The 57,671-nt window shown below is 34.9% G+C and carries 40 protein-coding genes and 1 pseudogene (2 of these 41 only partly in view); 12 read left to right on the forward strand and 29 right to left on the reverse strand.

Annotated elements, in window-relative coordinates:
- From pgl to EG348_RS20235, 8 genes are all read right to left on the reverse strand, one after another.
- Positions 1–377, reverse strand: the 5' portion of a protein-coding gene (gene pgl / locus EG348_RS20200; RefSeq protein ID WP_123984736.1) for a 6-phosphogluconolactonase. The gene continues 334 nt to the left of window position 1, outside the view; only the first 377 of its 711 coding nucleotides appear in the window; its start codon is at positions 375–377; its stop codon lies off the left edge, out of view.
- 25 nt (positions 378–402) lie between these two features.
- Positions 403–1,881 carry a glucose-6-phosphate dehydrogenase gene (zwf, locus tag EG348_RS20205; protein ID WP_123984737.1) on the reverse strand — a complete coding sequence of 493 codons (1,479 nt, stop codon included), beginning with the start codon at positions 1,879–1,881 and terminating at the stop codon, positions 403–405.
- 11 nt (positions 1,882–1,892) lie between these two features.
- Complete coding sequence (gene gndA, locus EG348_RS20210; RefSeq protein WP_123984738.1) at positions 1,893–3,311, reverse strand: NADP-dependent phosphogluconate dehydrogenase; 1,419 nt, start codon at positions 3,309–3,311, stop codon at positions 1,893–1,895.
- A 438-nt stretch (positions 3,312–3,749) separates the two neighbouring features.
- Positions 3,750–4,880, reverse strand: a complete 1,131-nt coding sequence (locus EG348_RS20215) for an alpha/beta hydrolase-fold protein (RefSeq protein WP_123984739.1) — start codon at positions 4,878–4,880, stop codon at positions 3,750–3,752.
- 153 nt (positions 4,881–5,033) lie between these two features.
- A complete protein-coding gene (locus EG348_RS20220; protein ID WP_123984740.1) occupies positions 5,034–6,320 on the reverse strand; it encodes a TolC family protein in 1,287 nt (428 codons plus the stop codon).
- A 58-nt stretch (positions 6,321–6,378) separates the two neighbouring features.
- Positions 6,379–8,790, reverse strand: coding sequence for an ABC transporter permease (locus EG348_RS20225; protein ID WP_123984741.1), 2,412 nt, complete (start codon positions 8,788–8,790; stop codon positions 6,379–6,381).
- A gap of 104 nt (positions 8,791–8,894) precedes the next feature.
- Entirely contained in the window at positions 8,895–9,617 is a 723-nt protein-coding gene (locus EG348_RS20230; RefSeq protein WP_123984742.1) for an ABC transporter ATP-binding protein, read from the reverse strand.
- 46 nt (positions 9,618–9,663) lie between these two features.
- Positions 9,664–10,905: an efflux RND transporter periplasmic adaptor subunit gene (locus tag EG348_RS20235; RefSeq protein ID WP_123984743.1), complete on the reverse strand. Its 1,242-nt coding sequence runs from the start codon at positions 10,903–10,905 to the stop codon at positions 9,664–9,666.
- A 284-nt stretch (positions 10,906–11,189) separates the two neighbouring features.
- On the opposite strand from EG348_RS20235, the gene EG348_RS20240 reads away from it, so the two are divergent.
- The 3 genes from EG348_RS20240 (at position 11,190) to EG348_RS20250 (ending at position 14,430) form a co-directional block, all read left to right on the forward strand.
- Complete coding sequence (locus EG348_RS20240) at positions 11,190–12,533, forward strand: sigma-54-dependent transcriptional regulator (RefSeq protein WP_123984744.1); 1,344 nt, start codon at positions 11,190–11,192, stop codon at positions 12,531–12,533.
- Positions 12,534–13,850 carry a sensor histidine kinase gene (locus EG348_RS20245; RefSeq protein ID WP_123984745.1) on the forward strand — a complete coding sequence of 439 codons (1,317 nt, stop codon included), beginning with the start codon at positions 12,534–12,536 and terminating at the stop codon, positions 13,848–13,850.
- Positions 13,851–13,944: 94 nt separating this feature from the next.
- A complete protein-coding gene (locus EG348_RS20250) occupies positions 13,945–14,430 on the forward strand; it encodes a hypothetical protein (protein WP_123984746.1) in 486 nt (161 codons plus the stop codon).
- Positions 14,431–14,543: 113 nt separating this feature from the next.
- Here EG348_RS20250 and EG348_RS20255 read toward each other — a convergent pair whose 3' ends face one another.
- The 14 genes from EG348_RS20255 to EG348_RS20320 form a co-directional block, all read right to left on the reverse strand.
- Positions 14,544–17,639, reverse strand: coding sequence for an amino acid adenylation domain-containing protein (locus tag EG348_RS20255; RefSeq protein WP_228414794.1), 3,096 nt, complete (start codon positions 17,637–17,639; stop codon positions 14,544–14,546).
- A 464-nt stretch (positions 17,640–18,103) separates the two neighbouring features.
- The gene (locus tag EG348_RS20260; RefSeq protein WP_123984747.1) at positions 18,104–19,642 is read right to left on the reverse strand and encodes a RagB/SusD family nutrient uptake outer membrane protein; all 1,539 of its coding nucleotides are present in this window, start codon (positions 19,640–19,642) and stop codon (positions 18,104–18,106) included.
- A 10-nt stretch (positions 19,643–19,652) separates the two neighbouring features.
- Positions 19,653–22,571, reverse strand: coding sequence for a SusC/RagA family TonB-linked outer membrane protein (locus EG348_RS20265; protein ID WP_123984748.1), 2,919 nt, complete (start codon positions 22,569–22,571; stop codon positions 19,653–19,655).
- Between the two features lie 889 nt (positions 22,572–23,460).
- Positions 23,461–24,183, reverse strand: a complete 723-nt coding sequence (locus EG348_RS20270; RefSeq protein ID WP_123984749.1) for a hypothetical protein — start codon at positions 24,181–24,183, stop codon at positions 23,461–23,463.
- Positions 24,184–24,440: 257 nt separating this feature from the next.
- Positions 24,441–24,872, reverse strand: coding sequence for a hypothetical protein (locus tag EG348_RS20275; RefSeq protein WP_123984750.1), 432 nt, complete (start codon positions 24,870–24,872; stop codon positions 24,441–24,443).
- A gap of 330 nt (positions 24,873–25,202) precedes the next feature.
- Positions 25,203–25,616: a hypothetical protein gene (locus EG348_RS20280; RefSeq protein WP_123984751.1), complete on the reverse strand. Its 414-nt coding sequence runs from the start codon at positions 25,614–25,616 to the stop codon at positions 25,203–25,205.
- Positions 25,617–25,622: 6 nt separating this feature from the next.
- Positions 25,623–28,145 (reverse strand): hypothetical protein, encoded by a 2,523-nt coding sequence (locus EG348_RS20285; RefSeq protein WP_123984752.1) that lies wholly within the window; start codon positions 28,143–28,145, stop codon positions 25,623–25,625.
- On the reverse strand, positions 28,126–28,500 hold the full coding sequence (locus tag EG348_RS20290) for a hypothetical protein (protein WP_123984753.1): 375 nt from the start codon (positions 28,498–28,500) through the stop codon (positions 28,126–28,128). The genes EG348_RS20285 and EG348_RS20290 overlap by 20 nt, the downstream gene beginning before the upstream one ends.
- Positions 28,501–28,528: 28 nt before the next feature.
- Positions 28,529–32,509 carry a hypothetical protein gene (locus tag EG348_RS20295; RefSeq protein WP_123984754.1) on the reverse strand — a complete coding sequence of 1,327 codons (3,981 nt, stop codon included), beginning with the start codon at positions 32,507–32,509 and terminating at the stop codon, positions 28,529–28,531.
- Between the two features lie 702 nt (positions 32,510–33,211).
- A complete protein-coding gene (locus EG348_RS20300; protein ID WP_164463327.1) occupies positions 33,212–33,487 on the reverse strand; it encodes an alpha/beta hydrolase family protein in 276 nt (91 codons plus the stop codon).
- 140 nt (positions 33,488–33,627) lie between these two features.
- Positions 33,628–36,702 (reverse strand): lantibiotic dehydratase, encoded by a 3,075-nt coding sequence (locus EG348_RS20305; RefSeq protein ID WP_123984756.1) that lies wholly within the window; start codon positions 36,700–36,702, stop codon positions 33,628–33,630.
- A 2-nt stretch (positions 36,703–36,704) separates the two neighbouring features.
- Positions 36,705–37,838, reverse strand: a complete 1,134-nt coding sequence (locus EG348_RS20310; RefSeq protein WP_123984757.1) for a lanthionine synthetase LanC family protein — start codon at positions 37,836–37,838, stop codon at positions 36,705–36,707.
- Positions 37,838–38,995, reverse strand: a complete 1,158-nt coding sequence (locus EG348_RS20315; RefSeq protein ID WP_123984758.1) for a hypothetical protein — start codon at positions 38,993–38,995, stop codon at positions 37,838–37,840. Before EG348_RS20315 ends, EG348_RS20310 begins: the two co-directional genes overlap by 1 nt.
- Positions 38,996–39,092: 97 nt before the next feature.
- On the reverse strand, positions 39,093–39,335 hold the full coding sequence (locus EG348_RS20320; protein ID WP_123984759.1) for a class I lanthipeptide: 243 nt from the start codon (positions 39,333–39,335) through the stop codon (positions 39,093–39,095).
- Between the two features lie 96 nt (positions 39,336–39,431).
- Here EG348_RS20320 and EG348_RS20325 point away from each other — a divergent pair, with 96 nt between their 5' ends.
- Positions 39,432–40,577: a lanthionine synthetase LanC family protein gene (locus tag EG348_RS20325; RefSeq protein ID WP_123984760.1), complete on the forward strand. Its 1,146-nt coding sequence runs from the start codon at positions 39,432–39,434 to the stop codon at positions 40,575–40,577.
- Between the two features lie 520 nt (positions 40,578–41,097).
- Here EG348_RS20325 and EG348_RS20330 read toward each other — a convergent pair.
- Both EG348_RS20330 and EG348_RS20335 read right to left on the reverse strand, forming a co-directional pair.
- On the reverse strand, positions 41,098–42,123 hold the full coding sequence (locus tag EG348_RS20330) for a hypothetical protein (protein ID WP_123984761.1): 1,026 nt from the start codon (positions 42,121–42,123) through the stop codon (positions 41,098–41,100).
- Between the two features lie 3 nt (positions 42,124–42,126).
- Entirely contained in the window at positions 42,127–42,576 is a 450-nt protein-coding gene (locus EG348_RS20335) for a hypothetical protein (RefSeq protein WP_123984762.1), read from the reverse strand.
- Between the two features lie 155 nt (positions 42,577–42,731).
- Here EG348_RS20335 and EG348_RS20340 point away from each other — a divergent pair, with 155 nt between their 5' ends.
- On the forward strand, positions 42,732–43,850 hold the full coding sequence (locus EG348_RS20340) for a sensor histidine kinase (protein WP_228414795.1): 1,119 nt from the start codon (positions 42,732–42,734) through the stop codon (positions 43,848–43,850).
- Positions 43,847–44,569, forward strand: a complete 723-nt coding sequence (locus tag EG348_RS20345) for a LytR/AlgR family response regulator transcription factor (protein ID WP_123984764.1) — start codon at positions 43,847–43,849, stop codon at positions 44,567–44,569. Before EG348_RS20340 ends, EG348_RS20345 begins: the two co-directional genes overlap by 4 nt.
- 442 nt (positions 44,570–45,011) lie before the next feature.
- Here EG348_RS20345 and EG348_RS20350 read toward each other — a convergent pair whose 3' ends face one another.
- Genes EG348_RS20350 through EG348_RS20360 form a run of 3 tightly spaced genes read right to left on the reverse strand, consistent with a single transcriptional unit; the run spans position 45,012 to position 50,524 of the window.
- The gene (locus EG348_RS20350) at positions 45,012–48,119 is read right to left on the reverse strand and encodes an efflux RND transporter permease subunit (protein WP_123984765.1); all 3,108 of its coding nucleotides are present in this window, start codon (positions 48,117–48,119) and stop codon (positions 45,012–45,014) included.
- Between the two features lie 11 nt (positions 48,120–48,130).
- Positions 48,131–49,189, reverse strand: a complete 1,059-nt coding sequence (locus tag EG348_RS20355) for an efflux RND transporter periplasmic adaptor subunit (RefSeq protein WP_123984766.1) — start codon at positions 49,187–49,189, stop codon at positions 48,131–48,133.
- A gap of 6 nt (positions 49,190–49,195) precedes the next feature.
- Positions 49,196–50,524 carry a TolC family protein gene (locus EG348_RS20360; protein ID WP_123984767.1) on the reverse strand — a complete coding sequence of 443 codons (1,329 nt, stop codon included), beginning with the start codon at positions 50,522–50,524 and terminating at the stop codon, positions 49,196–49,198.
- A gap of 434 nt (positions 50,525–50,958) precedes the next feature.
- Between EG348_RS20360 and EG348_RS21965 the strand changes: the two genes are divergently transcribed.
- Together EG348_RS21965 and EG348_RS20365 are read left to right on the forward strand one after the other, a co-directional pair.
- On the forward strand, positions 50,959–51,696 hold the full coding sequence (locus EG348_RS21965; RefSeq protein ID WP_228414796.1) for a glycoside hydrolase N-terminal domain-containing protein: 738 nt from the start codon (positions 50,959–50,961) through the stop codon (positions 51,694–51,696).
- On the forward strand, positions 51,697–53,424 hold the full coding sequence (locus EG348_RS20365; protein ID WP_228414797.1) for a glycosyl hydrolase family 95 catalytic domain-containing protein: 1,728 nt from the start codon (positions 51,697–51,699) through the stop codon (positions 53,422–53,424).
- A 76-nt stretch (positions 53,425–53,500) separates the two neighbouring features.
- On the opposite strand, the pseudogene EG348_RS22115 reads toward EG348_RS20365, so the two are convergent.
- Positions 53,501–54,288, reverse strand: a pseudogene (locus EG348_RS22115) (SDR family oxidoreductase).
- 193 nt (positions 54,289–54,481) lie between these two features.
- Between EG348_RS22115 and EG348_RS20375 the strand changes: the two are divergent.
- The 4 genes from EG348_RS20375 to EG348_RS20390 all read left to right on the forward strand — a co-directional run bounded on the left by EG348_RS20375 (position 54,482) and on the right by EG348_RS20390 (position 57,591).
- Positions 54,482–55,294 (forward strand): helix-turn-helix transcriptional regulator, encoded by an 813-nt coding sequence (locus tag EG348_RS20375; protein ID WP_228414798.1) that lies wholly within the window; start codon positions 54,482–54,484, stop codon positions 55,292–55,294.
- A gap of 84 nt (positions 55,295–55,378) precedes the next feature.
- Positions 55,379–55,945: an ester cyclase gene (locus tag EG348_RS20380; RefSeq protein WP_228414799.1), complete on the forward strand. Its 567-nt coding sequence runs from the start codon at positions 55,379–55,381 to the stop codon at positions 55,943–55,945.
- Between the two features lie 21 nt (positions 55,946–55,966).
- Positions 55,967–56,857 (forward strand): 4,5-DOPA dioxygenase extradiol, encoded by an 891-nt coding sequence (gene ygiD / locus EG348_RS20385; protein ID WP_185145488.1) that lies wholly within the window; start codon positions 55,967–55,969, stop codon positions 56,855–56,857.
- A gap of 68 nt (positions 56,858–56,925) precedes the next feature.
- Positions 56,926–57,591, forward strand: coding sequence for an alpha/beta hydrolase (locus tag EG348_RS20390; RefSeq protein WP_123984769.1), 666 nt, complete (start codon positions 56,926–56,928; stop codon positions 57,589–57,591).
- Positions 57,592–57,663: 72 nt separating this feature from the next.
- Here EG348_RS20390 and EG348_RS20395 read toward each other — a convergent pair whose 3' ends face one another.
- Positions 57,664–57,671, reverse strand: the final stretch of a protein-coding gene (locus EG348_RS20395; RefSeq protein WP_123984770.1) for a hypothetical protein. 616 nt of this gene lie beyond the right edge of the window; only the last 8 of its 624 coding nucleotides appear in the window; its start codon lies off the right edge, out of view — the gene reads right to left on this strand; the stop codon is at positions 57,664–57,666.

Here is a 57,671-nt window from a genome sequence, read left to right on the forward strand (position 1 = left end):
ATATTTTTAATCTCTTGTTCGTATTCTTTAGCATAATCTTCCGGTTCTACTCCATCTTTATACATTGGGAAAATTTGCTCTTTATTCACAGGAACTTTATTGAAAAGTGCTTCAAAAGTCATTTTTGCATTGCTTTTCTCATCATCTAAAGAAACCCATCTTTCATCAACCCAGAAAAAGTACACTTTATTCCATTCTATTTTTTCTGCATATTCTTGCGTTGCCAGCAAATTAAAAATCGCTTTTGGAGAAGAACCTCCGCTTAACGCAACCACAAAACGGTTATTTTTCTGAATAGATTTTTGTGAAAGATCAACAAACGTATCCGCTGCCTTTTTATATAATTTATCTAAATCATCAAATACAGTAATATTCATTTTTGTCTTTTTAAATTAATATATCTTAAACCCAACTATGCCCTTGCCTTTCAACCAATGCAATACTCTCTTGTGGCCCCCAACCTCCGGCTTCATAGTTTGGAAAAGATGCTTTACCATCCTGCCAGGCTTCCTGAATCGTTTTTACAACATCCCAGGCTTCTTCCACCTGATCCGAACGCATAAATAATGTAAGGTCACCCAAAAGTGCATCCAACAACAGTGTTTCGTAAGCTTCCGGAGTATCTTCCTGACAAGCAAAATTATCAAAGATCATTTCAACAGGCTTTAAAACCAATGAAAGTCCCGGTTTTTTTGCCATAAACTGCAATCTGATATCCATCAACGGCTGAATATTAATAATCAATCTGTTAGCCGATAAATGTTGTGAACTTTCTGAAAAAGTTGAATGTGGAAGCGGCTTAAACTGAACCGTAATATAAGAATGCTTTTCTTTCATTTTCTTTCCGGTGCGAACGTAGAAAGGAACGTCCTGCCATCTTTCGTTGTCCAGATAGAATTTTACTGCTGCGAAAGTTTCTGTATTAGAATCTTCTGCAATTCCATCCTCCTGACGATAGCCTTTAGCCTGTACGCCGTTTACAACGCCTTTTCCGTACTGACCTCTTACTGCGTAATGATCAACCTGGTCTTCTGAAATTCTGCGAATTGATTTCAATACATCAACTTTACGATCTCTGATCTCGCCTGATTCCAATGAAGCCGGCGGTTCCATCGCAACCATACAAAGAATCTGTAACAGGTGATTTTGAATCATATCTCTCAACGCCCCGGTCTGCTCGTAGAAACTTCCTCTTGTTTCAACGCCAACCTCTTCAGCAACGGTAATTTGTACTGATTCTATATGTTTGTGATCCCATAAAGGTTCAAAAATAGAATTTCCAAATCTGAACGCCAATATATTCTGTACCGTTTCTTTTCCTAAATAATGATCGATACGGTAAATCTGTTCTTCTTCAAAAGTCTCAGCCAGCAAACTGTTCAGTTCTATCGCTGATTGTTTATCATGACCAAAAGGTTTTTCGATAATAATTCTATCTCTTTTAGGATCAGAAGCTAATGATGTATTTTTGATATGATTGGAAATGGTGGAAACAAAATTGGGCCCGATCGATAAATAAAACAACCTGTTCCCTCTTGTTCCGTAAACGGTATCCAATTCTTTTAATTTCTGATGAAGATTCTTATAAGAACTTTCCTCATCCAATTGATGCTGAAAATAGGTAATATGAGCCTGAAAACCTGCCCAATCTTCTGAAGTTATCTTTTTTCTTGAGAAATTTTCAAGATTTTCTTTAATGTAATTTTTAAAATATTCATTGGTATTATCCGCTCGTCCGAGTGCTACAATATTAAAACCTTTAGGCATTCTGCCATCGATATATAAATTATAAAACGCCGGAAAAAGTTTTCTTTTTGCCAAATCTCCTGTAGCCCCAAAAATGATAATTGTAGTTGGGTGCAAGGCCTTATTTTCAGTCATTTTTCCGAATTTTAATGAGTTGCAGTTTGCCATAAAGTGTGGAAGATACCTTCTCTGTCTGTACGCTGATACGTATGAGCTCCAAAATAATCACGCTGAGCCTGAATTAAATTAACAGGAAGAGATTCCGTTGTATAGGCATCAAAATATACTAAAGCAGTCTGAATTCCTAAGCTTGAAACTCCGTTTAAAGCAGCAAACGCAGCCGTTTTTCTTAATGAATTGATTTTATGTTTAACGATAACAGAAATATCCTGATCCAGTAAAATATTAGATAAATTAGAATCTTTAGTATACGCTACATAAAACTTTTCAAGTAAAACTGAACGAATGATACAGCCTCCTCTCCAGATTTTCACAACGTCTTTTAATGGAATTTCAAATTGATATTCTTCAGAAGCTTTTACCAATAAAGCCAAACCTTGCGCATAGCTGATCAATGTTGCTAAATACAAAGCATCTCCAACTTCTTTGATAAATAATTCTGTATTTTCCGGACTTGTAATTTCGTTTTTAGCATATAATTGAGAAGCCTGAACTCTCTCTTCTTTATACGCCGATAAAATTCTTGAAGTCACAGCAATATCAATAGTTGGGATAGAAACCCCGATTTCCATTGCCTGCTCGGAAGTCCATTTTCCGGTTCCTTTTGCTCCGGCTTTATCTAAGATCTGGTCAACAAGATAACCGTCTGTCAAATCATCCTTTTGTTGGAAAATATCTCTGGTGATCTCGATCAGGAACGAATTCATTTCGCCATTATTCCATTCTTTGAAAACTTGGTAAAGCTGATCGTTATTTAGTTTCGCTCCTCTTTTTAGTAAATCGTAAGCTTCGCTGATGAGCTGCATGATAGCATATTCAATTCCGTTGTGTACCATTTTTACATAGTTTCCGGCAGAACCTTTTCCCATGTAAGCTGTACACGCTTCGCTATCAACTTTTGCAGAAATTGCTTCCAACATAGGCTGAAGCAGATTGAAAGCTTCCAAATCTCCACCAGGCATTATACTCGGGCCTGTTCTGGCACCTTTTTCACCTCCGGAAACTCCCATTCCCATAAAATGAAGGTTTTTTGAAGCTAGATCGGCAACACGTCTGTTTGTATCTTTGAAATAAGAATTACCAGCATCAATAACAATATCTCCTTTGCTTAAAAGTGGTGTAATATTTTCCAGAACTGCATCTACAGGTTTTCCCGCAGGAACCATAAGAATAATTTTCCTCGGCGCTTCTAATGCAGACACGAAATCCTCTAAAGTAGCTGTACCTTTCACCTTCATTTCCGAAGTGGCACCGTCCTGTAATTCTTTTACTTTTTCTGCGTCAAGATCAAATCCTGCGATCGAAAAGCCATTATCAGCAATGTTATAAAGAAGATTCCTCCCCATCACTCCGAGACCGATCATCCCGTAATTATATTTATCCATTTTTATTGATATTTATATGAATTCTATTTTACGGAGTATAAAATTACGGAAATGCTAATTAGTAAAAAAATAAATGGCTAAAAAAATACTTCAAGATCGTAATAGAAAGGTTGTTACATGTAGTAAAAATACTCTTTAACAAAACACAAAACACACGCAATCAATGAATTAATATATGTTTAATTTTAATCACAGAACGATTTTTTATAATAACAATGATTGTCACTTTTTGATTGAAAAATATGATAAGCTAAGTTTTAATTTACTTTCTTCAAATTCAGTCACCAAGTCTTGAAAGACTTTAAAAATATTTCAAATTTAGATATTATAACTGCTTCTTGTAGAACATGACAGCAAGAATATAAATAAGCTTTTCCATGTTTCCTTATTATAATTGTATTTATTTTTCTTTAAAATTAATCAAAAATACCATCCGAATTATCTGAAAATTTTCTGTGCAAATTGATAAAGACATCTTCTCCAAGTCAGCCATTCGTGGTAAGTTTGGGGAGATTTGTATTGAGAATAAGAATATTTATTTTGATTTAAATAATTAATTATGGCTTCATTATATTCAAAAAATCTTGCGTCCTCTTTTTCTCCAATTCCGATGAAGAAGAAAGGTTTTTGTTTTGATTTTAATAACTTACTGATAGGAAGCTCTTTAAAAGGCTGATCTTCTGTCCCTTCATAAATAACAGGGCTAAAAGAACCAATTGCTGAAAATAACTCCGGATGATTTGCTCCGATCAGCATCGCCTGATAACTCCCGCGGGAGAGTCCTGCAATGGCTTTTTTACCGTCAGTCTTGTATTTTTTTTCGATGTACGGAATTAATTCCTGAACAACGATCTTATCTAAATTTTTAGTTGAAATTACCGTTCTGGGATAATTGTCAGGCATTTTTTCTTGTTCAGGGTTCAATGCAACGCCGTAATCCATCACGACAATCATTTCTTTCGCCTTTTTTTCAGCAAAAAGATTGTCGAGAATATTTCTGATGTAACCTTGCTTTTCCCAACCCGTAATATCTTCACCCGTTCCGTGATAAAGGTATAAGACCGGAAATTTTTTAGTTCTGTAATTAGGAGGAAGATACACTTTGAAATTTCGTTTTCCTTTGGTAATCTCAGAATTGAAAGAGTCATTAACAATTTTTCCGTGCTTTACATTTTTCTCGAAGAAAAAATCTTCACCGGACGGAATTTCGATTCCGCTTGTCGGCTGGCCGTAACCAAAGTAAAGATTTGTATTTGGATCATTGGTTCGCTTGCCATCTACATTGAACCAATAATAATGAAAACCAATATCCATCGGTGAAGTGGAGACATTCCAAAAGCCTTCTTTGTCTTTGGCTGTAACAGATTTTAAATTTTGCATGCCGTCTCCTCCCTCTAAAACAACAGATTTTGCATCCGGAAAATAAACTTTAAACTGAGTTTGATTTTCAGCATTAATTTTCGGAAAATCTTTTCCTTCCAATACTGTTACAGAAGTTTTATAATTCTGGGAAAACATCGTAATTGAACAAAAGCCTAGAATAGAAGTTATTATCTTTAAATTTTGCATTTATTTTGTTTTAAAGTAGTAGAAAGTCGTGTAATTTATGAATTTAAACTTAAAAAAGACCATAAATAGGACTATTCATATAAGAAAATACCTCAAAAAGTATCTAGCTTTCTGAGGCAGTTTATTAATATTCTTTTTGATATTTAATAAAGATCAATAGTCGAATTGTAGTACTTTTAATAATTCAGTCTGTTGCATCACTTCATTTTTACTGTTGATCAGATTATAATTTGCCTGAAGCCAGTTATTCCTTACAACAAAAAACGTATACGCATCCATCAAGCCTTCTTTGTATTTTTCTTCTGATTTTTGAAAAGATAATTTCTGATTTTCAAAATTAGATTTCAGCAAAGTATATTTTTCCTCAGAATTTTGGAATTGTACTTTGATAGAATTGATACTTTGAGTTAAATTATTAATCACAATTTCTTTTTCGTAATTATAATTAATAACATTCAGTTTTGCAATTTCAACGTTATTTTTCACTTGTAATTTATTAAATATAGGAATCGAAAGCCCGAAAGAAACCTGCTGACTTTTATTTCGTTTAAACTGATCCGAAAAAGGATCGGCAGATTCACCCAAAACCTTGCTGTAAAAACTTGACCAATTATAAGAACCATTAAGCGTCGGCAGATAGGCAGATCTTGCAATATTGATATTTTTTTCGGCAGCATTTATTTCTGTGATTATCGTTTTGTAAGCAGGATTTTTCTCCAACAAGTTTTTAATAAATTCTGGGTCATTAAAGTTAAAATCTGACAGGTTTTCTTCGGTCATTTTAAAGTCTAAAGAATCGTTTGTGATGGCCAGCGCATTCAATAAATTTATTTTAGAAAGATCCCGGGCATTCTTTGCAGAAACCCACTGTTCCTGCAAAGTTCCAAGGTTTGCTTTGATGTCATAGACATCGCTTTTTGGTCGGTTTCCTATTTCAACTTCCTTCTCGGTGCGTTTGATTTGGTCTTCGATTCCTGAAATCTGGGTTTCCAGAACATCCAGCCAGCTTTTACTGTTCTGATATTTGAAAAACATTTGGATAACGTTCAGTTTTACATCATTTTGAGCCTGCTTCATTTTGTAAGTTGAACTCTCTTTATTAATTTTTGATAAAGAAATATTGAGATAATTCCGCCAGTTCATCAATTCCCAATTGGCTTGTACATAAACATTGTCGTATTGTGTATTGATGGCTTCTCTTTGATTATTATTCTGATTGATTCCCAATCCGAAATTGTAATTATGATTAACTCCGGCTTCAACTGACGGCAGCAACATCCCTTTTGCAGCAGAAATCTGACGCTCATTTTTCTGAATAGTAACCGTAGCCTGTTTTATCAACGGGTGATTTGTAGCTGCATAATCCAGACATTGATCGAGCGTCCAAACCTGCTGAGCCGGAAAAAGATTGATGATAAATATGAAGAATAGTTTTTTCATAATTGATTGACTAACAGTTGATAATTAATAATTGATAGAAAAGCTTGTGATGTATAGCTTACTCGTATTTCAGATATTTTACAAGATTCACTTTTGTAGCCTGATACGCTTTGATACTTACCACACAAAACGTAAGCAACAGCAACACAACAAGGCTGAAAATAAATGGCCAAACCGGCATATCTATTCTGTAAGCGAAGTCTTTCAGCCATTCATTAATCAAATAATAACTTATCGGGATGCTGATAACAACAGCAGTGAATGTAATCCAAAGGAACTGTTTTGTTAATCCAAGAATCAAGGTTCCGTCTGATGCTCCAATCGTTTTTCTGATGGCGACGTCCTTCAGTTTCTGCTCGATCATTAATGATGACAAGGCGAATAATCCAAGTAAAGCCACCATCAAAACCATCGCATTGAGGATTGTAAAAAGTGTCTGCTGTTTTTGATATTTCTCAAAGGTCTTCGCAAATTTCTGATCCAGGAAATAATAATCGAAAGGATAACCTTGCTCCACATTATTCTGCCAATAGGTTTTCAGTCTTTTCACCGTACCATCAATGTCATTCGGGTCTATTTTCAGCTGAATATTATAGACATTGAATCGCTTCCATCCCGTTTCTCTGTAATGGAAAAATATAATAGGATCTACCGAGCTGCGTGGATTGAAAATATTAAAATCCTTCACAACACCTACGATTTTATACTTTATACTGTCAAATCCAGGTTTAATTTCTTTTTTCAAAGCATCTTCGTCTTTCCAACCGAATTTTCTTACGAAAGCTTCATTAACCAACGCATTATTGATGGTGTCTGAGGAAAGATTCGGATCCAGCCAACGTCCTGTTTTTAGTTTTGCATTAATAAATTTCAGATAGTTGAAATCCATAGAACCGTGCTGACCTTGTATACTTTTGTCCTTATAATCCATATTGGAACTACTGTATCTTCCGCTTCCGGGAACCGCTTCACCGTAAGAAATATCGGTTACACCTTTGATCTTTCTCATCTCGGTTTTCAGTCGTTCGTATTTCAGCCAGGGTTTCGGATTATTTTCGCTGAAGTTGATCATCATAATCTGTTTTCCGTTGTAGCCCAGATCTTTGTTCATCATATATTTCACTTGCTGATTTACAATCAATCCGCCTATGATAAAAAATGAAGAGATGATTAATTGTAAGGTTAAAATCCCGTTTCTCAACCAAACTCCGTGCTTGCTTCTTGCAAAATTTCCTTTCAAGGTTTCTATTGCTTTGAAGTTGGCCAGATAAGTTGCCGGAATCAATCCTGAAATCAACGTTACCATAATTACCATCACAAATGAGTAAAAGTAAATATGCCAATCATTCATTACCATTTGCTTGTCATAGAACTTGTTGAAGCTTGGTAAGAGAAGTTCCGTCAAAGCCAAAGAAAGTAGATAGGACGCCATACAGATCAAAAATGTTTCCAGTAAAAACTGTAGAACAAGACTGGATTTTGTACTGCCGATGGCTTTTCTTACGCCAATTTCCTTTGCTCTTTGAGACGCTTGCGCAGTTTTTAAATTAATGAAATTAATAGCTGATAAAATCACAATTAAAACGGAAAGTGTGAACAAAATAAGCAATGTTTTGAAATCCGGCGGACCGAACCACGATGCTTTTGCGTGTAGTTTTATTTTATCCAAAGGTGTTAGCACACTGTCTGTTGGACCATAAAGATCAAGATATTGCTGGACTGTAACGCCTGTCTCCTTACTCTCCAGTTTTGCTCTGTATTCAAAAACATCTTTCAATAATTTTTGACGTACAACATCAGGATCTGTTCCTGGCTTCAACATAAAAAAACAAGCATAATTGAAATTTCCCCACCATTTTTCATCATCTTTCATCTGCTCCGGTTTTATAATGAACTCAGGCTTTATCTGAGAATTTTCTTTAGGCAATTCATAAACGGCTGTTACGACGTAATTTTTGTTATCAAATTTTACACTTTCGCCTGCAACATTGGTTTTCCCAAAAAGATTTTTCGCCGCGTCTGTCGAAAGGACGATCACGCTTTCTCCTTTCAAAGCATCCTTGTAACTTCCGGAAACCAATTTGAACGGAAAGAATTTGAAAAAACTATCACTTGCCGTCATCCCATCTTTTTGGAAAACGGTTTTCACTTTTGTAGTCATCTTAAGACCAATTCCGGAACCGTTGAACAAAACGAAATCCTCAATGCCGGGAATCACTTCCTTCGCACGTTTTGCCATTGGAACAGAGATGTTGTTTCCATAATTGTTTTCAGGTTTGTGATACGTCTGGAAATAAACGATGTCATCTTTTTTCGGATTCCATTTTTCGAAAGATTCTTCGTCATTCCAATGCATCAGGATGAGCATAAATCCGGTTAACCCGATCGTCAATCCAAACAAATTGATGATAGTTGAGAGCCAATTCTTTTTATAATTGATGAAGGCAATTTTGAGCCAGTTTTTTATCATAATCGATGTAATAAGTGGTGATAAATTACAGAGAAACAGCGCTAAACCGCTCTCTGTAATTTTTGAAAATAAGGATGAATGAATGTATCTTTTACAGAATTTTATTAACCAAAATTCTTAGCATCTGCTTTTTCGAAAACATCTTTTCTTTGGGAAGAATGTTCTTCTGAGAAGATCTCGCCATCTTTCATATTCACAATTTTCGAAGCATAGCCAGCATCGTAAGAAGAGTGTGTTACCATTGCGATGGTAGATCCTTCTCGATGCAGTTCAGCCAACAAATTCATTACTTCGTTTCCGTTGGAGCTGTCCAGATTTCCTGTAGGTTCATCGGCAAGAATCAGTTTTGGTTTCGTTACCAACGCTCTTGCAACGGCTGATCTTTGTTGCTGCCCTCCGGAAAGCTGTTGTGGATAATGTTTTGCTCGGTGAGCGATGTTGATCTTGTCCATGATCTCTTCTACTTGTCTTTTTCGTTCCGAAGCTGAAACTCCGTTGTAGATCAATGGAAGTTCTATATTTTCGTAAACCGTAAGTTCATCGATTAAATTAAAATTCTGGAAAATGAACCCGATATTTTTCTTTCTGATTTCTGATTTTTTTCTTTCATTTAAATTGATTGTTTCAGTTTCTCCAAACTTATAAGAACCCGACGAAGCGCTGTCTAATAATCCCAAAATATTAAGAAAAGTTGATTTCCCACAGCCTGAAGGCCCCATTATAGCAACAAATTCGCCTTCTTTTATGCTTAAACTAACATTGTTTAATGCGTTGGTTTGAACGTCTTCGGTTTTATAGACTTTTGAAATGTTTTGAATATTTATCATTGTATTAATTTTTTAAAGTTTTATTTATTTTGATTGAGAATTTATTTTATTTCTGAACATCAAGCATTTCATATTTTTTAATCTCAGAATAATCAGAACTTATGACTTTTTCGCCCTGTTTCAATCCGGAAACGACTTCATAATACAGAGGATTTTCTCTTCCCAGACTGATGTTGCGCTTTTCGGCTTTGTTGCCTTTTAAGACAAAGATCCATTTTCCGTTGGTATCTTTGTAGAAATTACCTTTCGGAATCATCATACTTTGGGTATCAGCAGATAATTTTAATTTGACTCCGAAGGTCATTCCTATTTTTAAATTTTCAGGTTTTGCATCGATGAAAGTCAGTTCTACAGAAAACTGTCCGTCTTTTACTTCCGGAAGAATTTTTGTAATAATAACTCCGAATTGCTTTGCATTGCTTTCCAGACTTCCTTTAATGCCGTTTTGAAGTTTATTGATGTAATATTCATCTACTTTTGCAATCAGTTTGTAACCGCCCATTAAATCTACTTTTCCGATACTTTCGCCACTCGTAAGATTTTGACCAAGTGTAATATTGAATGACGACAATCTTCCTGAAACAGGCGACATAATAAGGAAATTGTTTTTGTTTGAACGAAGAATATTTAAACTTTTTTCCATTTGATTAATGGAATTATTAATGGCAGAAAATTGAGAATTTCTGGAAGCTTTTTCACTGGAAGCACCTTTTTCCACGATTACTTTTCTCTGTTTCTGATAATTTAAATTTTGAAGACTTACATCATAATCCGTTTTCTTTCCGATTTCTGCGTCATATAATCTTTTCTGAAGATTGAAAGACTGCAATGCCGTATTGTAATCGTTCTGAGATTGAAGCAATTCTTTATCCTGATTGAATTCCTGATTTTTAAGTTCCAAAAGCGTACTTCTCATCTGGCTGATCTGTTGCATAATTCCCGTCTCCTGATTCAGATAATTGAATTCTGTATTCGGATTGTAAACTCGTGCGATTGGCTGACCTTTAGTTACCATTTGTCCGTCTTCTGCAAAAATTTCTTTCACAGCACCACCTTCCAAAACGTTGACCAATGATGAATTTAAAGATTCGGTCTGCGCGGTTACCATCAACATATCTTCAAATCTTCCCACCGTAACTTCATCCACCTGAATGTCTTCTAACTTCACGTTATACGTTTTTTTCTGATTCAGAAAATACCAACCAAAAACCGAAACTGCCAGCGCAGAAGCAACGATGATTAATATTAATTTTAATTTAGACTTCTTTTTTACTATTTTCGTATCCATATTTGAGATAACTAATTTACTTACAATATATTAGACAAATCAAATACCAGAGATTTATAATCTCGTAAAAGTCTGAAAACGTGAATAAAAATAATTTTATTCATTTCAGAAGTGTTCATTATCGGACACTTTTTGTGCGAAAACGGACATTTTAATTGGTTGTTGGTATTTGGTTTTTAGTTGTTAGTGTTTGATTATGATAAAAAATTACATTCAGATAATTAAAAGCTAAACACCAACAACTAAAAACCAAACACCAACAACCATACACCAAATAAAAAGTAATGCGAAAAAAAGAAGCTCATATTTTAATTGTTGATGATGACGAGGATATTTTATTTTCGGCAAGAGTCTGGCTTAAGAAATTTTTCACGGAAGTCAGTTGTCTTAGTCAGCCCAAGAATATTCTGAAGTTTTTGGCTGAGCAACAAATCGATGCCGTTCTTTTGGATATGAATTTCCGAAAAGGATTTGAAAACGGGCGTGACGGACTGTATTGGATGCAGGAAATCAGAACTTTAGAACCTCATCTTCCTATCATTCTAATGACGGCTTATGGCGAAGTAGAATTGGCTGTTGAAGCTCTTAAAAACGGAGCATCAGATTTTATTTTGAAACCTTGGAATAATGAAAAATTATACGCTTCCGTAAATTTGGCAGTTGATATTTCACGAAAAAATAAAAAACTGAATCAGTGGGAAAATGTAAGCATTAAAACCAATCAATATCAGTTGGATACAAAATCTGCTGCCATGCAGGCGGTGATGGATCAAATTACAAAAGTTGCTCCAACAGATGCTAATGTCTTGCTTTTAGGCGAAAATGGAACCGGAAAGTATGTTTTGGCGGAACATATTCACGAATTATCTGAAAGAAAAAACCAGCCTTTTGTACACATTGACTTGGGAAGTATTTCGGAAAATCTTTTTGAAGCAGAATTATTCGGTTACAAAAAAGGAGCTTTTACGGATGCCAATCAGGATTACTCCGGAAAAATTGAGAATGCCCAAAACGGAACCGTTTTTCTGGATGAAATAGGAAATCTCCCTTCTCACCTTCAGACCAAATTATTAAGCCTTATTCAAAATCGAAAATTATCAAGGTTAGGTGAAAGTAAAGAACGATTATTAGACATAAGATTTATTTTTGCGACTAACGAAAACCTTAAAAAAGCTGTGTCTGAAAACCGTTTTCGGAAAGATCTTTATTACAGAATCAACACCGTAGAATTGCAAATCCCAAATCTGAGAGACCGATTGGAAGATATTCCGACTTTAGGGAACTATTTCTTGGAAAAATACAAGCAGAAATATCATAAAACAGAGCTTTCTCTTAACGAAAATTTAATTGAGGAATTGGTAAATTATTCATGGCCGGGAAATATCCGTGAATTGGATCACTGCATTGAAAGAAGTTTGATTCTTTCTAACGATAAAAACCTTAAATTACTAATGCCACAGGATGAGGAAACTGACAATCCGATTACCAACCTGAATATCGAGGAAATGGAAGAAATTCTCATCAAAAAAGCGTTGAAAAAACACAAGGGAAATATTTCTCTCGCAGCTGAAGATCTAGGATTGTCGAGAGCGGCACTTTACAGAAGAATGGAAAAATTTGAATTGTAAATGAAAAAACAGCAACTCATCTGGTTATTTTTTATTGTGCTGGCGGTCGTTAGCGGGATTTTTGTGTTTGATTTTTATTCACAGAATAAGTGGATCAATTTCGGTTTATTTACGATCATTGCTATTGCGTTTATTATTTTAGCACAGCTTTCAGCACTATCATTTATTCAGAAAACTGAAAAAATATTGTTGGCTATTCAGAAAAAAGACTTTTCTCTTTTCCCAAAAACAGAAGAGAACATTTTGCTTGATAATGCCGTAAAACTTTATTACCAAAGCAAAGAAGAACACCTTTCGTACTCTTCCTATAAACTTTTGTATGAAGAAATTTTGAGTCAATTGGAAATTGGACTGATGATCCTTTCCGAGAAAAATAATGAATGGGAAGTATTTTATGTAAACCCTGTTTTTTTGGAAATTCTACAAATCCCAAAATATAATTCATGGGAATTATACAAATCCAAGACACCCAATTTTTATAAGATCATAGAACAGGCTAATTACGAAAATTCTCAGGAATTTTTTGATATTTCGATCAATGAAAATGTGAAACAATCATTTTCTCTGCGAACAAAAAAAGTACAGAATGTGAAAAACCGCTTCTGTATCATCAGTCTGGAATCTGTTCAAAAAATTATCGAACAGAAAGAAAAACACGCTTGGAATAATCTGATGAAAGTAATTTCTCATGAACTTCTGAATACACTTACGCCCGTCAACAGTTTAATTCAGAATCTGGAATACATTGCCAATCAAGATGTTGTTGAAAAAGAAGATCAACAGGAAATGAAGGAAAGTTTAACGATCATTAGTTCAAAATCAAAACAATTACTGAATTTCGTAGACGATTACAGACAGGTTGCCGAATTACCAAAACCCGTTTTTAAAACTATTTCTCTAACTCAAATTGTGAAATCTGCACTTAATTTTCTAAAACCTGAATTTGAAAAAAACAATATTACAATCATCACTTCATTGGAAGATCAAACTATTTCGGCAGATCAAAAAATGATCGAAAGATGCTTGATTAATCTATATCTAAACGCAATTTATGCTGTTACAGACAATTCTGAAAAGATCATAAAAACAGAGATCAAAATATTTAATAAAAGAACAGTTTTAAGTGTTGAAGATAATGGAATCGGAGTTTCAAATGAAATTAAAGATAAAATTTTCCTCCCTTTCTTCACCACCAGAATCAGCGGTTCCGGAATCGGTTTGACACTCAGCAAAAGCATTATGGAAGCACATAAAGGTTATTTAAACTATAGACCATTGCAGAAAGGAAGCTTGTTCGAGATATGGTTTCTGGAATAAGCATTATTGATACTAAAAACTAAATCATATTATTAAATAACGCCTTTCCAATACAACATTTTTTTAACTATTTTTACCTGATAATATATGATATATGAGAAAAATCGTATTTGCGGGAATAATAGCTTTAGGAGGATTTCTAACAGCAAATGCACAGTGTAAAACTGTATCCACACTTACAGAAAATTTTGATACCTGGAAAGATATCAACAAATGCTGGACTGCTCAACAAGGAAAGGCAATGCTTTATGCCAGTGATAAAAAAATTATATTCTATTCGATGAGCAGCCCCGGAGAAAATATGTATTTGGTGACACCAAAAATTAAAGCCGGGAAATATACACTGACCCTTGATATTTCAGACAACGGCGGAGAAACTATACTGGAACTGTTCTCCATCAACAATACATCTGATACAAAATCGTATGCTTCAATAGCTAAACCTTCTAAAATAGAGGGAGGTAAAAAAACATTTGATATTTCTTTGAAAAAAGATTCTAGTTTAGGCCTGAAAGTTTTGCTTAATGGAATACATCAGGCAGTTTATGTGGATAATTTTTCTTTGAAGCCAAAAAAATAAAATTACTGAACAGAATCGGATTTATAGAAACAAACCCCTTCAAATTATACAATTTGAGGGGGTTATTATTTTTGATGATATAGATTCTACAATAAATGCATATAGAATTACCATTAATAATTTTCTTCAATTTCTTTTACACTAAGAACTCCCATAAATTCTAAATAAGGTGTCATTAGTTTTTTATTAAAAACAGGAGGCGTTAAATTGGTATCCGCTAAAAACTGCTGCGTATTGCTTCTGTCATAATAATAAGTGTTTTCATAGGCTTCGACCAATGATTTCCCTTCGTGTACATCTTCTGTGAACAAACTCAACAAAGGATAAATTGGTAAATTACTGTCATATTTCCATTGATTAAGCCATTGATGATACTCCATTCCTTTTAAATCAATATCGTAATATTCATTCATTTTTGCACAGAAATCAGTAAGCGAAACATCATTTTCAGGCAAAGGAGAAAGGTGAAAATTGAGTCCCACAGCTTCTTTCTTTTTACTGATGTGCATGATTGCCTTACACATATAATCTACCGTTGTCAATTCATCTTTTAATCCCATAACAAGCGGAAACGAATTAAGCTCAACACAACTTCTGATCAACGATCCCCACCATTGATTCATCACGGTTGCTCCCGAAGTACTGTGACAAACTGCAAAACCCAACCTGAAATTAGTAATAGGAAGTCCTTTTTGTCTGGCTTTTTCGGCAATACTTTCCATTACCCATTTACTTTTTATATATCCCAAATCTCTTGAAACCGCCTCCATATTTTGGTCGATAGAATCATCTTCATACATCCACGTTTTCTTTGTGAATGGTCTGCCCCAGCTAAATACGCCCATAGAAGACAACAGCATGAGAAATTTCACTTTTCCCGTCACCGCAAGATCAATAATGTTGTGCAAACCGTCAATATTTGATTTTTTAATCAATGAATAAGGCTGTACATAACTCACCGAACTTCCCGAATGATAAATGACTTCAATATGATTGGTGATAAAATTATAATTTTCATTTTCCATTCCGAAATGAGGCAAGGATAAATCTCCTGTCATTGCAATAATTCGGCTGTCATAATCGGGCGACCATAATAATTTAAACTTTTCAAAGGTATTTTTAATACGTTTCAATCCTTCTTCTGAAGATAAAGCACGTACCAAACAGTAAATATTTGCTGATGTTTGCTGTAAAAGTTCTTCTAATAAATGAGATCCTACAAAACCTGTTGTCCCGGTTAAAAAAATACTTTTAGGATTCTTTAAAATACTTGGATCTGGTGATTCATTTATAGCAAAATCAATGTGTAATTCCGAATCTTTTATCAATTCGGTGATCATCGTTTCAGCTTTACTTTTTTGCGAAATTTCTGTTTTTACCATTCGATTTTCAACCTCCTGAACGAAAGTTGAAATAGTCGTATAAATATACAGTTCCGGCAAACTGATAAGGTTTTTTACAGGCTCAGGAAGCAAGTTATGTAATTGCGCAAGTAACAGCGAATGGCCTCCCAATTCAAAAAAATCGTCTTCTTCATTAATATCTTCCAGTGAAAGAAGATCTTTCCAGATGTGTGTTACGATTTGGATTAAATTATCTTCTTTCCATTTAGGTAAATTGCTATTTTTTGTTTGATTTTCCGGAATTTCCAAGAGTTTTTTATCTATTTTTCCGGCATGATTCAAAGGCATTTGATCTACAATAAAAATTTTGTCCGGAAGCATATATGCAGGCATTACCTGTTGTAATTTTGCCTTTATATTCTGTAAAACTTTTGTCTGATCTTCATCCGATGCAAGCTGAATAAAAGCGATTAAAGCCGGTAAACCATTTTCTTTTGTTTGCACTTTAACGGCACTTTGCGTAATCTGTGGTAATTTCGCTATATTATATTCAATTTCAGCAAGTTCTATTCTATATCCTCTGATTTTAACCTGATCATCTTTTCTTCCGTAAAACTCCAAATTACCATCTTCCCTGCGCAGAGCCATGTCTCCGGTTTTATACAACTTTTCACCTTTATTTAATTGATTTAAAAGCCATTCCGGAGCCTGAATAAAAGATTTATCAGTATCTTCTTCACGATGCAAATAACCTAACGCCAATTGAGAACCTCCAATATAAATTTCTCCAACCGTGCCATCTGTAACTGGTTTTAGATTCTCGTCTAATAACAATGCATCAACAAATGGCATTGCAGACCCGATAATTCTTGGATTTGTTTCTTCTTTAAATTCATAATTGCTTACTGCGACAGTGGCTTCGGTAGGTCCATAGCTATTGATCAAACGTATCTTTTTGTACCAGGATTTAATGGTGTTTTCAGTACAAGATTCACCTCCAATGGCTATTGTATGAAGATTTCCGATAGGTTTATTTAACGGTAATGATGCCAAAACCATCGGCGGCATCAAAGGAACGGTGTCGATATGATGAGTAACAATAAAATCTAAAAGCGGTTCGCCCACAATTTTATTATTGGGATACAAATGCATCGTTGCCCCTTTAATTAAAGGAGTCCAAATATCTATGATAGCAGCATCAAAGCTTGGAGATGCAAATTGCAAAGTAATACTATCAGCAGATAAATCCAGAACTTCTGCTTGATACTTAACAAAATTATAAAAAGAATGATGTGAGATAATAACGCCTTTTGGCATTCCCGTGCTGCCGGAAGTATAAATTACATAAGCAGGATTTTCAGGTAAAATATCACTTGAAAGATTCTCAGTTGACATATTTTTTAAACTTTCAAGAGCATTTAAAGAATCTAATGCAATACTTTGGGTCTTGTCATTATTTATTTTTTCTAAATATTGATCTACACTTAGCGCTAATTTAACTTGTGAATCAGCAATCATCATTTGTATTCGGGCTTGCGGTAATTCGCCATCAATAGGTAAATAAGCAGCTCCTAATTTTAACACTGCTAAAAAAGCAATAATACGATTTATCGATTGAGGAACGCAAATCCCAACCAAGTCACTATTTTTGATATTATACGTTTGTAAATAATATGCTAATTGATTCGCTTTTGTATTTAAAACTTCATAAGTAATACTTTCAGCTCCATCAACAATGGCAATTTTTTCAGGAAATTCTTTTGAAATTTTCTCAATTTGTTTTACAATTCCAAAGGGATTCTGAACTCTATTTTCAGAATACTCATTCGAGTCATGAGGGTTCATGGCGTTTAATTCTTTTTTCATGGTGATTTAGTTTTTGTATGATAAGTGTTATTAAATATTTTTTCTATCTATCAATATATAAGACACAATTTTCAACTATAGAATTAATAATATTTATTTTTTTAATTAATAATAAAATAGATGTTTTTTAATTTCCTTTAAAATACCTATCAAAATTAATAAAAAAATCAACACATAATGAATTATTATTATTTTTCATAATTCATTAAATAAAATTTAATATGAAATACTGAAACAAACTAAACTTAATTCCGTTCTTGATCACATTGTACAGATAAACAAAATGTTACAACATAAAAATATCATATGCATTTTCTTCTTCATTAAATTAACGTACCAGAGGATTTAATAAAAAAAAGGATCAATATAATTGACCCTTTTTTTTATTTACGGATAATATTAATTTCGTTAAATTTTTCCGCTCTTCGTTTTCAGATGTATATAATCGATTTTTTTAAAGTCTTTTAAGGATTTTGTTCGTATCCGGCTACCTGAATTTGAGATAAAGGAATTTGGTACAGATAATCATTCGTTGTAATGGTAAAATTGTAGTTGAGGTCGGCTGCAGCTTGGTTGATTACATCTTTTGCGATATTCCAACGTACCAGATCATGCCAATAAACACCTTCACCTGCAAACTCTACTCTTCTTTCTTTACGAAGCGCTGTGGTAAAATCTGTGCTTGATAAAGATGTAGAAAGTGGTGCTAAGCCAGCTCTCTGACGAATTTTATTTACATATGGAACAGCAATACTTGTACTCCCCTGATTATTTAAAACTTCAGCATACATTAAAAGGACATCTTCATATCTTATAATCGGAAAATTGATAGGCCAGTCATAACGGTTGGTCAATACCACTCCCGGCTCACGAAATTTCACGAAATAATTTGCATTATCCGGCTGTCCGTTTTGTGCTATAAATTGAGTTTTAACCGTTACAGCACGTCTTAAGTCTCCTGGTTCATAAGAATTAATCAGTGATTGTGAAACGCCTAATTCAGAAGAACTGAACAAACTGCCCTGCGCATTGTATAAGGGATCTGCGCTGCCAAAAGTCGGTGAAACAAAGCTTGGCAGATAAGAACCCTGCGACAAACCTCCGCTTATATGCTGGATCTCAAAAATATGGTATTTATTATCATTGGTACTTTTAAACAAATCTGCATAATTTGGAGCAAAGGTAACATACTGCCCTTCTCCCTGAATTACTGTAAATAAGTGATCTTTTGCTTTTTGTAAATAAGATCCGTTGTTGAGCGGATAGCCGTTTCCTGTAAGATATATCCTTCCTAATAAAGCATGAGCAGCCGATTTTGTAACCCTACCTTTATTACTAGCATCATACACATTTTTTAAACCAGCAACAGATGCTTCAAGTTCAGAAGTGATGAAATCATAAAGAATCGCTAGTTCTGTTCGTGGTATGGAAGCAGCCTCTTCAGGGCTCACCGGATGATCTATTAAAGGAACTTTTCCAAAATTACGCATGAGCTCGAAATAGGCGTAGGCTCTTAAAAAACGGGTTTCAGAGCGGTATTGTTCCTTTGTCGCTTGATTAGCAAAAGGAACCGCATCAATTCTTGCTAAAATAGTATTAGCATAAGAAATAAGTTGATAGGCATCTTCCCAAAGAATTCCCATTTCGTCGGTTGAAGAGGTATCCTGAAAACGGTTGATCGCGTAATAATCTCTGTTACCATTTTGTGAAATTGCATTAAAATTATTGGAACGAACTTCTGATGCCAATAAGTAAAAATTAACATCAAAACCTCCTCTGGAAGAAGAATTAATCATGGCAGAATAAACTCCTGACAATGCTTGTTGGATTTGTAATTCGGTCGTGTAAAAAGAGGTTTGGGTAATATTATTTTCAGGTTCCAACATCAAATCTTTTTCGCAACTAAGCGCTCCTAATGTTAATGTTCCCCAGATTAATACTTTTCCAAACGTTTTAAAGTTTAATGGAAAAAGAGAGATATTTTTATTATAAGTTGTTTTCATTTTCAAAATTTTAGAAGTTAAAGTTTAAGCCCATCATATATACCTTTGCATTAGGGTATGCACCATAATCGGTTCCGTCTGACTGTACAGATTCGGGGTTGTAGCCGCCATAATAATGATCTTTTCTCCAGACATTTTCTAAACTGACATAAATTTTCAGATTAGAAATTTTTAATTTATTTGTTAATTCCTGTGAAAAATTATATCCTAAAGTCACATTTTTTAATTGAATATAGGTCGCATCATACAGCCATCTTGTATCCAAAAGACTTCCTGTAGTACCATCTAATCTCGGAGTTTTTCCATCTCCCGGGTTTTCGTCAGAACGCCAACGGTTTGCCCAATTTCCCATCACATTTGTTGTAGTTCCCATTCCTGTGCGATCGATTGCACGACCTAATAATGCATAACTGTAACCTCCTTTTTGCCCTTGAAAAAACACAGAAAGATCGAAATTTTTATATGAAAATGTATTTGTGAATCCCCAATAATAATCAGGAGTAGGCCCTCCGATGATATGACGGTCATTTTCATTGATAACACCGTCGCCATTCACATCTCTGTATTTAACGTCGCCTGCAATAGCACCATTTGTTTTGGCAATACTTGTATTATTGATATCTGCTGTAGATAATACGCCTATCGCTTCATAAAGATAGAATGAATTCAGTTCCTCTCCTACCTGTATAATATTTGTACCATCGCTAAAACCTGTGTAAATCGGTTTGTTTTTGCTACCTAACTGCAATACTTTGTTATTATTAAATGCAATATTAGCCGAAGTATTCCATTTGAATGCTCCTGTTAAATTTTTTGTACTTAATTCTAATTCCAACCCTTTATTTTGAACCGAACCAACGTTTTTCCACATTGTTTTATAGCCCGTTACAGCAGGTATTGGCTCCTCCAGAAGAAGATCTTTGGTTTTTTTGATATAATAATCTGCCGTAAAATCAATTCTGTTGAATAATCCCAGTTCAAAACCAAAATCAGATGACTGTGTTTTTTCCCAAGTCAGATCAGGATTGGGAATCGTATTGGGAATTAAACCATTAGACAAATTTCCTCCAAATGAATAATTTCCTCCAGAAAGTGTTCCGAATGCTCTGTAATCACCAATTGAATTGTTTCCGTTTTCACCCCAGCTGTATCTGAATTTAAGGTTATTCAACCATTTCGAATCTTTTAAAAATTCTTCTTCATCTACTTTCCAGGCAGTTCCGAATGCTGCAAATGTTCCCCAAAGGTTGTTCCAGCCAAATCTGGAAGAGCCGTCTCTACGGATGCTGGCAGACAACATATATTTTTCTTTATAATCATAATTTACACGACCAAAAGTAGAAACCAGCATCCATTCTGTCGCTGTATATTCTGAATTAAGCACAGATGCAGATTGTGTGAAATTGAATGTTTTTAAATCATCATTCGGAAAGCCTTTGTTTCTGTTGTACTGAGTGGTTGATCTGTAATTTTCCGCACTATAACCTGCAATAGCGTTGATATCATGTTCACCGAAAGATTTTTTATAGCTCAATAGAGCTTCACCAAGATATCTGTTATAATTTACCGTTCTGCGACTGGCAATGCTTACCTGTCCCGGTATATTTGTAATTAAATTAAAGGTTGGCGTATAGCCATTATTGATATTAAAATTATTAGTCGCACCACCGGAAATCTTCAGATTCAGATCCGGTAAAATATCATAAGATACATACAGGCTGGACAACAGGCGAAATTCATTCGTATCATTTGTAGTATTTTCCATGACGCCTATAGGACTTTGTGTAGAACCTGCCCATCTGTACATCATATTTTTCCCGAAATTAGTGTAAAGACCGGCACCCAATTCTGCTACAGGAACCATTGAAAGCATTTTATGGGCTAAATTGTCTTTTCCGTCTACCGTTGCTCCGTAACTTTTTGAATAACTTGGTCGAAGTGCAATTCCGGCTTTCCATTTATCTGAAATATTAACGTCAATAACTGCGCTTAAATTAAACCTGTTAAACCCAGTATTGATCGCCAGACCTTCCTGATCAAAATATGCTCCCGAGATCATATACTTCATATTCTTACTTCCACCTCGTACCGCCAACTGATAACTTTGAATAGCTGCCGGACGATAAAATGCATCCTGCCAGTCGATATAAGCAACCTGATCAGTTCCCCATCTAGGATCGATCATATTGCTGATATTGGCTAAATTGTAATCGGTAGTATTGGCCAAGTTAAAATAATTGGCCCGAACAGCGTAACTGTCCGACGCTGAATGGCCCGGAGCTAAACCTACCCAACTTTTATTAATCGCTTCAGTAGCATAATCAATCCATTCTGCACTATTCATAATGTCCAGCTTTTTTTCAATCGTCTGAACACCATAATATTGTGAAAAACTAAATGAAGGCTTTCCCGATGTACCTTTTTTTGTCGTTACGATTACAACACCATTGGAACCTCTGGATCCATACATAGCAGTAGATGCCGCATCTTTCAGTACTTCAATCGATTGTATATCATCAGGTGAAATATTCGCCATATCGTCTACTACCATTCCATCGACCACATAAACAGGAGAATTACTTGCCGATATGGAAGCTGTACCACGCACTCGGATTTCTAAAGGTTCACCAGGTTTTCCTGAAGTAGCACGGGTCTTAACTCCGGCAATCTGACCAGTTAATGCCTGATCAGCTCTTGCAATAGGACGATTTTTAAAACTTTCTGCACCTACTCTACCAACAGCACCTGTAACCTCGCCTCTTTTTTGTGTACCATAAGCAATAATAACCACTTCCTCGATATCCTTAGTTTTATCATTAGGATTTGATTTTATGCTATCCTTAATCGTAGCAGCTGGCTGTTTTACTTGCGCAAAAGCAAAACCTGTGGCGCCGACTAAAAGACCAAGAGTTAATATAGAATTTTTCATTTATTAATTATTAAAGAAATTACCATTACTTTATATACTTTCAATTTGTTAAAACAAAACGTTATAGGAAATTATTAGATATCTATATTTTGTTTATTTTTATAAAAATATACTTATAGAAAAATTCTGGTATCCTGTAGTTACCTGCTATTATTCTCTTTTCAGAGAGATATCGTTAATTCAATAAATATTTCTTTTAGAAAAACATATTATATGAAATTGAAAAGAAGGATACCAATGGCATCCTTCTCTATTAAAACGAAATATTCTTCTTACTGATGTTGTAGGCATCCGGTATTTTATTCGGCTATTTTGAGGGTTGAATATTTTCTTCAGCAAAAAGAGATGATACATGATGACTTCATATTTATTTCTGTAGATCATTCTTCCTTTGTCAAATTTCAGCCTTCTTCATATTCTTCCATTAAAATGAAATCAAAATGCGTTCTTAGATAGTCTTTACTTCTTTTAAAATAGGTATTAATGAAATAATAAAGCGGAAAACACAATTTGCGACTTATCAAATACTATTGCTTAACAATGAATTACAAAATAAAAAAAGGGAAAAATCACTAATAAAAGTGACTTTTCCCTTAGAGTGACCTCAGCGGTGCATTTTCCGAACACTTTTGTAGAAGACTTGAATAAACTTGCTCAACTATCATCACTATAATGATTATCAAAAACAAATTCTATCCGAGACTATTTTTGAAAGCTTAACATATAAATACAACTCTGTAGAATACCTTTTTATTGAAAAAAATTAAAATATTAAAAATAATACTAAGCTATAATTTAGGCCGATAACGGTAATTATATTAAATTTTAACCTGAGAAGAATTTCAAATCTAATATAGGATGCTTAAGTATGCACATTATAAATATTCTTTTATAAAATAATTTCTAATTCCTCCTCTCCAAACCATCCGTTATTAATGACATTTTTTTTCAATTCTTCTGGTAAATCTGTATAACCAACTATTGCTAAGCTTTCTTTAGCTCTACTACAGGCTACATAAAATAATCGCATCGTTCTATCTATTCCAGTTTCTTTACCCTCATCTAGATTTTTTTTATCAGTAGAGGTTAGTGGCTTTAAACCAAATAATTTATCATAGCTAAACATAAAGCCTTTGGACTCTTCATCATCAATAATAACCATAACACGTTCAAACTCTAATCCTTTGACACCTTGATGTGTTCCAAATTTTGACTCTTCGTTGACATATTCATTATACCTTATAATTTCAGTAAAATTTGCTTTCAATGATTCTTCCCAAGCTTTTAAAACGTCATCATCTTCCGATGTTTCGTCGTCTTCAATCTCAAAATCTGAATCAACATCAGCTCTTTTCAAAACTACTTTTAGTACAGATGGAATTTTGAACAAATTGGTTTCTTGAATTTTTTCTAGTACCTCAATTAATAAGGGACAATTATCTTCATTCCATAAAGACAATAATTCATTTACCTTACCATTTACAGTATGTAATAATTCTAATTTATTATCATCATTTTGTAATGTCTGCTTATCTATTAAATGGGAATTCTGCTTTACAATATTAGCAATCTCAAATTTATTCTTCTTAATATAAGTCTTATGTAAGGGCAAAACTATTTTTGTAAATAAATTAACCGAAGATGAGGGAAAAGTACATGGAAGATTAAAAGCCCGTTTGGTTTATTATCGTTTTAATAAACTTTTATTAGTTTAATTTAGTTCGTTAAAAGTGGAGCTGCAGAAGATCCTGGGTAGCAGATCCGCAACAATTTAACGAACGTTTTAAAAGACTACCAAATTTCTAATATTATTTAATTTATGAAAAAAATTATTTGTAAAACTAAAAACGGCTCCTAGGAGCCGAAATATTAATTATTGTCATCTGTAATACTTAAATGTACAGGCCTATTTTCTTGTAAACAAGAATCTATAATTCCAATCAATTTGTAGAGTTTCCAAATCAAATGATCATTATCATTATGACCAGTAGGACGTGGGTCTATTTCGATTTCTTCTCCTAAAAAATTGATAGAATAGACTCCTTCTCCTTTTTTATAGGTCTCTCTTTGAATTAAGAGTTCCGAAATTTTAGCTTCTAAAATAGACTTCATTTCTTCAGATTCATATTTTGATAAAGCTTCGTCTTTGAACTTTCCTTTTCCTATTCTTGAAAGTACATCTTTAGGAATAATAAAAGCATCCTCCATTCCAAACGCGGAATATTTATTTTTAAAATTTTGAGTAAAATCTTCAAAAGATTGATTAAATCTAATCGTATTTGAAATTAATATCATTTGCATATTTTATTTTTTAAAAAAATTAATAATTACTTCGTTTTCTTCAATTACATTTTCTGGCATATTATACCTTACTTTCCCGAATCCTTTTGCTTTCATTTTAGATCCTGTAAATGTTGATAATGCAGCTTCTTCAATACTTTTTCCAGCAGCTCTAGATTCCCAAAACTTAGTTAACTTAATTGATTATCCTCCATAATCGACATAGATATCTGCCTTTATCCAAAAGCTTACCGTTCCATCTACTTTACCATATTTTTTAGCATTAAAATATGAAATAAACTTTGCTTTAAAATCAAAAAAGGCTACGTAAAGCAGCCTTTCAAATTTTCACTAATCGTGTTCGGATATACTGAGATATAATGGTTTATGTTCTTCGAGACATTCTTCACAAATTTTGTACGCACTAAAAAACATACTTATCCAATTATCCTGATGATTCTTACCAAAAGGAGTGAAATTTATACCTATGATTTCTCCCAAAAAATCAATTTTTGTTCTTACATCTGGTTCAGGAACCCTCGTAGATACCAATTCTTTGATTTTATTTTCTAAATGCTGCTTTAATTCTAACGATTCCTCTTTTGTTAAAGGTTCATCTTTGAACTCTTTCTTCCCTATTCTTTTCAATATTCTTTTAGGAACAACATCATCTTCGATTCCAAATGTCCTATATCTGTTTTTTGGATTTCTTGTAAAATCATCAAAAGATTGATTAAACCTAATTGTATTTGTAATATGTATCATATCTTTTTATTTTAAAAAATTAATTTGCACTCTTTCTCTTTCCACAAAATTATCTTTAATATTACTTCGTACTTTGGTAAATCCAAATTTCTTGGCTTGCTTACCGGCAAAGGTTGAAAAAGCAGCCTGCTCTATGCTCATTCCAGCATCTCTTGCTTTCCAAAATTGGTCTAAGTTTATAGATTGTCCTCCATAATCGGTATAAATATCTGCTTGTATCCAAACGCTTACAGTTCCATCTACTTTGCCATACTTTTTAGCATTTAAGAAATATTTTAATCCATCCTCATAGATGATCTGTCCCAATGCAGCATATTTGGTTGTAACTTCCTTCGGAATATTAAGATCACCATATAGTAAATGTTCCCCTTCTTCTATTGGCAAACCTCTTAACCTATATTTATCATCCAAAAGTTTAATCATACTTTTAATATCAATTTCTTTACCTCTAAATATTAATTTATAATAAAGTTCATTTTTATTAGGTGATCTAACAAGTTGTCCTATATTGTTGCCAAATTCATCGAACAAATTCAATGACATTTTCACACCTTTTTCCGGTGCTTTTCCTAAAAGTGACACATCTTCTACAGAAACAACCCTTCTTCGGTTAAACAGTGATTCTAAATATTTTCCGACTTCCTCAGGACTATAGCTTACCTTTTTTAAGTTCATTAAAACTTTTTGATAAGCTTTATCATAACGACTACCTTGTGCAACAATTTCTCCTTTATAAATTAATGCAAACCTCCGATTTGAATTTATAGTCCCAATTACATCAGGATTAATACCATTTCCTTTGTTGATGCTTTCCATGATAGCAGCTGCATCCAGCTCCATAAAAAAAGCCCCATTCTGCACCAAAGCATCACATTCTGAAGTTTTTGAAAAGAACCCTGCGCTTGGGATTACCCACTCTGTTGGCTGAAACAAACGAAGATCTTTCCTTTGGAAAACTCCGCTATTCAAATCCAAAAATACGGAAATTGCCATTGCCCGCAATCCCTGTCTTACTTTTTCTACCGTTTGTGGTAATTTCATTATACTTAAACAGGCACGGTAAAATCCAACAACAAGTTGCGGTGCCGCTATAATAGCTCCTCCGGTATTATAAATAAGATCCCATTGTCTTAAAAATTCTTCTCCACCATCCAGTTTCGCGATTTCTTCTCTCAATACCTGAATTGTAAGATCGGGTAATGCTAAACTAAGATCTGCAGCAGCAGCCAATAATACATATGGATTTCCTGATAATGCCAAAGTTCCAATACCAAGCACAATACCTACCATATCTGCTACAATCCTGATAGTGTCATTAATATCTTCCCAGTTCTCTGCATCAGCCAGGGCTTTTACATAGATAGCCGGAACCATCATTACAATAGTGCCTTCTTCCTGTCCCGTTTCTTCATTTCTGACTCCGGATTTGTTTTCATCTACAAAATAGACCATTTCGAGCGGAAAATATTGTTTTCCTTCCTCTAAATCTTCTGTTGCCAGTTCTACTGCATTTGGGTCTCCTTCCTTAGGGATAACTTTAGCAGTCTGAAGTACTTCTTTTTGTTGTTGCAGGAAAAAAGTTCTTTCATCCGATTGCCCCAAACCAAGAATAGGTCCCGAAAGCTCCATTACATTGGTATTTACTTTAAAATCTTTTCCTATTCTGAAAGTGGGAGATCCAACTGTTGGGCGATTGGGAGAAAATAGACAATATTCCATCAGAATAGTGGCAAAGATGATCCGGTTGGATTTTATCCCTCCCTTCATCTCACTTACCCCGTCTAAATTGAAATAAATTCTGTTACAAAGCTCAGGGTTATCCTTAAATTTATCCAACAAAAAAATATGATCGGAAAAAGCTTTCAATACATTGACCAATGCACAGCTCCCATCTGACCATCCACTGAATTTTCCTGTATCATCCAATTTTGTTAAGGCAAGTAAATGCCCAAATATGGTTTCATTAGCGAGAACCATTCCTTTAATTACAAATTCAGGGGTATTGGTGTAGAGAAATTTTAGCTCCTCGGCGGTTTTTGCTTTAAGAAATTGCACCTTAAAAGCTTCGATAAAATAATTTTTATACTCCACATAGTTTTCAAAGTCATCGTAGCCTACATACATTACCAGATTCCTGAACTCTTCATAAGAAAAGGTTTCCAGTATAAGGGCTTTTTTTCTTCTCAATTCCTCTTTATCAGCATCTCTGTGATAAAAATATTTCAGCTTACAGGATATTTCTTCCTTAGAAGCATCAATATCAAAATCTATTTCACATTGCTTTTGTGACAGATCTACCAGCTCAACATTTTTATTAAGGTAAGTTTTCAGCTTTATTATGTTTTCCTTTTCATCTTTTATATACTTTTCTTCAGCAATTCCATCGTAATCAGCAATATTATAATCCAAAATAAAATGCCTTTGGAGATCATTACCATATCTTAGTTTATCACAAAGCAACTGTTTTCTTATATAATCATCTGTGCGCCAGTCCTGACTTATGAGTTCCCTAATTTCCAGTGTTTCCATTGTGTTTTTCTTGATTTATTAATAATTCCAGCTCATTAACCGGAAAAAGTTCTTTAGTGGTCTTATTATGGCAAAATTGTTTTATTTGGTTTTCATCCAACACCAAAAGATCCAAATGATAATTTTTATCTACCAGAACATGGGCGTTTTTCAGCTTACATCTTGCTTGTATGAGTACATCCCAATCTTTTCCTTCCAACTCATTCCATTTTTCGAAAGGAACCCTTCCTCTGCTTCCGAAAAGTATAATCTTTTCTACAGCAGTAATCTCACTAATCTTGTCCTTAAGACTCGTGAGGATATAAGGCAGCACTTGATCGTGCTGCCAGATAGCCTCAGGTTTTACCTGGCTCATTTTTGAAATTAGATTTTTAGATTAAAGATTATAATAAGAATTTGCTTAAAGGAATTTTATCCAAGTACTCGGTTTGAGGAATAATCTGTCCGTTTTTGTCCAGGATTCTCTTTCTTCCATACTTATCGAATTCCGGAGTAATAATTTTTAGCGTTGAAGCGTCCAAATCAACCGAGAACTTTAATGTATCATGTCCATCATCATCGCCCGGTTTTGTAAAAGTGAAAGTTTTGATTTTACTTATATTGACTTTAAAAGTAACTCCATTGTTTCCGGTAGGTAATGCTTCCACTCCTTCAATCAGAGAGATCTCATCAGCCAACGTTTTATAAAATACTGTTGATGATTGATTACCCAACCAAGATGCATCTCTATCAACGGGAATGGTATTTTCTAAACATTTATAAGTTCTTGGAAAAACGTGTTCTGTATCCATTTCCCCAACAGTTTTATACCAATCCATATGATCAAAACTAATTTCAATCCAATTGTCACTGGTTTGACCAATCTGACTGTCATTCAGTTCGAAGTTACTTCCACACAGTTCACCAAGATTATCGTCAAACTTCACTCCTGGCTCACAGTTACAAGGCAAAGCTTTTTCTACTTTCAAACCAATAGAATCAGCCTGAAGAATAGTAAGGGAAGTAGGAATTTTTTCTCTCCATGGTTCGCCTTCTTTTGTGGCTTTTGGTGAGCGCATTTCATCCACAAGGGATAAAAATAATTCGTCATCAATCACAGGAACTTCACCTCCGTTCCAGATCTGTCCGGTAGAAAGAAAATGTCTTACCGCTTCTTCGAATCCCGGTCTTACTGTAACAATAACTCTTGCCATACCGGACTGCATAAATGCTCTGAATATAGGATCATTATCATCAAACTGATATAGATCTGCCCATGATTTTCTTTCTCCCCAATAATAAGAATAGAAATTATAGCTCATGATCTCCCATTCAAATGCCTGTTCCATGAATTTGATGAACGCTGAGTACTGATCAAGTTCGTGGTTGACTAAAATATCTGCATTCGTAAATGTTTCGGTCCCAGCATTGTCATTGGTATAATATCTCTTTTTACCGAAAGTCAGTAATGCATTTGGATTCTGATTCAGCATATATGAGATACAGTTTCTTCTTAAGATCGTATTTTCTATTTTTCTGTAGAATCCAGGATTTGAACCTTTGATCTGAACACCTACTGCTTTTGCATCTGCCAAAGCGGCTTCATATGCAGCCAATTCAATGTTGTAAGCTTCCATGATCTTATTAAAGGCTTTCTGCATCCATCCGTTTTTATATTCTTCCTGCAAGACGCATTTAATGTTAACCGTGGCATGAAAATAATGGGCATTGGTGGTAGCAATAGTAATCGGAACTTCTCTTACGAATTTTAAGAATGCATTGGCAGAGCTATCTCCTCCTACGAGTAAACTTGCTCCATTTCCCCAGCCATTATAACCCGGGAAGGAATTACTGCTTCTTACCACATAAGATTCGGTAATATAATGTTCAGGAATTGCAATTAAATCTGATTTTGAAGATGCCTGTTTTGATTCTGTAGAAGAATAGTCAATTGATTTTCCTACATACACTACAGGCTCCAGCTTCTCATCTACTTCCACATTATAATATCCCAGCCAGTATTTCAACTTTGTTGAATCTGTAAGTGCACTCCAGTCTTTGATCTGCATCGAAGGAGCTTCTCTTGGGTCAATTGGTTTTACTAATTGGTTTTCAGCATTATTGCTTATTTTCATTCCCAATGAATGTAATTTAGCAGGTTCCGGAACCATGAATTCAAACATCATACGTTTTCCGTAGTTGAAGATCTGGTTTTTTACCACCTTATCTACCCAACGGTAAACACCTACAACATGGCTGCTTCCTTTTGTATTATCAAAGCCATGCTTGTTGTTTTCTTCATATTCTTCCAGAATTTTATCAATACGTTCTTCTTTTACTTTGGTAATGATTCTGTCCAAAGCTCTAGCCGTAACATCTTTGGCTTCAGTAACAGCTTGTCTATTGCTTTCCTCCCTAGAATTATGAGTAGCATAGTTGGCAGCCGTATTAAGCATAAATTTTGGAGAAACGCCGCTTCCTGATCCCCATGATGCGCTAAATCCGGCCTGTGCTGCAAAATCTTTGGATTCCTGAAGGATTCTCGAAACTTCACTTTGCATTTCGTTTCTCTCCGTAGAAGTAGTATCTGTCAGTTTTTCCTTTTCAGACTCTGTAGATTTTGTAACCTGAGATTCACTGCGTTTTAATCTTCGGGTAGATCTTTCCTTATACTCCCTTGCCATGATGTTTTCGATGTGTGCAACATCTCCTTCCACATAGCAATACGTACTTTGCTCTACTTTTCGGTAATCAGCAACTCCAATGTTTTTCATTCCAAATCCTGAAGGAATAAATATATCGTTTGGATTGGCAGGAATTTCCGGATCTGTTGGATCTGTAGGGTTGTCCGGCCTTTTATCTTTTAACGTAAATGTCCCCGGTCCTGTAAATTGAGGTTCGTTATGAAAGGTACCTGTAACAATTAATGTTGCCTGCATCATATACACAAGCCCGTCATTAAGAGTAACTTCTCCTTCCAACACTACAACTTCATATTTTTCCAAAACAGCTTTTGGAATGCGATCCACACTATTATTAAATAAAGAAGTCACATTAGGAGCATCAAAAGTATATGCCAAAGAAGCACTGCCTATTACCTGTTGATTATAATCTTTAAGCTGATAATTTCCGCTTACAATATGTTTTGGGTCATTAATATCAGTTGCAAGAAGTATGGCGTGACCTACCGCCGTGGTTATATAAAGTGTTTTGGCAGTAAAAGGAATAACCGTATTATTGGTTAATGTATTCGTAACAGGAACTACAACACCTCCTACAGTTGTAGAAACCTGTGGGCTGAGAACTGTATTATTTACAATGGTATTTTGTAATAATTGACTGTTTTGGTCGATTGCCTGAAAGAGTTCTGTAAAAGTAGACACCCCGCTTAATGCCGCAGAAGCATCAGAAGTTCCAAATATTCTGCTTAAGGCGCCTAAATTTTCCTGTCCTAAATTTCTTAATAATTCTTCAGTCTGAATTTCCGGGCGGAAGTCAAACTTAAATTCAGCAACTTTAGGAACTGGAATATATTTTAAATTAGAAAGTCCTTCCTTATTGTCTGCCGCAAGGAAGATTTCTTTCTGGTATTCCTGTTCCTTTACAAGGTTGTCATACTCTGCCTGAGCTGGCCTTACCTCTTCCAGATATTTTTCATGGGCAGCAGCATAAGCACCACCATACTCTTTATGATAAGCTTTTTCCAATTTTTCTAATGCAACAGTCAAATCTTGATTTCCCTTAAGATTGATTGTAGCTTCTGCAGACTTCAATGTTCCTTCACTAAACGGAATACTTGGAGTAATAGTTTCTGCTTTTGAAACAGTTCCACTTGAAGATGATCCTGTTCCCACTTTGAAAAGCTCTTTCGGAAGAACTACTTTTGCTTTTACAACATCCTCGTACTGCTCCTGTGTAACACCATCATAATTTAATAAAATATGATTCAGGTGTAAAAATTGCATTAAAGTTTCCTTTGCATAAAAATCTTTCTGGGTTACTACCTGATAGACTAGATTGCTCCAAATTTCAGAATCAATTGAGATATCTTGCTGTAATGCTTTGTATTCAACAATCTTTTTATCAAATTCAGTTTTTGTCGCTGATGCTTTATTTCTTGCCACCCAAACAGCTAGTTCGTAAAAGGCAGGATCTTTCTCTTTTAAGGTCTGCTCGGTTTCTATAATTAATCCTGTAGGATTTTCGCAAACTTTCTGTAATGACTCTCCCAGTTCGACTCTTTTATCAATTAAACCTTTTTGGGTATCATAGTCTCTGAAGATAAATCTTCTTTCTTTGTTTTTAGGATCGGATAATTCGGCATTTCGCATTGTTGCGAACCTGAATAATGTTTGTGAGCTATTATTTTGATTAATTGCTTCCATTTTTTTTTTGTAAATTTGTTTGGTTTTTTAGGTTAAGATTTGAAAGATCTTTTTATGAGAGTACTTTCAGGTTTTAGCCTTATTTTTTTATGTGGTGTCTGGCAAAAGATATCCACCCTAGAATCTAATCTTGACTTTCATTATGTGTGTTTTTCTATAATGCAAATATCAATACCGGAAGCGACAGAACTTGACGTATTATAATTTTATTAAAATTTTTTTGAAGAAATTTTGAGATCCTGACAATTAGCTTGAAACAGCTTTAGTAATATAAATAAGTTTTTACTGCCTTTAATTTTAGAAGTTTAAAGCAGATGCATTTTTTATGTGATTTCAGAATTACTGTGTAGAAAAACTATGAATTCTTATTTTATCTATTAAAATAATCACTTTTAATAGATTTTATTCTTAACTCTGTTTTTTTACTTTTCGTCTACTGAACCCAAGTAAGTGTTATTGATTCTTTACATAAAAAAAATATATTCACTATTCTTTCTATACGATTCTTAAACTCTATTTTTTTCGACATTTCCAATGTATATTAATTTGAGTAAAGATAAAAAGAACGTTCTGATTTTAAAATAGGCACTTTAAATCCTTTAAAATTATAACATGTGTTAGAAATCATTTTTATAGTCGTAAAAAATGACCTATAAAAAATTATATTTTATAAAATACTATTATTGTGAACTTATGTTTGCTCTATCTATCTGTTGAAGATTTTCTATCTGGAATTAATTCATCCTTCATTTGCTTGTCAATCCATTCTACATCTATCTGATCTTTCAGAAAATAGTCCAGCCACTCTGCTGACCGTTTGTGTAGATCCTCTTTTTCTTCCGTACTCATGCTTAACGAATGATCTCCTTTAGTGTAGAACAATGCGACTGCATCTTTTTGATTTCGCTTTAATCCTATATAAAACTCCTGAGCCTGTTCCCAGAAAATATTTTCATCTTTCTTTCCTGCCCATAACAATATGGGTGCGGAAACTTGATCTACATAACCGATCGTTTTTTGAGAATTTCAATTAGAATTCATTAATAAAAAATATTTAAATAAAAACATTAACAATTTAAAATCAAGCATATTTTAAAATGCACAACGCGTATATTAAATTACTGCTTATTACTAATTTTATCAATAGCAATTAAAGAGGTATAAAATTTAGAGAGAAAATAATATAAAACAAGTTCATTTTTTCTTTGATCACTCATTATCATTCTATTGACAAACATATGTATATAACTTGAAATATACTGAAATTTGCCTTTTTGAAAATCAATGTCAGTTAAAAGTTCACTAATAAAACTATTGCTGGTGCTTCTTAGTTTAAAAATTTCTATTACTTCATCTATATTATTTAATGTATCATTTTCTCCATTCATGTGAGAAAAAATATCAGATTGATAGATTCTATATTTAGAATTAAGCTGTTTTTTCAAAACTTTTGAGTCCCCAAATTCCTTTAAAAAAGCAGTTGTTAATATTTCCACAAATTCTTTCTTTTCTTCAATATTAAGTTTAAAATCATTTAATATAAAATCAATTCCTCTCAATGCGAATAAAACTCTATATTTTTGACTATCTTCAACCTGCTTCAATATGCTTATGATATCAATTACAGCTATACTATCAGCAAAAAATAAAGTCTCTACCTTATTTATAAATTTTTTATTATATCTATTTATCTCTCTTCTATAAGAATCTATAACTATATTATGGATAAGTCCTTTCTCAACATCTTGTTGGAGTAGCTGCTGGAAAGAATCAAAAATATGCTTGTTATTTCCTTTTGAATTAAAGAATCTTAAACGCAAATGGTCTTCTGTATCTTTGTAACGTATAAAAAAGAATTTTTCAACTTCTCCGTTTTTTATTAGTTTATTTACATATTCTCCGATTTTGGAACCCAATAAATTGTCTAAAGTTAAATTTCCGCCATAGATTTTAAAATATATCCACTCACTTTGTGGCACAAAGGGTTGGTTGTATGAGCTCTCAACATCTATTTCTTTGGGTATATTAATGTCTTGTATGTTTCCTTTTTTTTCAAAAAATGGTATTACTATCTCATTAGAATAATAATTTCCGTTCAGGTCTTTTATAATTGAGTTATTATTATTTAGTAAATTCTCAGTAATAGTAATTTTTTTATACTTATCTAAAAAATCTAATAATAAGTTATTCCCAATTGCATACTTAGTATTAATAAAAATCTCCTCTTCACCTTGTTCTATAAAAAATTCATCAGGAATATTTTTTTCGTCCAAATATGATCTTAATATTTCATTTGTAGGTGTATCATTATTTTTACTAAATATAATGTCATAGTCTAAAATCCATCGCGCTTTTTTAAGAATTAAATTCTTATATTGGACTCTAGGTAGGTATTTTTTATGCTTAAACATGCTCCAGTCCCAAATTCCAAAGTTTAGATTTTCCTGTTGCTGTATTTCTGACAAAAATCGATAGATAGGTAAACTATTATATCTATAACTGTGTGCTGTTGTTAATTTGGGAAGGACAAATTTTGATAATTTTTTACTTTTAATACGTATTTTATTAGAAACAATTGAAATCATTAAATCATTGATGTCTAACTGATTCTCTTGTATTGTGCCGGACTTACTTACATAGGGTATTTCATATTTTGATAATATTGGTCTTTGAATAATATTACCTACAGCTCTATCTTCGGGAAAATGAACTATCTCAGCAACTACAAAATCATCATCATACCTGTTCTCATAATTATATAGACTCTTTGTATATTCCTCAATTGCTTTATCCCCGTTTGCAAACCTCGATAATGTATAGGTTGAAGAGGTTCCTCCAATTGCTTTTAATTCAAAACTAAAATCATTTGAATTAATATAAAGACTACCAAATATTGATTTCGTTAATTCCTTTGTATGAAAATTTGATTTCTTTTTTAATAGCTCTATGTCATTTTCTGTTATTTCTATATGGGTATGATTATTTTCAATAAAATCAATATATTTATTAGTAATAAACTCTGAGATAAAATCAAAATAATATGGTTCAGGATTGTCGTAAGATTTACCTCCTAACATCAGTCCATCAATTAAGTCACTTTCTATATTTTTATTAATTCCAAAACCTATTCCTATCTCTGGATCTAGTGCAATACTTAATGGAACTTCCTCATCACCATATCTATTGATGAATCTTCTTTTAAAATCATCTATTTCATTTTGATCAATATTTCGCCCTAACACTTTAAGAGACTGCACCTGACTTAGAACTGTAGAAATAATTTTCTTATCAAGGGATGAATTACTTTCAACTTTTAGAAATGTATCGACCTGTAGAAGAGGATATGATAAATTCATATTTAAATAACGTTTAATTTCTCTCTCAATAACCTCAAAATCTAGTGTATTTTTATTATTTTCTAAAAGACTTTTTACTTTGACAAGGTTTTGGTATGTAATTGATAAGTCTGGATATTTTTGAATATGACTAATCAATGTATCTAACATAGAAGCTCCTGTTATAGTAGGATCCAACTCTGAAATTAAAAAACCTGATGTTATCAAGCTCATTGCGAACTCAACAGATTCTTCATAATCTAATTCTTCAGTATGCTTTATTAAGTCTACTAGCTCTGAGAAAGATATCCCCAATTTAGACTTTTCAACAACTTTACTGAGAATATCGGTCTTATCCAGAGAAACTAATTCGAACTGAGATGGTAAAACAGCCTCATTATACTCAACATATCGATAAGTAGCCCCTGTCTCATAAACACTATTATTTAAAAAAAATTGTACATATCTAAAAGCTTCATCGTTATACAAGATATGATTTATAAGCTCTTTAAACACACCTGCATCGAGTCTTATAGCTTGATTATGTTTTTCTGTACTACCAATGCAAATCATATTAGACAAATTATTATCCTCTAATTTTACGAGAGCAGTTCCTGCAAATAATCCAAAAGGAGTACAGCGGGAAGTAGATCGTGCCCAAAATTTCCTTAATGATTTTAAAAGTTTATGTTTATCCTTATCTGACTTTTGATCAATCGCCAATAACTCTGTATAAAAGTTTTTAGATGAAACATATAAAGCTTTTCTAAAAAAAGCATTATCATATTCTTCTTTTGAATACTTGTTAAATGGAATAAGATGAGTTCTAAATAAAATTTTATCAATATTAAAGGGCATTTTTATAAATATATCAAGTTATTAATTAAAGAAGTTTCTCCAGATTCATAAAGATTTTTGCAAATATATGCACCTGAATATCCAGAAATAAAACTAGTCAAACGAACTTCGTCATTATATTGTGAGAATGATTTTTCTTTAGAATGTAACCTCTCTACTGATAAATTAAACCAATATCTAGAGGCTTCTTTGAAATCTTGCATACCAGTTTTTTCAAAAAGATTTTGAAACATCATATAAACTCCAGTACTGCCATAACCTAAACTAATTTTAGTACAATCAACATTATCTTCAGATAATTTAGAAACTAAAATTAAATTTTTTAGAATAAAATCATATTCTAGCTTGGGTAGAATATCTCCCAAATGTACAATTAAAGAGTACATTATATTAAAACTTCCATCAATCCATTGTAACATAGGCTTTTCAGTTCGCTTGTTTTGAGTCGTCGTATGGGGTTCAGCAAAAATTGAAAGGCCCTTCTTGGAATAATCTAATTGACTTAATATAAAATCTAAACATTCTTCAAGTAAAGAAATGGATAAAGGGGAAATTTCGTGTATGGAATACAAAAACTTACAAATACTAAGATTACCATAAATACTATTATTAAAAATTTTATTCTCAAATTGTAGATTGGCATTAACCCAATAAGTATAATTATCTTTCCTAATCGCTATTCTATCTAAAAATTCTACAATTTTAAGAAGTTCATTTTCATAATTTTTAATAAAAGAAGGTGTTTCGCAGAAAAGATTGGCAAATACCAAAATTCCTCTACAAAAATGAAAGTCATTACCATACTTGAGATAATCCGAAAAATAAAAATCAATCTCTTCGATAAGCTTATCAGAGATTGATACTAAAGTATCCCGATCAAGAATACCGTTTTTTTCAATGAAATATAAAATTCGTAAGAAGTCACTTAATTCTTCAAAATTTCTTTCTCCGTAGTAGCCTGTTTCAATTTGTTCAAAAATGTTAGTTAAAATTATCTCAATATTATCAAAATATATCGGTAATTGTGTATTCTTATATAACAACGAATTCATTAGTAAAAATCCAGATTTTCCAAATTTATAACCTATTGAGGGAGTTGTAAAAAATGAGTCAGGTAAATTAGATATTGAAAACATTAAAATTTATTTAGTTCACTTAATATTAAAGCATTTAGGTCAGATTCTTTTACATTCAAAATTTCTGAAATTCCTTTATGCAAAGAACTTTCTTTAAGTAATAAAAACTCTTTCCAACCATTTATTCCGTTTCTTTCATAAATTATTTTTGCTACAAGGGCACCAATTGAATATAATGTTGATACATCTGAATCAATCATTTTCATTTTGCTTTCAATAAACATATCGTTTATTTTTATATTATTTTGCTTTACAAAATTGTTTAGTACAGATAAATGATGTTGATAAGTTAATCCTGGTTTCCCGCTTCCTCCGAGATAGGTAGCTATTCCTTCAGATGCAAGGCGTGACGTATCATTATTACTAAATTCATCAATATAAAAATGAGACAACTCATGTGGATAAAATTCGTTATCATTTGCTGAATAAATAATATGTTCATACGATCCTTCCCCCCCATAGCTCACTAAGCCACCATGTCGCGCAAAAAACATATTTGGGGCATAATCAAATCCTTTGAGATGATATACATCAAAAGCGTCTACACATGAAAAATAAGTAATTTTTTTTACTGGAATACCAAATTTTTCAGATAGCTCTTTATTAAATTCATCTAGGTTGTGAGCTTGTTGTTCTGAAAAAGTTTTTTTATTTCTTTTATAATATAAAATATTTCCTACTTGTTCCGAATACCAATCTCTTATATACCAATCGGTAAATTTGCTAAAGTTTACTTTTTTATTTTTACTGTCATAATTAGCAATTAGATTATAAATTACCTGAATAGAATTACCTTGCGGATGATCATTCGAAATCAATGCTAGTTTTATATAATATTTTTCAGATGGTATTAGATCTATAATTCCTAAAACTGTAGGTTTAAAATATTCAGAATTATCTCTTAACCAGCCAGACTTATAAATTGTCCCCACCAATTCACTTCTTCCCCATCTTTTCTGTGATTGAGAATCAAATTGTTTAAAAAGATCATTCGGATTGTTTTTAATCGTAAAAAGATCATTTACAGCATCCAAAATAATCTCTTTATGAGGAACAATATTTAAATTATCTTTATTGTCAATATTATTATATATATGTTGTGACTTAAGATTTAAAAAAATAAAAATTGAAAATAAAAATATTTTATTAAGTTTCATAATTTGGTAATTATTAATAAAAAAGGCAAGCCATTTCTACAAACAGCTTGCCTTTTGAGTTATTTAATTTGTCTTTAGCTCAGAAAAGAACTCTAGATTACCAACCGCTTAATGCAGGCGAGCATGATCCTCCGCATAATCTATCACTTTTTGGAGGAGGGCAAAGTTCTGGATACTTCTTACTAGCATTAATCCCTGTATCCGGATCTAAACTAGGATCTAAACCTTCTCCTGGATTAACTAGACCACCAGCAAGTTTACTCATTTGCTCTTTATGAAGAACTGAAATTTTTTGCTTGTTTAATTGTACTTTCTTGTTTGAAAATGTGATTTTTTTCATAGTTTTTAAAAATTTTTAAATTATTTTCTTGTAAGGTTTGGATTTACCTTGCAAGGTTTTATCTTGCGTTTACAAAAATAACAAATTTCGTAAAACATGCAAGTAATAGATAAAATTATTAATCATATTTTTCAAAATATTATAGAAAATAAACACAAAACTACTGGATTAGTTAATGGCGTATGTTCTGAATTAATATTTTTAGAACAGATAGTTAGATTTAATAAAGATTATTTAAAAAAAATACCCACTAAAAAAATCACAGATTATATAGATAAAATTTATTCTGATTTTGAAGACAACAATTTAGACTTTACATATGCCGAGGGAATTCCTGGTATATTATGCTCCCAAAAATTTCTCTCAAATTCAAAATATTTTAGTTTGGATTTCATTGAGATAAATGATTTTAATGAAACTTTAATTGATATTGCTATTGATTATTTTGAAGAGGACAATTACGATTTTCTTTATGGAGCTATCGGGGTTATGATGCCCATAATATTTGATAAGGTGAAATATGGTATTTCTGATTACCCTAATAATCTCAGCAATCTTATACAAACTATTTTTTCTAAAAGGGAAAAACTATTCTGGAGATCAAAGGATGATAAACATGAAAATATTTATGATTTTGGAGTCGCGCATGGCTTTATCTCAATATTATATCTTCTATCCGTAATCTGTAAAAATAGAAGTGATATTGAAATTATTAAAAAAACTGTTTTTGATTTCTTATCCTTTGGAAATTTTTCAAATTCTTTATCTATTTTTCCTGATAAGATTGACATTGAGAAACCATATAGCTGCAATTCCAGACTAGGTTGGTGTTATGGTGATTTAGGTATTGGAAACATTATTTATCAAATAGGTAATAATATTTTTGATGAAAAATTGAAGCAAATAGGTATACAAATTACCTTAAAATCAAGTAATCGAATTAACTTAAAAGAAGGCTCAGTTTTAGATGCCTCTATTTGTCATGGAACTTCCGGGATTGCTTTAATGTACCAAAAAAATTATCAAATTAGCAAAAATAAAAAGGCATATGAAGCCTATCATTATTGGAAAAACAAAACTCTTGAATTTTATGATGAATCCAATAAAGATTGTTGTTTTGGATATGTACGTGGTACGGGAACTATTAACAATTTTGGTTTATTACAGGGAATTGCAGGAATTGGAATCTTTCTAATGAATAATAATAAAAACTCATGGTCAAATATATTATTAATTGGATAAACAATTAATAATATAAATAAGTTTAGCCACTATTTTTACTATTTTAATAATAGAGAAGATATAATTAACAATATTTTATCTTAGAAAATGCCATAGCTATCACACATAAATTAGGATTTCATAGTTTTTGAGATTAACTTTAGAATTTTTTAGTTGTATGCTTTTCAATATCAATTTTTCCTAGAAACTTATATTAATTAATATTAAAGTCTAAATGTTCCTCAATACGCAGATCGGACGAAAATGGTAAATTTTCAGCTTTCTTTTGTACCTAAAGTAATCGTCATATTATTACTCTGAAAGTTCGTAGCTTATATTATTGTAAATAATAATAATAATAATAATAATAATATAAAAGAATCCCTAATGAGACTATGAAAAATAGTTACAGACTGTGAAAGTGAGAAGTTATTCTGAAAATTTATGTTCCGTAGGTCAAAAATCTCAGAATAACTCTTTGATAAAAATCTTTATGAACCAATTGTTATTATCTGTGCGCAGTCCATGCGATATGATCGGACTATTTATTTTTTTTAAGGAACGTGAACGGATTGAATGAAACACCAATATTAAAATAGAATACGGGATCAGGTTTTATTTCAAAGACAGCATCATCAAAATTATCCTCTTTTCTGAATAACCTTCCTGAAGGCGTCAACTTTACGCCCGTTTTTCCGGTAATAATAAAGTCACCGATCGCATGTTCGTAAATAATACCCGAGTTGATATCAAGTTGTCTATATTGGAATCGTTGATCCGGGTTACTGCTATCTATTTTATAGACATAAAAAGTGGTCTGGTCCATTTCGGCTCCCAATGACACCCTGCCTGTGTTCATGAAAAGATATTTACGCAAATATACACTCTTAGGGAGCGTGACATCTGCTATAAGACCATTATCAAATCGGTGTTCATAGGTAAAGATCGGAATGACCGGTAGCTGCGCTGTCGGATCTATATTGACCGCCAGACCTACGCTCATCTTGGTCTTTGCCGTGCCTTTCAACACCATGACCCCGGATAGAAAACCTTTGACACGTTCAAAATGCTGGTCGCTGCCCTCTACGATGACACTGGAACTGTAAATGGTCCGTTTGTTAAAAAGTGTGGAAAAATAGGAAAAGTTCAAGGACGAAAACAGATAGTGAAACTCTTCTTTAATTACGGTGGGGTTATTAGTAAGAGGTTCGAACATATTTGATTCTGCACTGATAAATCGATATCCCGCGGTCGCTCCTAGCATCCAAGTTTTCTTTTTAAGAAAATTAACATTGGCACTGACCTTCAGCTGGGTAAAGTCATTCACTTTGCCGTCACGTAATGGAGTATCTCCTTGTTTTGCTGTGAAATTGTAGGGTGTCGGGAGAGAGAATTCTATATTGAGCGGACGGGCAATCGCAATCTTATCAGCTGCGTATGCCACCGTACGTCTGGGAACATTCGTGGTATCTTTCTTTAATTTAAGAGTGTCTAGCTGCTGGGCAAAACCCTCAGCAGAGAAAAACAATGGTGCTAGGATCCAAATTCCTTTTTTAATGATTTCCATAATTTAATTTATTTTTTTTATTATTGATCGTGAATAATTAAAATAGAAGATCCTGTCATATAGTTCTTCCACATTATATTTTTTTATAAATGCCTTGCTATCGTTCATATTCTCCGAAATAAAATTTTCTTCCACAACGACAAACCATAATTCGCTTAAATCGGACTGTCTCTTTAAACTTTTTAGAAATGCTTGACTGTAAAGAGAACGCTCAAAAGGATGGCTAGAGTTATAAAGCAGATCACAGAAATAGATTCCTTTACGGGCTCCATCATCTTCGATGATATTGATTTCATCCTCAAAATCAATGATTCTTAGTGACTGCTTGTAAATTTCAACAAAATGGCACAGGTCAAAAACCTGAATGATCTTTTCCTCCTGTTGTTTTCCTGATAAGCAGGGATCATCCATTATATGTGTGGTATATTCTTGCAGCATATCCAATAAATTCATAGCCTTCTCTATTACGAACAGGACAAAGGAAATAATAATAATGAGCTCAATTTTCTTTTTTATACCAACCGACCTATATTTTATACAAAATACCATATATAAACTGTTTAGTATAAAAGAACCTATGGTTTGTATAATTTCTAATTTTTGAGTCTATGTATATTTTATCTTTGCTGAAGAAATCGATCAGGGATATGAGTTACAAGACATTGGAGGTACAGAACACCAAAGCTATACGGTTTATAACAGAAGATAAATTCAGATTACTGCGCCATGCGATACTGCTACTTGGTATTCTTGCCATTTTGTCCTACTCCAAGGATGTAACGCAGTATCGCGGTTCCTTCCGGTTCCTGAAGGTATTACTCATCTATGTTCCCTTGGTGCTGATGTGTTATATCAATATCAATTTTCTGGTTCCTGTATTTTTCTTTAAGGGGCGCTATGTGATCTATTTTGCTCTACTGATCTTATTGGTCATACTTTCATTAAATGCCATTTCAACCGTCCTGGATGTATTTTTTCCCAACAAAGGCACTTTTGATCCACATCGTGACAGTGAAGGCCGAGGATTTTACGAATCGATCGTGATCCTTATCCCTATAATCCTTGTCACGACCATGATCAAGTTATTTCAACGTTGGATGAAGGATAATCAGCGGATCAATGAGCTGGACAGGATCAATTTCAAAATGGAATTAAATGAACTTAGAAACCAGATGAACCCACACTTTTTGTTTAATACACTTAACGGTATCAAATCTCTTATAAGGACGGATCCGGATAAAGCGGGAATGGTGATCGTTAAACTTTCGGAATTTCTTAGATACCAACTCTACGAAAATAATGAAGAACGTACCCTTTTAAAGTCCGAAATTAATTTTCTATCTAATTTCCTGGATCTTGAGACCATTAGGAGAGATAATCTGTCGGTAAAACTCAGCAGTGACACCGATTGCAGTATCATTAAAAGCATATTCCTTCCACCAAATCTTTTTACCACTTTTGTTGAAAATGCTGTTAAGCACAGTGTGAATATAAATGATGAGGAATCCTTTGTGCATGTAAAAATAGATGTGAAAGACAATTTCCTGCACTTCTGCTGTATCAATTCAAAAGATTCAAATTATGTACCTTCTGCCAGTGAGAAAAGTAGCGGATTAGGCTTGGGAAATATAAAAAGACGTCTTGAACTTTTGTATGGTCATAACCATACACTTGACATATATTCTTCAGAAAGTCAATATGAAATCAAATTAACTATTCCATTATGAAATGTATTATAGTAGACGACGAACCTTTGGCAAGACAGGAAATGCAGGCATTGATCAATGACGTTTCCGATCTTGAAATAATCGGTTCATTTTCTAATGCTCCGGCAGCACTAAAGTTTTTAAAGATCAATAGTGTAGATCTTATCTTTCTGGATATCGAGATGCCTATGGTAACAGGATTGGAATTTGCATCCCAGCTATCCGAAGATACGCTCGTTATCTTTACTACAGCCTATCCTAAGTACGCTTTGGAAAGCTATGAGCTGGATGCTATTGACTATCTATTAAAACCGATTGACAAATTCCGTGTCCAAAAAGCCATCAATAAGGCTGTAACTTACAAAAAATTGCTTTCCGCTGAAACTGAAAAGAATACGATAGAATCAAATACCGGAGATTTTATGATCATAAAATCTGAACGGAAGTTTTTCAAGATCAATTTTGCTGACATCAAATATATTGAGGGTTTAAAGGACTATGTGGTGATATATACCGGAAACCAGAAACTGATCACAGCCATGAACCTCAAGACCATACATCAGAAAATCCCTAATAATACTTTTTTTAGGGTCAGCAAGTCGTATGTTATCAATCTCAATTTCATTGATTCATTTGATCATCACAATGTCTACGTCGGCGAAAATGAAGTGCCGTTGGGTGAAGTGTATAAAAAGGATTTTTTCAGGATTTATTCGGGAGGATCGCTCAATCTTGAGTGATCAGACAATAGTTTTTAATATTGAATTGAAAGCAAATAGTTAGGTTTAAAATTTTACTTTGATCCAAAATTTCTCAGATTTAAGACCAACTGCTAAAATTTTAATTCAATTAACTTGTCAATGTCTGTACCGAAATGAATATCGATGATAATTAACAATTAAATTTCTATAAGAAGAACTTGCACCTCTTTTCTATAGATTTTGGACAATCAGTTTAAATCTTTACGGTATTAATCCTTTTCAACTTTACAGTCTGTCAGTTTTTGCCCGAGCTATTTTGAAACCCCTGATTTTTATAAATGTTGTCCTTTCTTTTTCAATATTCATCATGATAAATGATATATATATCCGGCAATCCATAGTTTTAGTTGAGATTGCCGGATATAAGGATATAAATCAATTGCAGACTTAGGCATTGTGATATTGAGATTTTTCACACTATCTATTCAGGTATCTTATCATTTTTCTTTAACAGTTTCTGCAGTAGATTATCAATAATTAGATACATGCTGGGCACGACAAATAAAGTCAAGATCATAGAACTCGTCAAGCCCCCAATGATCACCCATGCCATGCCGTTCTTGATCTCAGAAGCCGCACCGCTTGCGATAGCAATGGGAAGCATCCCGAAGATCATTGCCAAAGTGGTCATTAAGATAGGTCGGAGCCTTTCCTTTCCAGCTTCGACCAAAGCCTCTTTGACAGGACGCCCTTCCGCTTTCAGGTGATTGGTGAAATCCACGATCAGGATCGCATTTTTTGAAACCAGACCCAGAAGCATGATCATCCCGATAATAGTAAAGATGTTAAGGGTTTCCATCGTCAGTGCTAAGATCAGAAATGCACCCACCAGTGCTACCGGTATGGAGAACAATACGACGAAGGGATAGACTGCATTTTCGTACAGTGCTACCATGATCAAGTAAACCAAAACAATGGCCGTGACCAATGCTAATCCCAAACTTCCAAAGGCATCTCCCTGGTTCTTGGAATCGCCGAGATACTCTACACTGATACCGTTGGGAAGTTTAACAGATGCGGCTTTTTCCTTCATCTCATCGCTAACAGTACCGGTAGGACGTCCAGTCACATTTGCCTGTACAGTGATGGAACCCAGACGGTCGATCCGCTGTAAGGTAGTTTCCCCAAGCGCCTCGCTTACATCTGCAAACTGGCTTAACAATATGCTTTGCCATTCGGAATTTACAAAAGGCAGGTCTCTTATATTTTTGATATCCGAACGGTTAAATTTATCCAGGCTCACCCTGATGTCGTATTCATTACCATCCTGTTTGAACTGGCTTTGATCACTTCCGCTAAATGAATTCTGTAGTGTCGCCCCGACCATACTGGCATTCAGTCCCAACAGGCTCATCTTTTCCCTGTTCAGTTTGATGTCCACCTCCGGTTTCCTGTTCTTCACGGAAAGTTTGACAAACTGTGTTCCGGGTACTGCTTCTACAACCTTCTGGTAAGCTTCCGCTACCTGACGGACATCTTTCAGGTCAACACCTTTAATGGCGATCTGTATGGGTGCACTGCTGACATTCCCGGTAATGGAGGTGGATGATGCCGTGAACTTGACACCGGTGATCGCTCCGCTCAGCTTATTCTGGATATAGGTCCCAAATTCTTCGGAAGACATACCACGCTTTTTCTTATCCACCAAAGTCAATGTCAGCTCGGCAAGATTGGCATTACTGCTGGTTCCCGATACACTTCCGCTGACAAAACCGATGCTGGAAAATACCTTTTCCACCTCAGGCTGTTCCATCAGCAGTGTTTCCGCCTGTTGTACGAGCATATTGGTCTTATAGATGGTTGCCGTAGGCTCCAGTTCCATGTTCAGTATAAGGTCGCTCTGATCCGTTTTGGGGATAAATGCTGCTCCGATAAACCCTGTTGGAACCAGGGCGATAGATCCGATGATAAGTAATATAGTGCCGGATAAAAGCCATCTTTTCTTGCGGAGCACCTTTTCCAAGAGTCTCTCGTAGTCTTTTTTGATGTCATCGATGAAATTTTCAAAACCAAGATTGATCCTTCCCCATAAGGTACCGTTGCTCAAATGTTCAAGTTTGCCAAAACGGCTTGCCAGCAAAGGAGTGACAGTAAAGGAAACAAAGAGGCTCATCAGGGTCGAGATCACGACCACAAGGGAGAACTCACGGAGGATGGAACCGATCATACCTCCTGCCAGTGCCAATGGGAGGAATACCACGACATCCACCAGTGTAATGGAAAGAGCGGTAAACCCGATCTCGTTACGCCCCTCAAGAGCTGCCTTCCTTTTGTCAGATCCCATTTCCATGTGCCTGTAGATGTTTTCCAGTACCACGATGGAATCATCCACCAATATGCCCACTACAAGTGAAAGTGCCATCAGCGTCATCAGGTTGAGCGAAAATCCAAGCATGTACATGGCGATAAATGTTGGTATGATGGATGCGGGGAGCGCTACCAATACGAACATGGAACTTCTGAAGCTGTGCAGGAAGGCCAGCATCACGATGCCCACGATGATCACGGCCAGCATCAGGTCGAACATGACCGCATCGGCCGAGTTGAGCGTATAGACACTCTGGTCGGACGAAATATTGAATTTCAGGTTCTGCTCTTTGTATTGCGCTTCGATATCTGAAAATGCTTTTTTCACCTGTTCACTAACATCAACTGCATTGGCATCGCTCTGTTTGATGATCTGCACACCGATAGACGGAATACCGTTGATGTGGTTGATCGCTGTTGTTTCTGCCGTGGCATCGACCACCTCTGCAATATGTTTCAGATAGATGACCCCCTGTCTAGGGTGCTGGAATACAATTAGATTACGCAGCTGGTCTAATGATTGTACATTGGCATCATATCGGATGGAAAGCTGCTGGTTCTGTGTTTCTATACTACCGGCAGGAAAAGAAAGATTGGCATTGTTGACTGCCTGTGTGATCTGAGATATGGAAAGACCGTATGCCAACAGTTTCTCCTGGTTGATGTTGATCTGTATCTCACGCTCATCGCCGCCGATAATGTTTACCTGACCTACACCCGCAACGTTCTGTAAGATCGGCCTCAACTGGTTGTCCATGAGGTCGTACAGGTTTCGGGGAGCCATGTTTGCCGTAATACCTGCTTTGATCACCGGAGTTTCTTCAAGGTTTACCTTGTTTACCTGTGGTCGTTCTGCATCGTCCGGCAGGTCGTTCAATGCCTGATCGGCCTTGCGCTGAACATCCCGCTCCGCTTTATCAATGTCAGTTCCGCTCTTAAACGATATGGTAATGATCGAAACACTTTCCTGCGAAGTGGAATTGATCTGGTCGAGCCCTTCAACAGATGAAAAAGCATCTTCCAATTTCTTGGTTACCGTGGCTTGCACTTCCGCTGCTGAGGCTCCTGGATAAAGTGTACTGACAGAAACTGTCGGCACTTCGATCTTCGGAAGCAGGTTATAGTTCAGGCTCAGGTAAGATTGTATCCCGAACATGACTAGTACCGTAAAGATTACGATAAGCAATAAGGGCCTTTTTATGGCTATTCCGGTTATTGACATGGTACTGCTTTTTATTTTGAAATGTTAATTAATTTACCGTCCTTCAGATTGATCTGTCCTGATGTAATGACCTGTTCGCCTGCCTGCAATCCCTCTGTAACTTGGATTTTTCCTCCAAATTCAGCACCGGCCTTAATGGGACGAAGTACAGCTTTTCCATCCTTTGCAATATATACAGATGCATCCTGCGTACTTCCATTTAATGCTTCACGGGGAATCAGCAATATCTTCTGAGGCGTCGTCCTTGAGAAATCGGCATATACAAAAGTTCCAGAGCGTAACGGGGTTTGCTTATCGTTATTAGCGGTTATTTCCACCTGATAATTGTAGGCCTGATTCGCCTGCGGGCTGATAAAGGTGATCGTGCCATAGAAAGGCTTATCGGGATAGACATCGGTGGTGAGCTTGATTTTCTGACCGACTTTTATCTGGTACACTTCTGCCTCCGTAAAATATACTTCTACCTTTAATTGGGAAAGATTGACGATTGAACCTATTTCCCCTCCGGCTGTAATATACATGCCTTCTTCTACCGCTTTATTGCCTATGATTCCACTGATCGGCGATTTGATGGTAGCATCTGTAATCTGTCTGCGCAGTTGTTGGGAAAGATTCTGGGCGTCATTATAACTCTGACGTATATCGTTCACTTTCTCCTGTGTAGCGGCACTGCCTTCGAGAAGATATGTATATGTCTGTAGGTCACGTTTCAGCTTGGAAACATTGGATTCCGCTTTCTGAAGGTCGATTTCCAGCAGACGGGTGTCAATCACAGCAAGTGTCTGTCCCTGTTGTACTTGGTCACCTAGTTTGAACAGCAACCGTTGAATATTTCCGCTTGTTACCGACAGAACCTTTGCCTCCTTAAAAGGAGCCAACATACCGGTCTTGATCATTTCAATATCCTGTACCTCTTCTGATACCGGTATTGCCGTTACAGGAATACGTACATCTTCCAGCTGTGCAGGCTGGTTCTTTTCGTCGATCTTTTTCTTATTGGTGGCCAGCTTAAAAACAACAAAAGCGATAATACCGACACAAACCAGCGTGACTATAATTTTTTTCTTCATAATGGTCTAAAGTGAGTTATAAAAAGTTTTTAATGTTCCCGCTGCCTTTTCAAGATCAATACGGGCTTGGTAGAAACTGTATAAGGAGTTGAGGTAACTATGCTGGGCTTCTCTCAGTGAGTTCTGTGTATTCAGCCAATCTGTAAGATTGGTGGTTCCTTTCTGGAATTGCAGATCGGTGACTTTGAGGACAGATTCCGCAAGCTCTACATTCCTTTTATCGTTTTCAACGTTGGTCTGCGCCTGCACAAGCTTGGTAGATGCATTTTCGTATTCTACCCTGTACTTTCCTTCTGCCAGTTTGAGGCTCTCTTCCGCATTGATGCGATTGATCTTTGCTTGTTTGTACTGGGCATTGCGTTTATAGAAATCAAGAATAGGGATGCTTAACTTTAGACCCACTGCTGAGTAAGGAAGCAATTGGTCATAAGCACCGTTGAGATTGTCCCCAAAGCCCACAGCACCGTAACGGAAATACCCTGAAAGTTTTGGAAGCCCTTCGGCCTTGATACGTGCCTGTTCTATTTCCAGTGTCTTTATATTGAGTTCGGATAATCTGTAGTCGATCCTACTAGCAGGAGAAAAGTTATCAGAATTTTTTTCAATGGATAATGGCGTTTCCAGTTCTGTAGAGGCATGTACCGTAAGCAGATCATTGATGGGATATCCCATTTCGTATTTGAGTTCGTTTTCTGCCAGCTTCAGGTTACTTTGGGCAACACGTATCTGAGAAATGGTATTGTTATAGTCCACATTTACCTTGTCCAGATCTTTTTGAAGGGTCACTCCTTTGTCAACCTGTAAACGGTATATCTCGATCTGCCTTTGATACGTTTCTTTATTGTAGTCCAATAGTTCCAACTGTTGATTGTAGACGAAGATCTGAAAGTAGGCTATGCTTATATTGTAAATGATCGCCTCATTGCTTTGTTCAATATTAAGATCGGCCCGCTGCTTGTTATACTTGTTGGCTTTTAATCCCATCAAGAGCGACTGGTCATAGATCACCTGGTCCAGCTGTCCAACAAAATTGGAGTTATACTTTTGTGTGAGCGAAACCCTGATTTCATCGGGACCAAAAATTCCTGCGGGGATGACACTTTGTTGTAGTTTAAGGTTGTTATCCAATGTTGAGGTCAAGCTTACTTTAGGCAGGTAATCCGCAAGGACTTCTTTTGCTTTGGCATCGGCGGCCAGTTTTTCATTGGCATAGATCATATTGTTACGGTTATTCTTTAATCCGTAATCCAGACATTGCTTAAGTGTCCAACCCTCCTGAGCATTTGTTTTTAACCATACACTTAATAGAAACAGAATAATAATTTTTTTACTCATATAATTTTTGATTATTATCTTCTAAAAAAAGAAAGAAATGTATTATATGAGGCTAAAATAAAGTAAAGGATAACTGCTATTTCAGTTATTATACGAACCCCGCTGCTTTTTATACAAACCAGTATATAATGACTTTATAGCGTGCGTAAGATTAAATGACATTGTTCTGCGTAATCGATTACTTTTTGATGAAATCCTTGCGATTTTTGGTCATTAAAATAAATTAAAAAAAGCGTCAAATCATTAAAAATTTGCAGTTTTAAAATCACATTACTTAACATAAAAAACTGATAATCAAAACATGAAATAACAAAAAAGACAACCTTATCATACAATTAAAGACATGAGTTAATGTCATATAAAAGCACTACTTTTAAAATCATATCCTGTCGTTTCAAAAAGGACGGCAGATTGAAACTTTAATTTATAAAAAAATGACCAGAAGTAAAATAGCATTTTTTATCGTCGGAACAGTGATTTCGATTTCTGCTTACGCACAGCAAAATTTAAAATTAAACTATAACAAACCGGCAGAGAACTGGAACGAAACTTTGCCCATCGGCAACGGAAAGTTAGGCGCAATGGTTTTTGGAGGTGCAGTTAAGGAACATCTACAACTGAATGAAGAGACCATTTGGGCTGGTGAACCGGGAAATAATGTACCTAAAAATACGTTCGACAGCATTCAGAAAGTTCGACGCTTGATTAATGAAGGTCAGTTTGAAAAAGCGCAGGACCTCACCAACAACACTTACCCGAGAACTGCTCCGAAAGATCTGAATTACGCAATGCCATACCAGACGATGGGCGATTTGTTTTTGGATTTTAAAGGCCACGAAAATTTTAAAAATTACAATCGGAGCTTAGATATCGAAAAAGCGGTCAGCACAGTTTCTTATGATGTCAATGGTGTGACTTTCAAACGTGAAATTTTTTCGTCATTTGCGGATAATGTGATTATGATCAAATTAACTTCCAGCAAAAAGGGAAGTCTGAATTTCAATATCAACGCTTCTACCCCACATCTGAAAAAATCAATCTTTACTGAGAAAAACCAATTGGTCATCAATGGAACAAGCGGCTCTGCGGATAACAAAACAGGGAAAATTAATTTTAAAACCATCGCTTTTCCTGTTTTAAAAGGTGGAAAACTGACCTCGACAAAAGACTAATTGAATATTACAGGTGCGGATGAAGTGGTTATCTATGTTTCCATTGACACTAATTTTAAAAAGTACAATGACCTTAGCGGAAATCCTGATTCGAGAGTTTCAGACTATTTAAAATCAGCATTAAATAAAAAATACGATGCGGAACTCAAGGCTCACATTGCCAAATATCAAAAATATTTCAAACGGGTAAGTCTCGATTTGGGAACAAGCGAGCAGGCGAAAAAAACAACGGACGTCAGAATCAAAGAGTTTGGAAATGCGAGTGACCCGGATCTGGTGGCTCTGTATTTTCAGTTTGGAAGATATCTTTTGATTTCCTCATCCCAACAGGGAACGCAACCCGCAAACCTTCAGGGAATCTGGAATTATCAATTAAATCCTGCGTGGGACAGCAAATACACAGTGAACATCAACACAGAAATGAATTACTGGCCGGCGGAAAACACCAACCTTTCCGAAATGCACGAGCCTTTGTTTGATATGATTCAGGATTTGTCGGTTACCGGACAGGAATCTGCCAAAGAAATGTACCACGCAAGAGGCTGGAATATGCACCACAACACAGACCTTTGGAGGATTACCGGCGTTGTGGACGGTGGTTTCTACGGAATGTGGCCAATGGGCGGCGCGTGGCTGACCCAACACGTCTGGAACCATTATCTGTATACCGGAGATAAAGAATTTCTAAAGAAAAACTACGAAGCTTTGAAAGGCAGTGCGCTATTTTATTTGGATGTTCTTCAACAAGACCCTTCGAAAAAATATCTCGTGGTGTCGCCATCAATGTCTCCTGAAAATAAATACTTTAAGAATGTAAGCATCACTGCAGGAACCACGATGGACAACCAGTTGGTGTTCGATGTGTTTAATAATTTCATCAATGCTTCTAAAGCCTTAAATCAGGACAAAGGTCTTTCGGATGAAATAAAATTGGCCTTAGGCAAACTTCCTCCAATGCAGATTGGACAGCACGCCCAGTTGCAGGAATGGCTTACCGATATGGATCGAACGGATGATAAACACAGGCATATTTCTCATCTTTATGGGCTTTTTCCTTCCGGACAGATTTCTCCATTCAGAAATGCAAATTTGGCGGAAGCAGCAAAGAATTCAATGATTTACCGTGGCGACAAATCCACAGGTTGGTCGATGGGATGGAAGGTAAACTGGTGGGCAAGATTGCTTGATGGAAACCGTGCTTTTAAATTGATTTCAGACCAGTTGACGCCAGCTCCGATGGAAACCAAAGGACAATCAGGAGGAACTTATCCTAATCTTTTGGATGCACATCCGCCCTTTCAAATCGATGGGAATTTTGGTTGTACTTCCGGAATTGCTGAAATGTTGTTGCAAAGTTATGACGGCTATCTTTATCTTTTGCCTGCCCTTCCAGATGCTTTACCAAACGGCTCAGTGAAAGGATTGAAAGCAAGAGGCGGTTTTGAAATCGATATGGACTGGAAAAATTCCAAGCTGACAAAACTGACCATCAGATCTACTTTGGGAGGGAATGCGAGAATTAGAATTGCAAAGGATATAAATTTAAAATCGAAAACAAATTTCATTACCGCAAAAGGTGAAAACCCCAACGAATATTATCAAGTTAATTCCATTAAAACACCTTTAAAATCTGATAAAGCCGAAATGAAAGGATTCGCTGTTAAAGAAACTCAACTTTTTGATTTTAATACTGAAAAAGGAAAAAATTATGTTTTCGAGGTGAAATAATTTAATCTTCAATCTAAAATAAAAGTCCTGATAAATATTTTTACTAGGACTTTTTAATATGACGATGTCTTCAATTCTAATAAATATTCGCCAAACCACCATCCAAAGGAATACTTGTTCCTGTAAGATAAGCCGAATATTCTGAAGCTAAAAATGCAACCAGATGACCATATTCTTCAGGTTTTCCCAAACGTTTCATCGGGATTTTGTTTTCTCTGGCCTTTTTGATTTCTTCATTTGATTTTCCACTTTGCTCAGATTCAACTTTAATTAATTTCTGAATTCTTTCGGTATCAAAATAGCCGGTCAAAACATTGTTAATTGTTACATTATGTTGTGCAACTTCATTGGACAAAGACTTCGACCAGGCCGCCACCGCGGAACGGATAGAATTTGACAGAACCAAATTATTGATGGATTCTTTCACAGATAAAGAGGAAACGTTGATGATACGTCCGTTTTTCTGTTCTATCATATAAGGTAGAGCCAAAGCGGTCGTCTCACAAACGGTTTTGAACAGCAGATCAAAAGCTTTCTGAAAATCATCTACACCTTTATCAACCGCCATTCCAGGCTCTGGACCATTGGTATTGTTGACCAGAATATCGATATTATTGTCTTTAAAATAATCTGTAATAATCGTTTTAAAACTTTCAAATCAGAAAAATCGGCAACGAGATATTGGTGTTTTTGATTTTGGTTAATGACAGGAAGTTCAGTAACAGATTTTTTAAGTTTCTCTTCATTCCGAGCCATTATCGTTACGTTGGCTCCGCATTTTGCGAGTTCTATTGCAATGCCCAATCCTATTCCTTGTGTAGCTGCACCGACCAGTGCGTTTTTATTTTTGAGGTCAATATTCATAACGGATTATTTTTAAACTATTGTTGATTTTAATCAAACTGTATCAAGACATAAATTTACCAAAACATATGTTCAAAAAAGAACAATCTGGCTGAATAATTTATCTATAACTGCCGTACAAAATAATGATTGTTGTACAGCAAATTTCATTAAATTTATTGTTTAATTTAAGAGGATGAATGACATTTTTAAAATGTTCAAAATAGATTTAGCTGAATCGCAAAGAATCAGCCAGTTAGACAATGAACCGCACAACCACGATTTCGAAGAATTATTGATTGGGAAGTACGGTCAGCTTGAACATTTTATTGATTTTAAATCTCAGGTAATGGAAGCCCCTTTCGTCAGCTTTATTGCGCAGGGAAAAGTTCATCGTGTGAGACCTTTGGCAAAAGATGGAAAATGTGATATCTGGGCCATCCGTTTTAAAAGTGAATTCATTGCTGATACGGTTTTTCAGCTCTACTCAACGTATCACGACAAGGCGAACATTTGTCTGAAAACGGATGAATGTTTTGACCGTTTGAACACAATTTGCGAAATCATTTTTCAGGAATATAATCAACCGAATCCTGATTTGTCGGTAATCCGTCAATTGCTTAGCAGTCTGTTCACCATCATAGAATCAGAACGGAAAAAACTTAATCTCAATAATGATGAATCCAAAAAAATCCAGAGCAATACGTTCAAGAATTTTTTAAAACTTTTGGATGAACATTTTATGGAAGCTCAAGATGTCAATTTCTACGCTGAAAAGCTTTTTATGAGTACGAGAAACTTGAATCTCATCTGTCAGGATATTTTGCATCAAAGTGTTTCAGAGATCATTGAAACCAGAAAACTGACGGAAGCCAAAAATCTATTGATCACGACCGACAAGACGATTGCAGAGATTGGGTATGAGCTTGGCTTTAATGAAAAAACCTATTTTACACACGCTTTTAAAAAGAAATCCGGCTTCACACCTTCGGAGTATCGAAAGGAAATGGCTAAAATCATTTCCTAAAATCACAACTATTCTTCTGAATTGTGTTATCTCTTCATCCTGTTTGTTTCGGAAATTTGTACCATAATTTTAAACAAACAAAAAATGAAAACATCATTCTTAACAAAAGGATTAATCGCTGCAGCATTCGTAACAATGTTCACAGCCAACGCACAAACTAAAAGATCAGCTGAATCTGATAAAGCTTTGAAACAAATTAAAGAATTAGCAGCTTCCAACGAAATCATCGCTAAAAACCTAGCGACTTTTGATACTTTGGATTACACCGTTTTCAGCAACAGAGACTGGACTAGACTTCACGAAAGCCACGCCAAAGATATCCTGGTGCATTTCCCAGACGGACACACCGAAAAAGGAATCGAGCAACACATCAAAACATTGGATGCAATGTTTGTTTACGCACCGGACACAAGAATCAAAGAACACCCGTTGAAATTGGGAAGCGGAAATATGACTGCCGTAATGGGATATATGGAAGGAACTTTCACAAAACCGATGCCGCTTGGAGACGGAACATTCATCCAGCCAACAGGTAAAAAATTCAAACTTCCAATGGCAACCATCGGAATCTGGAATACAGACGGAACAATGAGCGAAGAATACTTATTCTGGGACAACAAGTCTTATATGGACCAAATTATGAACAAATAATTGATCTGGTAACAGGTTTTTATGAAAAGAAAAGATTTTTTAAAAGCTATGGCACTTTTACCACTTGGAGCCGCTGCGATGAAACTCAATACATTGCACAGTTTAACAGACCATATGGCTCCCACAGAACGGATGCCTGTACTTTTTCTGGGACACGGAAACCCGATGAATGCGATCGATGACAACATCTTTACGCAGGGTTTTCAGGCTGTCGCAAAGACTTTACCTAAGCCGAGAGCGATTCTCTGTATCTCTGCACACTGGGAAACAAGAGGAACATTTGTGACCGCAATGCAGCAGCCACAGACCATTCACGATTTTGGCGGATTTCCTCAGGCATTGTTTGATGTTCAATATCCAGCGCCGGGAAGTCCGGATCTGGCTTTGGAAACACAGAAACTCATCACTTCAACACAAGTTGGATTGAATGAGGACTGGGGGCTTGACCACGGATGTTGGACGGTTGTAAAATTTCTTTATCCCAACGCAGATATTCCTGTCATCGAAATGAGTATGGACTATACCAAAGGTCCCGAATATCATTATGCTTTAGGAAAAGAACTTTCAGCATTGAGAAGAAAAGGCGTTCTAATTATTGGAAGTGGTAATACCATTCACAATCTGAGAATGGCGGTTTGGGATAAAATGATGGTTCCGGGATATGCTTTTGACTGGGCAACAACCGCAAACGAAAAATTGAAAAACCTCATCACAGACGGCGACCACAAATCCTTGATCAAATATGACCAGTTGGGAAAAGAAGTTCAAATGTCTATCCCGACGCCTGAGCATTATCTGCCTCTGCTCTACACATTGGGCTTGCAGGAAAAAGATGAAAAGGCGACCATTTTCAATGACGGTCTGGTGGCAGGTTCACTGAATATGATGTCGGTAAAGATCGATAAAGCGTGATAAAAACAAAATATGTTTGGGCGTTTACTTTTGTAGCGTCCATAATTTTAATTAGTTTAAGTTTTAAAATGATAACAAAAAACAAAAAACCTAGCATACATTACGTCGTTAGACAACCTAAAATAAAAACGGAGAAACCACCATTGGTTATTTTGATGCACGGTGTTGGAAGCAATGAGCAGAATATGTTTTCTTTTGCAGATTCGCTTCCGGACAACTTTTTGGTAGTTTCAGCGAGAGGACCTTTAACTTTGAGACCCAACGGCTACGCGTGGTTTCAGGCGCAGATTATGCCGGACCGTTCGATCATCAATGAAGAGCAGGCGGAAAATTCAAGAAAAGAAATCATACAGTTCATCGATGATTTGAAAAACGTGGAGGATTTCGATGAAGAGCAGGTGTATCTGATGGGATTCAGTCAGGGTGGAATTATGAGCTATAGTGTGGCATTAACCGAACCTGAGAAAATAAAAGGAATTGCCGTAATGAGCGGAAGATTACTTTCGGAAGTAAAACCATTGATCGTATCTGATGAAAGACTGAAAAAACTGAACATCTTTGTTTCGCACGGAACACACGATTCTGTTTTGAAATTTGGATACGCGACAGACGCCGTTGATTATCTTCACAGCAAAGGTTTACAGCCGGAGTTTCATCAATATCCGGAAGACCATACTATCAATCAGCAGATGTTGGGTGACGTCGTGAATTGGCTTTCCAATCAGTCGAAATAAATTTTTATTATAAATAAAAAAACAGGAGCGATTTAAATATTGTTCCTGTTTTTTTTAACATATAACTTTCTTTTATTGAG

Source organism: Chryseobacterium sp. G0201, from assembly GCF_003815655.1.
Classification (GTDB): domain Bacteria; phylum Bacteroidota; class Bacteroidia; order Flavobacteriales; family Weeksellaceae; genus Chryseobacterium.

What these genes read in the sequence shown, in the direction of transcription:
- zwf (WP_123984737.1), bottom strand. Translation starts at nt 1,881, where the DNA reads ATGACTGAAAATAAGGCCTTGCACCCAACTACAATTATCATTTTTGGG.
- gndA (WP_123984738.1), bottom strand. Translation starts at nt 3,311, where the DNA reads ATGGATAAATATAATTACGGGATGATCGGTCTCGGAGTGATGGGGAGG.
- EG348_RS20215 (WP_123984739.1), bottom strand. Translation starts at nt 4,880, where the DNA reads ATGCAAAATTTAAAGATAATAACTTCTATTCTAGGCTTTTGTTCAATT.
- EG348_RS20220 (WP_123984740.1), bottom strand. Translation starts at nt 6,320, where the DNA reads ATGAAAAAACTATTCTTCATATTTATCATCAATCTTTTTCCGGCTCAG.
- EG348_RS20225 (WP_123984741.1), bottom strand. Translation starts at nt 8,790, where the DNA reads ATGATAAAAAACTGGCTCAAAATTGCCTTCATCAATTATAAAAAGAAT.
- EG348_RS20230 (WP_123984742.1), bottom strand. Translation starts at nt 9,617, where the DNA reads ATGATAAATATTCAAAACATTTCAAAAGTCTATAAAACCGAAGACGTT.
- EG348_RS20235 (WP_123984743.1), bottom strand. Translation starts at nt 10,905, where the DNA reads ATGGATACGAAAATAGTAAAAAAGAAGTCTAAATTAAAATTAATATTA.
- EG348_RS20240 (WP_123984744.1), top strand. Translation starts at nt 11,190, where the DNA reads ATGCGAAAAAAAGAAGCTCATATTTTAATTGTTGATGATGACGAGGAT.
- EG348_RS20245 (WP_123984745.1), top strand. Translation starts at nt 12,534, where the DNA reads ATGAAAAAACAGCAACTCATCTGGTTATTTTTTATTGTGCTGGCGGTC.
- EG348_RS20250 (WP_123984746.1), top strand. Translation starts at nt 13,945, where the DNA reads ATGAGAAAAATCGTATTTGCGGGAATAATAGCTTTAGGAGGATTTCTA.
- EG348_RS20255 (WP_228414794.1), bottom strand. Translation starts at nt 17,639, where the DNA reads ATGAAAAAAGAATTAAACGCCATGAACCCTCATGACTCGAATGAGTAT.
- EG348_RS20260 (WP_123984747.1), bottom strand. Translation starts at nt 19,642, where the DNA reads ATGAAAACAACTTATAATAAAAATATCTCTCTTTTTCCATTAAACTTT.
- EG348_RS20265 (WP_123984748.1), bottom strand. Translation starts at nt 22,571, where the DNA reads ATGAAAAATTCTATATTAACTCTTGGTCTTTTAGTCGGCGCCACAGGT.
- EG348_RS20275 (WP_123984750.1), bottom strand. Translation starts at nt 24,872, where the DNA reads ATGCAAATGATATTAATTTCAAATACGATTAGATTTAATCAATCTTTT.
- EG348_RS20280 (WP_123984751.1), bottom strand. Translation starts at nt 25,616, where the DNA reads ATGATACATATTACAAATACAATTAGGTTTAATCAATCTTTTGATGAT.
- EG348_RS20285 (WP_123984752.1), bottom strand. Translation starts at nt 28,145, where the DNA reads ATGGAAACACTGGAAATTAGGGAACTCATAAGTCAGGACTGGCGCACA.
- EG348_RS20290 (WP_123984753.1), bottom strand. Translation starts at nt 28,500, where the DNA reads ATGAGCCAGGTAAAACCTGAGGCTATCTGGCAGCACGATCAAGTGCTG.
- EG348_RS20295 (WP_123984754.1), bottom strand. Translation starts at nt 32,509, where the DNA reads ATGGAAGCAATTAATCAAAATAATAGCTCACAAACATTATTCAGGTTC.
- EG348_RS20305 (WP_123984756.1), bottom strand. Translation starts at nt 36,702, where the DNA reads ATGCCCTTTAATATTGATAAAATTTTATTTAGAACTCATCTTATTCCA.
- EG348_RS20310 (WP_123984757.1), bottom strand. Translation starts at nt 37,838, where the DNA reads ATGTTTTCAATATCTAATTTACCTGACTCATTTTTTACAACTCCCTCA.
- EG348_RS20315 (WP_123984758.1), bottom strand. Translation starts at nt 38,995, where the DNA reads ATGAAACTTAATAAAATATTTTTATTTTCAATTTTTATTTTTTTAAAT.
- EG348_RS20320 (WP_123984759.1), bottom strand. Translation starts at nt 39,335, where the DNA reads ATGAAAAAAATCACATTTTCAAACAAGAAAGTACAATTAAACAAGCAA.
- EG348_RS20325 (WP_123984760.1), top strand. Translation starts at nt 39,432, where the DNA reads ATGCAAGTAATAGATAAAATTATTAATCATATTTTTCAAAATATTATA.
- EG348_RS20330 (WP_123984761.1), bottom strand. Translation starts at nt 42,123, where the DNA reads ATGGAAATCATTAAAAAAGGAATTTGGATCCTAGCACCATTGTTTTTC.
- EG348_RS20335 (WP_123984762.1), bottom strand. Translation starts at nt 42,576, where the DNA reads ATGAATTTATTGGATATGCTGCAAGAATATACCACACATATAATGGAT.
- EG348_RS20340 (WP_228414795.1), top strand. Translation starts at nt 42,732, where the DNA reads ATGTATATTTTATCTTTGCTGAAGAAATCGATCAGGGATATGAGTTAC.
- EG348_RS20345 (WP_123984764.1), top strand. Translation starts at nt 43,847, where the DNA reads ATGAAATGTATTATAGTAGACGACGAACCTTTGGCAAGACAGGAAATG.
- EG348_RS20350 (WP_123984765.1), bottom strand. Translation starts at nt 48,119, where the DNA reads ATGTCAATAACCGGAATAGCCATAAAAAGGCCCTTATTGCTTATCGTA.
- EG348_RS20355 (WP_123984766.1), bottom strand. Translation starts at nt 49,189, where the DNA reads ATGAAGAAAAAAATTATAGTCACGCTGGTTTGTGTCGGTATTATCGCT.
- EG348_RS20360 (WP_123984767.1), bottom strand. Translation starts at nt 50,524, where the DNA reads ATGAGTAAAAAAATTATTATTCTGTTTCTATTAAGTGTATGGTTAAAA.
- EG348_RS21965 (WP_228414796.1), top strand. Translation starts at nt 50,959, where the DNA reads ATGACCAGAAGTAAAATAGCATTTTTTATCGTCGGAACAGTGATTTCG.
- EG348_RS20375 (WP_228414798.1), top strand. Translation starts at nt 54,482, where the DNA reads ATGTTCAAAATAGATTTAGCTGAATCGCAAAGAATCAGCCAGTTAGAC.
- EG348_RS20380 (WP_228414799.1), top strand. Translation starts at nt 55,379, where the DNA reads ATGAAAACATCATTCTTAACAAAAGGATTAATCGCTGCAGCATTCGTA.
- ygiD (WP_185145488.1), top strand. Translation starts at nt 55,967, where the DNA reads ATGAAAAGAAAAGATTTTTTAAAAGCTATGGCACTTTTACCACTTGGA.
- EG348_RS20390 (WP_123984769.1), top strand. Translation starts at nt 56,926, where the DNA reads ATGATAACAAAAAACAAAAAACCTAGCATACATTACGTCGTTAGACAA.